This window comes from Streptomyces sp. NPDC014870 (assembly GCF_043081505.1).
GTDB lineage: Bacteria > Actinomycetota > Actinomycetes > Streptomycetales > Streptomycetaceae > Streptomyces.
The window spans coordinates 534,823-592,493 of record NZ_JBIBWQ010000001.1 but is presented as its reverse complement, the minus strand read 5'-3'; the positions used below and the strand labels follow the sequence as shown (position 1 = coordinate 592,493).

General features: G+C 72.5%; 34 protein-coding genes and 1 pseudogene (2 of these 35 only partly in view). 25 read left to right on the top strand and 10 right to left on the bottom strand.

Features of this window, described 5'->3' with window-relative positions; genetic code table 11:
- The 7 genes from ACF09C_RS02455 to ACF09C_RS02425 all read left to right on the top strand — a co-directional run.
- Positions 1-1,257: the 3' portion of a discoidin domain-containing protein gene (locus tag ACF09C_RS02455; protein ID WP_392087745.1), read on the top strand. It extends 3,033 nt beyond the left edge of the window; the window shows 1,257 of its 4,290 coding nt (coding positions 3,034-4,290); its start codon lies off the left edge, out of view; the stop codon is at positions 1,255-1,257.
- Between the two features lie 218 nt (positions 1,258-1,475).
- Positions 1,476-2,894: an extracellular solute-binding protein gene (locus ACF09C_RS02450; protein ID WP_392087743.1), complete on the top strand. Its 1,419-nt coding sequence runs from the start codon at positions 1,476-1,478 to the stop codon at positions 2,892-2,894.
- A gap of 143 nt (positions 2,895-3,037) precedes the next feature.
- A complete protein-coding gene (locus ACF09C_RS02445; protein WP_392087741.1) occupies positions 3,038-3,997 on the top strand; it encodes a carbohydrate ABC transporter permease in 960 nt (319 codons plus the stop codon).
- Between the two features lie 16 nt (positions 3,998-4,013).
- Positions 4,014-4,889: a carbohydrate ABC transporter permease gene (locus tag ACF09C_RS02440; RefSeq protein ID WP_392087739.1), complete on the top strand. Its 876-nt coding sequence runs from the start codon at positions 4,014-4,016 to the stop codon at positions 4,887-4,889.
- 112 nt (positions 4,890-5,001) lie between these two features.
- Positions 5,002-6,606 (top strand): glycoside hydrolase family 13 protein, encoded by a 1,605-nt coding sequence (locus tag ACF09C_RS02435; protein WP_392087737.1) that lies wholly within the window; start codon positions 5,002-5,004, stop codon positions 6,604-6,606.
- 151 nt (positions 6,607-6,757) lie between these two features.
- Positions 6,758-8,716 carry a sigma-70 family RNA polymerase sigma factor gene (locus ACF09C_RS02430; RefSeq protein WP_392087735.1) on the top strand — a complete coding sequence of 653 codons (1,959 nt, stop codon included), beginning with the start codon at positions 6,758-6,760 and terminating at the stop codon, positions 8,714-8,716.
- 86 nt (positions 8,717-8,802) lie between these two features.
- Positions 8,803-9,966 (top strand): alpha-hydroxy-acid oxidizing protein, encoded by a 1,164-nt coding sequence (locus ACF09C_RS02425; RefSeq protein WP_392087733.1) that lies wholly within the window; start codon positions 8,803-8,805, stop codon positions 9,964-9,966.
- Positions 9,967-9,976: 10 nt separating this feature from the next.
- Here ACF09C_RS02425 and ACF09C_RS02420 read toward each other — a convergent pair whose 3' ends face one another.
- Both ACF09C_RS02420 and ACF09C_RS02415 read right to left on the bottom strand, forming a co-directional pair.
- Positions 9,977-10,789: an SDR family NAD(P)-dependent oxidoreductase gene (locus ACF09C_RS02420; protein WP_392087731.1), complete on the bottom strand. Its 813-nt coding sequence runs from the start codon at positions 10,787-10,789 to the stop codon at positions 9,977-9,979.
- An 81-nt stretch (positions 10,790-10,870) separates the two neighbouring features.
- Positions 10,871-11,695 carry a VOC family protein gene (locus tag ACF09C_RS02415; protein WP_392087729.1) on the bottom strand — a complete coding sequence of 275 codons (825 nt, stop codon included), beginning with the start codon at positions 11,693-11,695 and terminating at the stop codon, positions 10,871-10,873.
- A 304-nt stretch (positions 11,696-11,999) separates the two neighbouring features.
- On the opposite strand from ACF09C_RS02415, the gene ACF09C_RS02410 reads away from it, so the two are divergent.
- Together ACF09C_RS02410 and ACF09C_RS02405 are read left to right on the top strand one after the other, a co-directional pair.
- A complete protein-coding gene (locus ACF09C_RS02410) occupies positions 12,000-12,743 on the top strand; it encodes a class I SAM-dependent methyltransferase (RefSeq protein ID WP_392087726.1) in 744 nt (247 codons plus the stop codon).
- Positions 12,744-12,952: 209 nt separating this feature from the next.
- A complete protein-coding gene (locus ACF09C_RS02405) occupies positions 12,953-14,260 on the top strand; it encodes a serine hydrolase domain-containing protein (RefSeq protein WP_392087724.1) in 1,308 nt (435 codons plus the stop codon).
- 70 nt (positions 14,261-14,330) lie between these two features.
- Here ACF09C_RS02405 and ACF09C_RS02400 read toward each other — a convergent pair whose 3' ends face one another.
- Positions 14,331-15,314: a LuxR family transcriptional regulator gene (locus ACF09C_RS02400; protein WP_392087721.1), complete on the bottom strand. Its 984-nt coding sequence runs from the start codon at positions 15,312-15,314 to the stop codon at positions 14,331-14,333.
- A 121-nt stretch (positions 15,315-15,435) separates the two neighbouring features.
- On the opposite strand from ACF09C_RS02400, the gene ACF09C_RS02395 reads away from it, so the two are divergent.
- Together ACF09C_RS02395 and recQ are read left to right on the top strand one after the other, a co-directional pair.
- On the top strand, positions 15,436-16,848 hold the full coding sequence (locus ACF09C_RS02395) for an aminopeptidase P family protein (protein ID WP_392087719.1): 1,413 nt from the start codon (positions 15,436-15,438) through the stop codon (positions 16,846-16,848).
- 90 nt (positions 16,849-16,938) lie between these two features.
- Entirely contained in the window at positions 16,939-18,939 is a 2,001-nt protein-coding gene (gene recQ / locus ACF09C_RS02390) for a DNA helicase RecQ (protein WP_392087717.1), read from the top strand.
- A 51-nt stretch (positions 18,940-18,990) separates the two neighbouring features.
- Here the strand turns inward: recQ and ACF09C_RS02385 are convergent, their stop codons facing one another.
- On the bottom strand, positions 18,991-20,127 hold the full coding sequence (locus ACF09C_RS02385; protein WP_392087715.1) for a winged helix DNA-binding protein: 1,137 nt from the start codon (positions 20,125-20,127) through the stop codon (positions 18,991-18,993).
- A 101-nt stretch (positions 20,128-20,228) separates the two neighbouring features.
- Entirely contained in the window at positions 20,229-21,176 is a 948-nt protein-coding gene (locus ACF09C_RS02380; RefSeq protein WP_392087712.1) for a methionyl-tRNA formyltransferase, read from the bottom strand.
- A 247-nt stretch (positions 21,177-21,423) separates the two neighbouring features.
- Between ACF09C_RS02380 and ACF09C_RS02375 the strand changes: the two genes are divergently transcribed.
- The 5 genes from ACF09C_RS02375 to ACF09C_RS02355 all read left to right on the top strand — a co-directional run bounded on the left by ACF09C_RS02375 (position 21,424) and on the right by ACF09C_RS02355 (position 39,572).
- Positions 21,424-22,776, top strand: a complete 1,353-nt coding sequence (locus tag ACF09C_RS02375; RefSeq protein ID WP_392087710.1) for a lysine N(6)-hydroxylase/L-ornithine N(5)-oxygenase family protein — start codon at positions 21,424-21,426, stop codon at positions 22,774-22,776.
- 201 nt (positions 22,777-22,977) lie between these two features.
- On the top strand, positions 22,978-24,024 hold the full coding sequence (locus ACF09C_RS02370; RefSeq protein WP_392087708.1) for an iron-siderophore ABC transporter substrate-binding protein: 1,047 nt from the start codon (positions 22,978-22,980) through the stop codon (positions 24,022-24,024).
- Positions 24,025-24,116: 92 nt separating this feature from the next.
- The gene (locus ACF09C_RS02365) at positions 24,117-38,408 is read left to right on the top strand and encodes an amino acid adenylation domain-containing protein (protein WP_392087705.1); all 14,292 of its coding nucleotides are present in this window, start codon (positions 24,117-24,119) and stop codon (positions 38,406-38,408) included.
- On the top strand, positions 38,405-38,617 hold the full coding sequence (locus tag ACF09C_RS02360) for an MbtH family protein (protein ID WP_392087703.1): 213 nt from the start codon (positions 38,405-38,407) through the stop codon (positions 38,615-38,617). The genes ACF09C_RS02365 and ACF09C_RS02360 overlap by 4 nt, the downstream gene beginning before the upstream one ends.
- A gap of 190 nt (positions 38,618-38,807) precedes the next feature.
- Entirely contained in the window at positions 38,808-39,572 is a 765-nt protein-coding gene (locus tag ACF09C_RS02355; RefSeq protein WP_392087701.1) for a maleylpyruvate isomerase family mycothiol-dependent enzyme, read from the top strand.
- 9 nt (positions 39,573-39,581) lie between these two features.
- Here ACF09C_RS02355 and ACF09C_RS02350 read toward each other — a convergent pair.
- A pseudogene (locus ACF09C_RS02350) lies at positions 39,582-39,680 on the bottom strand (IS5/IS1182 family transposase); the annotation flags it as partial.
- 71 nt (positions 39,681-39,751) lie between these two features.
- On the opposite strand from ACF09C_RS02350, the gene ACF09C_RS02345 reads away from it, so the two are divergent.
- Complete coding sequence (locus ACF09C_RS02345) at positions 39,752-41,218, top strand: membrane-associated oxidoreductase (RefSeq protein ID WP_392087700.1); 1,467 nt, start codon at positions 39,752-39,754, stop codon at positions 41,216-41,218.
- Positions 41,219-41,315: 97 nt separating this feature from the next.
- Here the strand turns inward: ACF09C_RS02345 and ACF09C_RS02340 are convergent, their stop codons facing one another.
- Positions 41,316-41,843, bottom strand: a complete 528-nt coding sequence (locus ACF09C_RS02340) for a hypothetical protein (RefSeq protein WP_392087697.1) — start codon at positions 41,841-41,843, stop codon at positions 41,316-41,318.
- Positions 41,844-42,024: 181 nt separating this feature from the next.
- On the opposite strand from ACF09C_RS02340, the gene ACF09C_RS02335 reads away from it, so the two are divergent.
- Together ACF09C_RS02335 and ACF09C_RS02330 are read left to right on the top strand one after the other, a co-directional pair.
- Positions 42,025-46,095, top strand: coding sequence for a hypothetical protein (locus ACF09C_RS02335; RefSeq protein WP_392087695.1), 4,071 nt, complete (start codon positions 42,025-42,027; stop codon positions 46,093-46,095).
- A 220-nt stretch (positions 46,096-46,315) separates the two neighbouring features.
- Positions 46,316-48,031 (top strand): ABC transporter ATP-binding protein, encoded by a 1,716-nt coding sequence (locus ACF09C_RS02330; protein ID WP_392088670.1) that lies wholly within the window; start codon positions 46,316-46,318, stop codon positions 48,029-48,031.
- A gap of 80 nt (positions 48,032-48,111) precedes the next feature.
- Here the strand turns inward: ACF09C_RS02330 and ACF09C_RS02325 are convergent, their stop codons facing one another.
- Together ACF09C_RS02325 and ACF09C_RS02320 are read right to left on the bottom strand one after the other, a co-directional pair.
- Positions 48,112-49,902, bottom strand: a complete 1,791-nt coding sequence (locus ACF09C_RS02325; protein WP_392087692.1) for an ABC transporter ATP-binding protein — start codon at positions 49,900-49,902, stop codon at positions 48,112-48,114.
- Between the two features lie 59 nt (positions 49,903-49,961).
- On the bottom strand, positions 49,962-51,668 hold the full coding sequence (locus tag ACF09C_RS02320) for an ABC transporter ATP-binding protein (RefSeq protein WP_392087690.1): 1,707 nt from the start codon (positions 51,666-51,668) through the stop codon (positions 49,962-49,964).
- 265 nt (positions 51,669-51,933) lie between these two features.
- Here ACF09C_RS02320 and ACF09C_RS02315 point away from each other — a divergent pair, with 265 nt between their 5' ends.
- From ACF09C_RS02315 to ACF09C_RS02290, 6 genes are all read left to right on the top strand, one after another.
- Positions 51,934-53,010: a FecCD family ABC transporter permease gene (locus tag ACF09C_RS02315; RefSeq protein WP_392087687.1), complete on the top strand. Its 1,077-nt coding sequence runs from the start codon at positions 51,934-51,936 to the stop codon at positions 53,008-53,010.
- The gene (locus ACF09C_RS02310; RefSeq protein WP_392087685.1) at positions 53,007-54,104 is read left to right on the top strand and encodes a FecCD family ABC transporter permease; all 1,098 of its coding nucleotides are present in this window, start codon (positions 53,007-53,009) and stop codon (positions 54,102-54,104) included. The genes ACF09C_RS02315 and ACF09C_RS02310 overlap by 4 nt, the downstream gene beginning before the upstream one ends.
- Before the next feature lie 11 nt (positions 54,105-54,115).
- Positions 54,116-54,991, top strand: coding sequence for an ABC transporter ATP-binding protein (locus tag ACF09C_RS02305; protein ID WP_392087683.1), 876 nt, complete (start codon positions 54,116-54,118; stop codon positions 54,989-54,991).
- 39 nt (positions 54,992-55,030) lie between these two features.
- Positions 55,031-56,611 (top strand): amidohydrolase, encoded by a 1,581-nt coding sequence (locus ACF09C_RS02300; protein ID WP_392088668.1) that lies wholly within the window; start codon positions 55,031-55,033, stop codon positions 56,609-56,611.
- Positions 56,608-56,835, top strand: coding sequence for a hypothetical protein (locus ACF09C_RS02295; RefSeq protein ID WP_392087680.1), 228 nt, complete (start codon positions 56,608-56,610; stop codon positions 56,833-56,835). The genes ACF09C_RS02300 and ACF09C_RS02295 overlap by 4 nt, the downstream gene beginning before the upstream one ends.
- Before the next feature lie 148 nt (positions 56,836-56,983).
- Complete coding sequence (locus tag ACF09C_RS02290; protein WP_392087678.1) at positions 56,984-57,559, top strand: GNAT family N-acetyltransferase; 576 nt, start codon at positions 56,984-56,986, stop codon at positions 57,557-57,559.
- 75 nt (positions 57,560-57,634) lie between these two features.
- On the opposite strand, the gene ACF09C_RS02285 is transcribed toward ACF09C_RS02290, so the two are convergent.
- On the bottom strand, positions 57,635-57,671 hold the final stretch of the coding sequence (locus ACF09C_RS02285) for an acetylornithine transaminase (protein ID WP_392088666.1). The gene runs 1,097 nt beyond the window's last position; only the last 37 of its 1,134 coding nucleotides appear in the window; its start codon lies beyond the right edge, outside the window — the gene reads right to left on this strand; the stop codon is at positions 57,635-57,637.

The window sequence follows — 57,671 nt, the reverse complement described above, 5'->3', positions numbered from 1 at the left end:
CAGAAGGACGCCGCGAACAGCCAGTCGTACTACGCGATCGACTTCGTGAACCTGGAGCAGGTCGCGCCCGTCGCGAACCCGGACCCGGCGACGTACACGGTCCCGGCCGGCTTCGGCCACCAGGAGGTCCAGAACGCGCTCGACAAGGTGCGGATGGACACCACGGGCACCCTCGTCGGCGTGTACCTGCCCCCGGGCGACTACCAGACGTCGAGCAAGTTCCAGGTGTACGGCAAGCCGGTGAAGGTCGTCGGCGCCGGCCCCTGGTACACGAAGTTCCACGCGCCCGCCACGCAGGACAACACCGACGTCGGCTTCCGGGCCGAGGCGGCGGCCAAGGGATCGCTCTTCAAGGGCTTCGCCTACTGGGGCAACTACACCTCGCGGATCGACGGCCCCGGCAAGGTCTTCGACTTCGCCAATGTCACCGACATCGTCATCGACGACATCTGGAACGAGCACATGGTCTGCCTGTACTGGGGCGCGAACACCGACCGGATCACGATCCGCAACTCCCGGATCCGCAACATGTTCGCCGACGGCATCAACATGACCAACGGCTCGACCGACAACCTCGTGACCAACAACGACGCGCGGGCCACCGGCGACGACAGCTTCGCGCTCTTCTCCGCGATCGACGCGGGCGGCGCGGACATGAAGAACAACGTCTACGAGAACCTGACGTCGACGCTGACCTGGCGGGCCGCCGGTGTCGCCGTCTACGGCGGCTACCACAACACCTTCCGCAACATCCACATCGCCGACACCCTCGTCTACTCCGGGATCACGATCTCCTCGCTGGACTTCGGCTACCCGATGAACGGCTTCGGCACCGATCCCACGACCTTCGAGAACATCTCGATCGTCCGGGCCGGCGGGCACTTCTGGGGCGCGCAGACCTTCCCGGGCATCTGGGTGTTCTCCGCCTCCAAGGTCTTCCAGGGGATCAGGGTCAACCATGTCGACATCGTCGACCCGACCTACAGCGGCGTGATGTTCCAGACGAACTACGTGGGCGGACAGCCGCAGTTCCCCATCAAGGACACCGTTTTCACGGACGTCTCGATCACGGGCGCCCGCAAGAGCGGCGACGCGTTCGACGCCAAGTCGGGCTTCGGCCTCTGGGCCAACGAGCTGCCCGAGTCCGGTCAGGGGCCGGCCGTGGGGGAGGTGACCTTCAACGGCCTCGATCTGAGCGGCAACGCGGTGGACATCCGTAACACCACCTCCACCTTCAAGATCAACATCAACCCCTAGCGGGTCCTGCGACACCCCGGGCGGGACAGCGGCCCGGTGAGGCCGGTGCAGGCGGCTTGCGGCTGCTTGCACCGGCCTCCTTCTGCTTTCTGTCAGTCAATTACGAAATCAGCGCGATATCTTGCGTTCACTTGTTGATGGTGGTTGAGTGTGGCGCGCCCCACAAAACGCACCGGCGGTGGGGAGACCTCCACGTTCAGGCCCGAAGGGGACCACTCATGAGAAGTGCCCGGATCCGCCGTACGCGCCGCGCCGGCGCGGTCACCCTCGTCTCCGCGCTCACGCTGACCCTGCTCGCCGCCTGCGGCACGAGCAGCAGCGACAACAACAACGGCGGCGGGTCCGAAGGCGGCGGGTCGTCCGACCCCGCCGCCCCGCTGGACCCGAAGACCAAGGTGACGCTCACCATCGACTGCATGCCCCCGACGGCGAAGGCGGCCGAGCTCAAGCAGTGGAAGGAGGACGTCGCCACCTTCAACAAGACGTACCCCAACGTCACCATCGAGGGCCGCTCCACCGCCGGACAGTGCCTCGAACCGCCCCGCTTCACCGCGATGCTCAAGGCCAAGTCCCAGCCGGACGTCTTCTACACGTACTTCACCGACCTGCAGCAGGTCCTGGACAACGACGGCGCCGCCGACATCACCGCGTACGTCAACGACAAGACCGTCCCGCTCCTGAAGGACATCGACCCGAACGTCCTCGGCTCCCTCAAGCAGGACGGCAAGCTCTACGGCCTGCCCACCAGCAACTACACGATGGGCCTGCTCATCAACCGCAAGCTCTTCCAGCAGGCCGGCCTCGACCCCGACGCCCCGCCGCGCACCTGGGACGAGGTGCGTGCCGCCGCCAAGAAGATCGCCGGACTCGGCAACGGCGTCTCCGGCTTCGGCGAGTACAGCGCGGGCAACACCGGCGGCTGGCACTTCACCGCGCAGCTGTACAGCCTGGGCGGCGACATCGTCGACGCGGGCGGCACGAAGGCCGCCTTCAACAACGACCTCGGCAAGCAGGTCGCGAAGAACCTCCACGCCATGCGCTGGGAGGACGACAGCATGGGCAAGACCCAGCTGCTGCAGTGGGGCGACCTGCAGAAGCAGATAGCGGGCGACAAGCTCGGCATGTTCCTCGCGGCGCCCGACGACATCGCGTACATGGTCCAGCAACTCGGCGCGAAGTACGAGAACTTCGGCATGGGACCGATCCCCGGCGAGAAGGCCACCCTGGCCGGCGGCAACAACTACATGGTCAAGAAGGGCATCTCCGCCGACAAGATCAAGGCCGCGGTCGCCTGGCTGAACTTCAAGAACCTCACCGTCGGCAAGGGCCAGTTCGACTGGTCCCGCTCCAAGGCGGACGGCCTGCCGGTCGGCGTCCCGCAGCCCAACTTCTGGCTGAACGACTCCAAGACCAAGGACGACGCCGCCCGCGTGGAGCACGCCACCATGCCCGTCGCCAACTTCAAGACCTTCATGGACAACCCCGTCGCGGGCAAGGCCGAGCCGCCGAAGGCCCAGGAGATCTACAAGGTCCTCGACACCGTGATGTCCGGCATCCTCACCAACAAGGACGCCGACGTCGACAAGCTGCTCGCCACCGCCGAGACGCAGGTCAACCAGGTCCTCGCCAACCAGTGACGGGAACCCCGGGCAGGGGCGGACCGTCCTGACGCCGCCCCGCCCGGGACCCTCCCCGGCCCGACACCCGGCAGACCCGGTACGACCGGCAGAACCGGCGCAACCGGCAGAGCCGGCTGACCAGCACCAAGGAGCGAGCGACGATGTCGGCCCCCAGCCTCACCCCGAGCAGGGCGGGATCCCCCCGCCCGTCCCCGCCGCACGAGGCGGACCACGCGCCCCCCGGCGGGCGGTTCGCGAGGAGCCTGCGGCGCAATCTCACCGCCCACGGCTTCCTCATCGGCGCGGTCCTCTGCTTCGCGGTCTTCTCCTGGTACCCGATGGTCAGGGAGTTCTTCCTCGCCTTCCAGAAGACCGAGAGCGGACAGACCACCTGGGTCGGCTTCGACAACCTCGTCACCGTCTTCAACGACCCCGCCTTCTGGCAGGCCTGGCGCAACACGCTCCTGTTCACCGTGCTCGCCCTCGTCCTCGGCTTCGCCGTGCCGTTCGTCGTGGCGATCGTCATCAACGAGTTCCACCACGGACAGGGCTACCTCAGACTGCTCGTCTACCTGCCCGTGATGCTCCCGCCGGTCGCCTCCGTCCTCCTCTTCAAGTACCTCTACGACCCCGGCTACGGCCTGCTCAACGAGCTGTTCACCTCGGTGGGTCTGCCCGAACAGCAGTGGCTGCAGGACCCCGACCTGTCGATGCTCTCCGTCGTGATCGCCTCGACCTGGATGAACATGGGCGGCGCGACCCTCGTCTACCTCGCCGCGCTCCAGTCCATCCCCGGCGAGCTGTACGAGGCCGCCGAACTCGACGGCGCAGGGCTCTTCCGCAAGATCTGGCACGTCACCATCCCGCAGACCCGCCTCATCCTGTCGCTGATGCTGCTCATGCAGATCATCGCGACCATGCAGGTCTTCGTCGAACCCTTCCTGCTGACCGGCGGCGCGGGCCCCGAGGGCTCCACCACGACGGTCGTCTACCTCATCTACCAGTACGCCTTCAACTTCAACAACTACGGTGCCGCGGCGGCGCTCGGCCTGCTCCTGCTCGTACTGCTCGCCGGATTCTCGGCCGCGTACGTGAAGCTCAGCCGCGCCGAGGACGAGTAGACCGGGGGAGACCAGCATGTCGACACGCACACTCATCTCGCCCGCCCAACTCGCCCGCCCCCGCGGCCGGATCCTCTACTGGACCGTCTTCGCCGTGGTCGTCGGCGGCTTCACCCTGGCGTTCCTCGGCCCCCTCTACTGGCTGGTGACCAGCGGCTTCAAGGACGCGCAGGAGGTCATCCAGACCCCGCCGACCCTGATACCCGGCAGCTTCGAGCCGGCGAACCACGCGCGCGCCTGGGAGGTCATGGACCTCGCCACCCTGCTCTTCAACACCCTCTACTACGCGTTCGGCGCGCTCGCCTTCCAGCTCGTCCTCGACGTGGCCGCCGCCTACTCGCTCTCCAAACTGCGGCCCGTCCTCGGCAAGGCGATCCTCGGCCTGATGCTGGCGACCCTGATGATCCCGGCGACCGTCCTCGTCGTACCGCAGTACCTCACGGTCCTCGACGTGCCCGTCATCGAGCGCAACCTGCTGAACACGCCCTGGGCGATCTGGCTCCCGTCCGTGACCAACGCCTTCAACATCTTCCTGCTCAAGCGGTTCTTCGACTCGATCCCGAGGGAACTCCTGGACGCGGCCTCGATGGACGGCGCGTCGCCGCTTCGCATCCTGTGGTCGATCGTGCTGCCGATCTCCCGGCCGATCCTGGGCGTGGTGTCGATCTTCGCCGTCGTGGGGGTCTGGAAGGACTTCCTCTGGCCGATGCTCACGCTCCCCGACCCCGCGACGCAGACGCTCAACGTCGGCATCTACTCGCTCTCCAACGGCGTCCCCGTGAACGTGCTCATCGCCGCGCTCACCATCGCCTCCGTGCCGACCCTGCTCATCTTCCTGGTCTTCCAGCGCAACATCATGAGCGGTCTCACCGCCGGTGGGCTCAAGGGCTGACCGCGCCCGTCGCCGCCTCCGCACCCCCAAGAGCTTCGCCGCCGGCCCGTCCAACGCCCCGCAGCAACCGGGCCGGCGGCGAAGAACCCGACCTGCCCGAAAGGACCGTCACGTGGCAGCCCCTCACACGCACCGCACCGACGACTGGTGGCGCGACGCCGTCATCTACCAGGTGTACCCACGCAGCTTCGCCGACGGAGACGGCGACGGCACCGGGGACCTCGCGGGCGTCCGGGCAAGACTGCCCTACCTGGCCGAACTGGGCGTCGACGCCGTCTGGTTCACCCCGTGGTACCTGTCCCCGCTGGTGGACGGCGGGTACGACGTCGCCGACTACCGCACCATCGACCCCGCCTTCGGCACCCTCGCCGAGGCCGAGAAGCTGATCGCCGAAGCCCGCGAGCTCGGCATCCGCGTGATCGTCGACATCGTCCCCAACCACGTCTCCGACCGGCACGCCTGGTTCCGCGCGGCCCTGGCCGCGGGCCCCGGCAGCCCCGAGCGGGAACGGTTCCACTTCCGCCCCGGCCGCGGCGAGCACGGCGAACTCCCGCCCAACGACTGGCCCTCGCAGTTCTCCGGCGCCACCTGGACCCGGGTCGAGGACGGCGAGTGGTACCTCCATCTCTTCACCCCCGAGCAGCCGGACCTCAACTGGGCCCACCCGGAGGTCCGTCGCGAGCACGAGGACGTCCTGCGCTTCTGGTTCGAGCGCGGCGTCGCGGGCGTCCGCATCGACTCCGCGGCTCTCCTCGCCAAGGACCCGGCCCTCGCCGACTTCGTGGCGGGCGTCGACCCCCACCCGTACATCGACCAGGACGAACTCCACGACATCTACCGCTCCTGGCGCGCCATCGCCGACACGTACCAGGGGATCTTCGTCGGCGAGGTCTGGCTGCCGGACTCCGAGCGCTTCGCCCGCTACCTCCGACCCGACGAACTGCACACCGCCTTCAATTTCAGCTTCCTCTCCTGCCCCTGGGAGGCGGACCGGCTGCGCCGCACCATCGACGACACCCTGGCCGAGCACGCGCCCGTCGGAGCCCCCGCGACCTGGGTCCTCTGCAACCACGACGTCACCCGTACCGTCACCCGCTACGGGCGGGCCGACACCGGCTTCGACTTCGCGAAGAAGGCCTTCGGCACCCCGACCGACCTCCGCCTCGGCACCCGCAGGGCCCGCGCCGCCGCGCTGCTCACCCTCGCGCTGCCCGGATCGGTCTACGTGTACCAGGGTGAGGAACTCGGACTTCCCGAGGCCGACATCCCGCTCGACCGCATCGAGGACCCCATGCACGCCCGCTCCGAGGGCGTCGACCCCGGCCGCGACGGCTGCCGCGTCCCGCTGCCCTGGGCCGCCGAAGCGCCCTGGTACGGCTTCGGCTCGACGGCCGAGCCGTGGCTGCCCCAGCCCCGGGACTGGGCGCGCTACGCGGTGGACCGCCAGGACTCCGACCCGGAGTCCATGCTCGCGCTCTACCGGACGGCCCTGGCACTGCGCCGGACCGAGGCGGGCTTCGGCGACGGACCCATGACCTGGCTGCCGGCCGCGGAGGGGGTGCTCGCCTTCGCCCGCAGGGACGGCCTCGTGTGCGTCGCCAACCTCGCCCCCACACCCGCCGCCCTGCCCCCGCACCAGCGGATCCTGCTGGCCGGCGGCCCGCTCGACGCGGAGGGGCGGCTGCCCCAGGACACGGCGGTATGGCTGCGCGTCTGACCTGCACAGAGGCGGGTGCGACTGCACCCGTTCGCTTCGGTGCACTACTGTGCCGCAAAACTTTCGTCGATTTCTGTTATCAGCGGGATACCTCGGGGTCTCCCAACTGCCGGCATCGACAACAGGCGGGACAGGCAGAGTGAACCAGGGCATGGGAACGCAGCACGGCGCGCAGCACGGGACGGAGCTCGTGAGGGCGGCGCAGAGCGGGGACCTGTGGGCGCAGGACCAGCTCATAGCCGCCTATCTGCCCCTCGTGTACAACATCGTGGGCCGGGCCCTGAACGGCCACCACGATGTCGACGACGTGGTGCAGGAGACGATGCTGCGGGCGCTCGACGGGCTGCCTGCCCTGCGCGCCCCGGACAGCTTCCGCTCCTGGCTGGTGGCCATCACCATGAACGGGATCCGCGGCCACTGGCACAGGCAGCAGACGCGTCTCGCCACGGGCGTCCTCGACGACGCCCGTGACGTCGCTCACCCCGGCGCGGACTTCGTGGAGCTGACCCTGGTCAGCCTGCACCTCTCGGGGCAGCGTCGTGAGACCGCCGAGGCCACGCGCTGGCTGGAGCCGGACGACAGCGCGCTGCTGTCGCTCTGGTGGCTGGAGTGCGCGGGCGAACTGACCCGCTACGAGGTGGCGGCCGCCCTCGGCCTGTCCACCGAGCACACCGCGGTCCGGGTCCAGCGGATGAAGGCGCAGCTCGACACCGCCCGCGTCGTCGTACGGGCCCTGATGGAGAACCCGCCGTGCCCGGCCCTCCGTGGCGAGCTCGGCACCTGGGACGGCCGCCCGTCCGCCCTGTGGCGCAAGCGCATAGCCCGGCACGCCCGAGGCTGCGCGCACTGCGGCGGCCTGTGGAGCAACCTCGTCCCCGCCGAGGGGCTGCTCGCGGGGCTGCTCCTGGTACCCCCGTCGGCGTGGCTGCTCGCCGCGGTCAGGGACAGCGCGGGCTTCGGCCTCACGGCGGCGGCGAACACCGCGTACCCGGCGCAGCACCACGGGGGCTACGAGACGTACGCCACGAACGAGACCTACGGTGCGAACGAAGCGTACGGCGCGAACGAGATGTACGGCGCCAATACGGCGTACGAGGCAAACGGGTCTTACGGGTCGTACGGGATTCCTTCGCAGTACCAGCCGGTCGAGCAGCCGCAGGCCGCGTACGAGCCGTACGAGCCGTACGAACCGCACCAGCCGTACGAGCCCACGGCGCCCTACGACCCCACGGCGGCGTACGAAGCGGTGGCGCCGTATGAAGCGGCGGTCCCGTACGAGACGCAGAGCACCCTCGCCTCCGTGTCCGCCGCTCGTACGGCGGGCCCCCGAAGCTCGCGCGCCGCACGGCGGCGGAGGGAGGCCGAGCAGCGGCGTGGCCGGCGCAGGGCCGTCGTCGCGGCCGGCATGGCGGTCGTGGCGGTCACCGGCGGCGCCTTCTACCTGAACGCCGGCCCCGACGGGGACGGAGACGCGGTGGACGCGAACCGCGCCGCCGCTCCCGGCCCCGACCTCGCCGCCGGGCAGGATCCGACCACGCTCCTGGAGTCCCCCTCCGCCTCGGCGTCGGCCTCGGCATCGGCGAGTGCGACGGCGACGCCGTCGGCTCGTCCGAGCCGCACCGCGAAGGCCACGCCGTCGAAGACGGCGGCCCCGCGCACCTCGTCGCCCACGACGAAGCCCAAACCCAAGCCGAAGCCGAAGGTGACGCAGACGACCGCTCCCACCGGCTCGGACTCCGCGGCCGATCAGGTCATCAGTCTGGTCAACGCCGAGCGGGCCAAGGTCGGTTGCAGTCCCCTGACGGCGAACGGGCAGCTCACCAGGGCGGCGCAGGGGCACTCCGACGACATGGCCGCCCGCGACTACTTCGACCACACCAACCCCGACGGCAAGGGGCCGGGCGAGCGCGTCACGGCCACCGGGTACCCCTGGTCGACGTACGGCGAGAACATCGCCATGGGGCAGAGCAGCCCGGAGCAGGTGATGGAGTCCTGGATGAACAGCCCCGGCCACCGGGCGAACATCCTCAACTGCGACTTCAAGGAGATAGGCATCGGCATCCACGACCAGGGCGGCCCCTACTGGACCCAGGTGTTCGGCGCCCGCTGACGGGGGTCGGTGTCTCCTCTGGACCCCCGGCGACCCGGCGGCTTGAATCACCCGTACCGGTCTTGTCGAGGGAGTGGGAGCACGGTGTGGGCGCGTTCGGTGAGTACCAGAACGAGATCTACCTCAACGGGTTGGGCGGGGTCCTGCCGCGTTTCCCCATGACGTACGAGGGGTGGGAGGAGCGGGCGCGCGCCGCGATGTCCCCGTCGGTCTGGTCGTACGTGGCCGGCGGGGCGGGCGACGAGCACACCCAGCGGGAGAACGTCGCCGCCTTCGGCCGCCACGGCGTGATCCCGCGGATGTTCGTGGGCGCCAAGGAGCGGGACCTGTCGGTCTCGATGTTCGGCCTGTCCCTGCCGTCGCCGCTGATGATGGCTCCCATCGGGGTGCTGGGCCTGTGCGCGCAGGACGGGCACGGCGACCTCGCCGCCGCGCGCGCCGCCGCGGCCACCGGGGTGCCGATGATCGCCTCGACGCTGGCGGTGGACCCGCTGGAGGACGTCGCCGCCGCGTTCGGCCCGACCCCCGGGTTCTTCCAGCTCTACACGCCCACGGACCGGGACCTGGCCGCCAGCCTGGTGGAGCGGGCGGAGAAGGCCGGCTTCCGCGGCATCGTGGTCACCCTGGACACCTGGGTGACCGGATGGCGCCCGCGGGACCTCGCGACGAGCAACTTCCCCCAGCTGAGGGGGCACTGCCTGGCGAACTACACCAGCGACCCGGTCTTCCGCGCGGCCCTCGCCCAGCCCCCGGAGGAGAACACCGGCGCGGCGGTGCTGCACTGGGCCGGTGTCTTCGGCAACCCGCTGACCTGGGACGACCTCCCCTGGCTGCGCTCGCTGACCTCGCTCCCGCTGATCGTGAAGGGCCTCTGCCACCCCGAGGACGTACGCCGGGCCAAGGACGGAGGAGTCGACGGCGTCTACTGCTCCAACCACGGCGGCCGCCAGGCCAACGGCGGCCTCGCGGCGCTGGACGCGCTGCCCGGGGTCGTCGAGGCGGCCGACGGGCTGCCCGTGATCTTCGACTCGGGGGTCCGCAGCGGTACGGACGTCGTCAAGGCCCTCGCGCTCGGCGCGACCGCGGTCGCCGTCGGCCGCCCGTACGCCTACGGCCTCGCCCTCGGCGGCGTCGACGGCCTCGTCCACGTCCTGCGCTCGCTCCTCGCGGAGGCGGACCTCCTGATGGCGGTCGACGGCTACCCGACCCTCGCCGACCTGACCCCGGAGGCCCTGCGCCGGGTCGGGTGACCGCGCGGCCTCAGGCGCCCGGGGCGCGGGGCGTGAGGTGGAAGTCGAAGGCGAGGGTGCCGGGGTCGAGGGCGGTCGCGCCGCCGTCCACCGTGAGGACCGCTCCGTTGACGAACGACGAGGCCGGGGAGAGCAGCCACGCGATCGCCTCGGCGACCTCGCGGGGCTCACCCGGGCGGCCGGTCGGGAGCACGCGCGTCACCTCGCGGTACGCCGCGTCGACGCCGTCGAGGCCCGCCTCGTCGGCGAAGCGGCTCATCCGGCGGTCCGCCATGTCCGTGCGCACCCAGCTCGGGCACACCGTGTTGGCGCGCAGGCCGGCCTCCCCGTAGTCCACCGCGAGCGAGCGGCAGAGCTGCAGGAGGGCCGCCTTGGACGTCGCGTAGGCCGCGTTGCCGACGCCGTTGCGCAGGGCGGAGACAGAGGCCACGGCGACCACCGCGCCCCGCGCCTCGAGCAGGTGCGGGAGCGCGGCGCGCAGCAGATGGAAGGGGCCGGTCAGATTGGTCCGCAGGACCGCGTCCCAGTCGTCGAGCGTCACCTCGCCCACGCCGCCGCCCCGCCCGATGCCGGCGTTGAGGACCACCCCGTCGAGGCGGCCGTGGGCGCCGATCGCCGCGTCGACGAGCGCGCGCACCGCGTCCGGGTCGCCGATGTCGGACGGGACGGCCAGCGCCCCGGTCTCCTCGGCGACGAGCCGCAGCGGCTCGGGGCGGCGCCCGGAGACCACGACGTGGTGGCCCGCCTCGGCGAGCAGCCGGGCCGTCGCCGCCCCGATGCCCGTTCCGCCGCCGGTCACGAGGTACACACGCTGGTTCGCCATCGGTCGTCGGGCCCCTGTGGTCGTGGCTGTCGCGTTTCCGCCTTCCCGTCGATCAGTTGATCACATCGCGGGGAGCCCGGGTCAGGGCTTTTCCGGCGTCAGCAGGACGAAGTCCGCGTTCGACGGGTCCACGCACACGGCGAGCCGCCCGACGCCCTCGGCGTCGTCCGGGCCCATCTGGACCGTGCCCCCGTTCGCCTTCACCCGGGCGACCGCCGCGTCGCAGTCGTCGACGTCGAAGACCGGGTGCCAGTACGGCCGGCCGCTGTTCAGGGTGAGGTCCTCCGCCCGCATGCCCATGATGCCGCCCTGCATCCGGTCCTCGGACAGGCCCGCGGGGGTGACCAGGGAGTACGTACCGCCGCCGCCCGGCAGTTCCATGTCGCTGTACCACCATCCGAGGACGTCGGTGTAGAACCGCTTCGCCGCGGCCGCGTCGGTGGTGTACAGCTCCGTCCAGGAGAGCGAGCCCGGCGCGTCCACCAGTTCCACCCCGCTGTTCGTACCGGGCTGCCAGACGGCGAACTGCCCGCCCAGCGGGTCGGTGAACTGCGCCATCCGGCCCCACTCGTCGAGGTCCATCGGGGCGACCCGGACCTTCCCGCCCGCCTGCTCGACCGCCCGGGTCGTGGCGTCCGCGTCCTCGACGCTGTAGTAGATCATCCAGGCCGAGCGCGCCCCCGCCTCGGTGAGCTTGCCGAGCCCCGCGACGATCTTGCCGTCCTTGCGGAACATCCCCCCTTCCATCTCCTCGCCACCCCCGCCGGTCTCTCCGGCGTCACCGGCCTCCATGGCCTCGTACTCCCAGCCGAGCACGGAGCCGTAGAAGGCCGCCGCGGCCGGTACGTCGGGTGCCCCGAGGTCGAGCCAGCAGGGGGTGCCGGGAACGGGGTCGGTGGTGATCATGGTTCTTCCCTTCCGAGACGGTCTGTCGCCAGCCTTGCACCGGGGCGTCGGTCGCGCACGACGGGCGACCGGCGATCGGCAGCCGTCCGGCGACGGTGCTGAAGGGTGGACTCCGTACGGCCCCGGAACTCATCGCGACCCGGCGAGCCGGGTGCGTCCGGCGGGCTCGGGTTGGGTGATGGGCAGGTGCGCCGGCCCGCATTTCGTGCCTTTCGCCAGTACGGCCGTCGCTCGACGGCGGAGGAGACTCGTCGCCACGGCCGCCGACGGCCGGATGAAGCGTGCGGGAATACAGGGGGAACACATGACGGTGGATCAGTACGACGCGATCGGTGAGGCGTTCGAGGGATTCAAGTCCCTGCCGCTGACGCGCTACGGGGAGGTGCCGAGCGTCCTGGGCCTCGTGGGGGACGTGACCGGCAGGTCGGTGCTCGACGTGGCGTGCGGCACCGGGTTCTACAGCAGGGAGTTCAAGCGGCGCGGCGCCTCGGACGTCTTCGGGGTCGACATCTCCGTCGAGATGATCGCCGCCGCGCGGGACATCGAGCGCCGCGAGCCGCTCGGCGTGCGCTACGAAGTCGGCGACGTGGCCGAACTGCACGCTCCCGAACGCCGTTTCGACCTCGCGCTGGCCGTGCAGTGTCTCAACTACGCCGAGGACGTCGCGACGATGGAGCGGATGTGCCGCAACATCCACCGGAGCCTGGTGCCGGGGGGCGAGTTCTTCGTGTTCGCCCAGAAGCCCGACTACGCGTTCGACTGCGCCTCCCTGGAGACGTACGGATTCCGCTGCGAGCCGACCGGCGAGGAGGGCGGGACCGGCCCGCGGGTGCGGGTCACGGCGCTCCTCGAACCGCAGCCGATCTCCATCGTCGCCAACTGCCCGCGTCGCGAGGCCTACGAGGAGTCCCTGCGGGCGGCCGGGTTCAGTGAGCTGGAATGGGTTCCGCTGCAGGTGTCCGAGGAGGGCATCCGCGCGTTCGGCGAGGAGTTCTGGGCCGACCTCCTGGCGAGCCCGCCGCTGGAGATGCTGCGCTGCCGCGCCTGAGCCGCCGGCCCGCCCGGTGGCCGCGGTGAGCCGCCAGGCGGGCCGGAAGGGCGTGCTCCGGAACCCGTGGCCCGTGTCAGGAACCGTTCTCGGCCGTTGGCACTCATGATCCATGGGTTCCGGAGACGGCGCGCACCGCGCGGACCGGCCGGACCCTCGCGGCACACCGCTGGCGTGTGCCGCGTCGTCGAACGAGCCGAGGAATCCACGTGCACCTGTCGTCGCAACGACGCCTTGCCGTCAGTGCCACCCTGGTGGCCGCACTCGCCGCCGGTGTCGCGCCCGCCACCAGCGCGGTCGCCGCTCCCGCCGGTCCCGCCGCCGCCCGCGCCGCCACCGACCCGCTCCGCGCGGTCGACGCCGGCCCGCGCTCGCTGGGCCGGCTCCCCGACATGGAGGGCGTCGCCGCGGCGCTGAACGACGCCATGGCCAAGGGCGCCCCGGGCGCCATGGCCCGCTACACCGGACCCACGGGCGTCAAGACGCGCGCCCTCGGGGTCCGCGACCGCGCCTCGGGCGCGGCCATGGACACCCAGGCGCGGTTCCGGATCGGCAGCGTCAGCAAGACCTTCTCCGCCGTCGTCCTGCTCCAGCTGGTGGACGAGGGCAAGATCGAGCTCGACCAGCCGGTCAACCGCTACCTGCCGGGGCTGCTGCCCGACGACCGGATCACGGTGCGTCACCTGCTCACCCACCGCAGTGGGTTGGCGGACTACACCAACGCCATGTTCAACCAGACGGTCCCCGGCTTCGAGGCCGTCCGCAACCGGGTCTTCAGCTACCAGGAGCTGGTGGACCTCTCCCTGAGCGAGCCGCGCACCACGGAGCCCGGCGTGGCGTACAAGTACTCGAACGCCAACTTCGTCGTCGTCGGCATGCTCATCGAGAAGCTCACGGGCAAGCCGGTGGCCCAGGAGTACGAGCGCCGCATCTTCAAGCCGCTGGGCCTGCGGAACACCTCGTACGTCCACCCCGACACCAAGATCTCCGGGCTCCAGGTGCGCGGCTACCTGCACCCCGACGAGGCCGGCGGCGCGCTCGTGGACTCCACGGAACAGACCGTGTCCTGGGCGCAGTCGGCCGGTGCGGTCATCTCCAACCCGGCGGACCTGAACACCTTCACCGGCGCGCTGATGCGGGGCCGGCTGCTGTCGCCCCGCATGCTGGAGGCGATGACGACGGTCACCCCGACGGACGCCACCAACACCCGCTTCTACGGCCTCGGCCTGCGCCGCTACGACCTCTCCTGCGGGACCCAGGTCTTCGGCCACACCGGGACCGTGCAGGGCTTCTACACCTACGCCTTCTCGACCCGTGACGGCCGCCGCAGCCTCTCCGCGATGGCGAACACCTCCAACCGCGGCGAGGCCAACACCGCGCTCGGCGCCACGCTGGAGGCCGCCTTCTGCGGCAAGAAGCCGGCCCCCGCCGCGAAGTCGACGTCCCGCGCGGCCACGCTCGACGCGCAGGCGCCGGCGGCGCTCGCTGCCGAGCAGGACCTGCCCGAGAACCGCTGATCCACGGGCGCGGGGCCGCCGCGTCCGCGTGACCGGCGGCCCTCCCGCATACGTGTGCACGCCGGGGTGGCTAGAGCCAGCCCGACCGCTGGGCCTGGAGCGCCAGCTGGAAGCGGTTCGCCGCGCCCAGGCGCGCCATCAGGATCTGGAGGCGGCGGAAGAGCGTGCGCCGGCTGATCCCCAGCTCGCGGGCGACCACCTCGTCGCTCGCGCCGCCCGCGAGGAGCCACAGCAGGCGCCGGTCGGCGGGGGGAAGCCCGCCCGGGCGGGTGGTGCGGCCGTGGAACGGCAGGGCGCTCCGCCAGGACTCCTCGAACAGCGCCACCAGCGCCGAGAGCAGCCCGCACGGCTGCACCACCAGCATCGTGTGGTGCACCTCCGCCTCCCGGATCGAGAGCGACACCAGCGCGTACGCCTCGTCGATGATCACCAGCTTGACCGGTACGGACGGCAGGACCCGGGCCTGCTCGCCGGCCTCGACGGCCGGCTCGATCGCCTCGCGCAGTCGGCCCGGGTACTCCAGCGACTCACGGGAGTAGATGACGCGCTGGGTCACCCCGCGCGCGAGCGTGGCCAGCGCGTCCTCCGTCGCTCCCGGAGTGGGGAAGTACGGCGGTGACTCGAACTGCCGGATCTGCTCGCGGGCGCTCGCCCACGCCTGGCGCAGCCGGGGACCGACCGCGTCCCCCGTGACGACCTCCACGAGCGGGGCGTCGTACGCCGCGAGCCGCCGGCGCCGGAACGACTCGAAGGCGCCGCCGACCGCGAGCCGGGACTCCTCAAGCTCGGCCGCCCGGTGCCGGGCCAGGACCTCCAGACCGGCCGCCGGCGGCACCGGGGCCACCACGTCCGCACCCTCGGCGGCTGTGCGGGCCAGACCCGCGTCGGCCAGTTCGCCGTAGGCCGCCGCGAGCTCCTCGCCGTCCAGCGCGGTCGCCTCCCCGAGCGCGTCAAGCGGCGCCGGTGCCAGGTCGAGGAGCGCCAGATAGACCCGCACGGCGGGTTCGCCGACGCCGAGCAGTCGGAGCGCCTCACCGAGTTTCGCGTTTGTCATGCCTCGCATTATCGGCGCCCGGCGTGGCCGATCAGTGCCACTGGCACTCCTGAGCACCCGGCGCCCGCTCCCGGGGCTAGCGTCCGTCCGCGACGGCACCGCACGGACGAAGGGACCCGACATGGCCAAGGGCCGGAAGAACGGTCTGTACACGGAGATCTCCGACGAGCTCTCCGCCCTCATGCGCACGGGCTGGGCGGACACCGAACGGCACGACCTGGAACTCGACGAGCAGGCGCCGTACGCGGCCCGCCGCAGGGCCGCGCTCTCCGCGCGCTTCCCCGGCGAGCGGCTGGTGATCCCGTCCGGCAACCTCAAGGTCCGCTCGAACGACGACACCTACCCCTTCCGCCCGTACACCGGCTATGTGCACATGACCGGCGACCAGGCACGGGACGGCGCCCTCGTCCTCGAACCCCGCGCGGACGGCGGACACGACGCGTACTGCTACCAGCTGCCCCGGGACGGCCGGGACGACGACGAGTTCTGGACCGGGCCCACGGCCGAGCTGTGGATGGGCCGCCGCCGCTCCCTCGCCGAGTCCGCGCGGGTCCTCGGCCTGGACTGCCGCGACGTCCGCACGGCGGCCCGCGACCTCGCGACCGCCTCCGCCGTCCCGACCCGGATCGTCCGCGGTGTCGCCCCGGCCCTGGAGGCCGCCGTCACCACCGACGCGGAGCGCGACGAGGAGCTGGAGGAGGCGCTGAGCGACCTCCGGCTCGTCAAGGACGCGTGGGAGCTGGCCGAGATGCGCAAGGCCGTGGACTCCACCGTGCGCGGCTTCACCGACGCCGTCGGCGAGCTGTCCCGCGCGGTCGCCTCCTCCGAGCGCTGGATCGAGGGCACGTTCTTCCGCCGCGCCCGCCTTGAGGGCAACTCCGTCGGCTACGGCTCGATCTGCGCCGCCGGCGACCACGCCACGATCATGCACTGGACGGACAACGACGGCCCGGTGCGCCCCGGGGAGCTGCTCCTGTTCGACGCCGGGGTGGAGACCCGCACCCTCTACACCGCCGACGTCACCCGCACCCTCCCGATCAGCGGCACGTTCTCTCCCGTGCAGCGGAAGGTCTACGACGCCGTGTACGAGGCGCAGGAAGCGGGCTTCGCCGCCGTGAAGCCGGGCGCCGCCTACCGCGACTTCCACGAGGCGTCCCAGCGCCACCTCGCGGCCCGGCTCGTCGAGTGGGGCTTCATCGAGGGGCCCGCCGAGCGCGCGTACACCCTCGGTCTGCAGCGCCGCTTCACCATGGCGGGGACCGGCCACATGCTCGGTCTCGACGTCCACGACTGCGCGCAGGCCCGCAACGCCGAGTACGTCGACGGGGTCCTCGAGCCCGGCATGGTGCTCACCGTCGAGCCCGGCCTGTACTTCCAGCCGGACGACCTCACCGTGCCCGAGGAGTGGCGGGGCATCGGCGTCCGGATCGAGGACGACCTGGTGGTGACGGCCGACGGGCACGAGAACCTGTCGGCCGGCCTGCCGCGCACGGCGGAAGAGGTCGAGGCGTGGATGGCCCGGACGGCCGGCTGAGCGTGGTCCACAGGTGATCCCGTGCGGGGGTTGTCCACAGGTTCACCCGACCGGGACGGGAGTGTCGGCCGCCGCCGTTAGGCTTCTGGAATGGTCCTTCCGGAAGCTTCCCCCGCGACCCCCTCCGAGGCGTCGGAGGTGCTGCACCGTGTCTTCGGCTACAGCTCCTTCCGCGGCGCACAGCAGGAGATCGTCGAGCAGGTCGTCGGGGGCGGCGACGCTCTCGTCCTGATGCCCACAGGCGGCGGCAAGTCGCTCTGCTACCAGATCCCGGCGCTGGTCAGATCGGGCACGGGCGTCGTGATCTCGCCGCTCATCGCGCTGATGCAGGACCAGGTGGACGCGCTGACCGCCCTCGGCGTGCGGGCCGGATTCCTGAACTCCACCCAGCAGGCGTACCAGCGGCAGACCGTCGAGCAGGCCTTTCTCGCCGGCGAGCTCGACCTGCTCTACCTGGCCCCCGAGCGGCTGCGTTCGGAGGGGACGCAGCGGCTCCTCGACCGGGGCACGGTGTCGCTCTTCGCGATCGACGAGGCGCACTGCGTCGCCCAGTGGGGCCACGACTTCCGGCCCGACTACCTCGCCCTCTCGATGCTGCACGAGCGCTGGCCGAAGGTGCCGAGGATCGCGCTGACCGCGACGGCGACCGAGGCCACCCACGCCGAGATCGCGGCGCGGCTCGGCCTCCAGGAGGCCCGGCACTTCGTCGCGAGCTTCGACCGGCCGAACATCCAGTACCGCATCGTCCCGAAGAACAACCCGCTCAAGCAGGTCCTGGAGCTGATCCGCACGGAGCACGACGGGGACGCGGGCGTCGTCTACTGCCTCTCCCGCTCCTCCGTCGAGAAGACGGCCGCCTTCCTGGTGGAGCAGGGCATCGACGCCCTGCCGTACCACGCGGGCATGGACGCCCGGACGCGCGCGGCGAACCAGGCCCGCTTCCTGCGCGAGGACGGCGTCGTGATCGTCGCGACGATCGCCTTCGGCATGGGCATCGACAAGCCGGACGTCCGGTTCGTCGCCCACCTCGACCTGCCGAAGTCCGTCGAGGGCTACTACCAGGAGACCGGCCGGGCCGGCCGCGACGGCGAGCCGGCCACGGCCTGGCTGGCGTACGGACTGCAGGACGTGGTCCAGCAGCGCAAGCTCATCGAGGGCTCCGAGGGCGACGAGACGCACCGCCGGTCCCTGGCCGCACACCTGGACGCGATGCTCGCGCTCTGCGAGACGGTCGACTGCCGCCGGGTCAGGCTGCTCGCCTACTTCGGGCAGCAGGCCGAACCCTGCGGCAACTGCGACACCTGCCTGACCCCGGCCGAGTCCTGGGACGGCACGGTCCCGGCGCAGAAGCTGCTGTCCACGGTCTGGCGGCTGGCCAAGGAGCGGCGCCAGAAGTTCGGCGCCGGCCAGATCATCGACATCCTGCAGGGCAAGCGGACCGCCAAGGTCATCCAGTTCGACCACGACGGCCTCACGGTCTTCGGTATCGGCGCCGACCTGTCGACCGCCGAGTGGCGCGGGGTCGTCCGCCAGCTCCTCGCGCAGGGGCTCCTCGCGGTGGAGGGCGACTACGGCACGCTCGTGCTGACCGAGGCGAGCGGCGAGGTGCTCGGTGGCCGCCGCGAGGTCCCGATGCGGAAGGAGAAGGCGCCCGCCGCGAGCTCCCGTACGAAGGAGAGCAGTGCGCGCTCGGGGAAGGGCGCCCGCGTGCCGGTCGACCTGCCGGCCGAGGCCGTCCCCGTCTTCGAGGCGCTGCGGGCCTGGCGGGCCGCGACGGCGCGCGAGCAGGGCGTTCCGGCGTACGTCGTCTTCCACGACGCCACGCTGCGGGAGATCGCGACGCTTTCTCCCACCACGGTCCAGGAGCTGGGCACCGTCGGTGGCGTGGGCGAGGCCAAGCTCGCCAAGTACGCCCAGGGCGTCCTGGACACCCTGGCCGAGAGCCGCGCCCCGGGGACGGCTGCCGCCGCCCCGGAGACGCAGCCGTCGGTTACGGCGCCCCCGTCGCCCCCGGCGTCCCGAGCGGGGTTCGACGAGGAGCCGCCGCCCTTCGATCCGGAGGAGGAGCCGCCCTGGGACGACTGGGAGTGAGCGCCCGGGGCGGGGTCCGGTGGTCGGGGGCGGCCGTGCCGAGGCCGGCCGTCAGGGCCGGTCGGCCAGGAGCGCTCCGGGGGAGGGGAAGTACTCCTCCGCCGCGACCTCCCGGCCCGCCTCGGTGCGTAACCGGCCGAGCACCAGGCCGCGTTCGGCTCCCGTGGCGGCCTTCGGCCCCGTGACGATCACGACGCCCTCGTCCTCCCGGTGGATGACCAGGCCGGGGGCGCCGGAGTAGGTGCCCTCGGAGACCCGTGCCCCGAGCAGTTCGAGCCGCCGGCCGTCGTGGTGGGTGTAGGCCGTCGGGAAGAGATGGCGCCGGTCCTCGACCAGCCGGGCGATCTCCTCGGCCGGGCGCGTCCAGTCGATCCGGCCGTCCTCGACCGAGCCCGTACGGGCGGGTGTCTCGTACCGCGGCTGCTCGTGCACGACGCCGGCCGGGGCCGGTTCGAGGTGCCGGTGGACACGGCGGAGCAGGGAGCCGAGCAGCTCGCGTTCCTCCGTGCTCAGCGGCGCCAGGACCTCGTCGTCGGTCGACGCGATCTCCGCGTTGAGCGCCCCCAGAAAGGCCCTGCCCGCCGGGGTCAGGCGGACGACCACACGGCGCCGGTCCGCCGGATCCCGGCCGCAGTCGACATGGCCCGTCTTCACCAGATCGTTGACGATCTTCACCAGGTCGCTGGCGTTCATGTCGAGCCGGGCCGCGAGGACCGTCTTCATCTGCGGGCCCAGATCGGCGACCATCGCCATCACCGTCAGGTGCCACAGGCGGAGACCGTGCGCCGAGAGCTTCTCGGTGAGTCTGCGGCGGGCGGCCTTGCCGAGCGCGTACAGCAGGTAGGCGTTGAGGTTCAGCACGCTGGGCGGTGTCGTGCTCAAGGAGCGCGGGCCCAGGGGGTGCGAGGCGCCGCCGAGTTCGGCCGGTCCGCCGGGCCCCGCGGGTTCCGTGGGACGCGCGGGCTGTGCCGGCTGTGCGGGCTCGGTGGGCGGCTGCACGGGTCCGGCGGGGGACGGTGCGGCCAGCAGCGCGGAGAAGCCGCCCTGCGCGGGGTCGATGGTCAGCTCGGACTCGGCGAGCGAGCTGAAGACCCGCGCCCAGTCGGTCGGGACGTTCGATATGCCGACGACGGCGAACCTCGTGCCGTTCGCGTCGTGAGCGGTGCCGGAGGTCACCCGGTGTTCCATGGATCTTCCTGTTCCCCGTACGAGTTAGGTGAACCTAACCCAGTCATTCTGTATGGAGCCGGCGCCCCCAGGACCGTCTGGGGGCGCCGGAGTTCGGGAGGTCAGGGGCGGCTGGTGAGGTAGCCGCCCATGGAGGTGAAGTACTCCGTCGCGGGCAGCTCCCGGCCGTCCTCGGTCCGTACGCGGGTGATCGCCAGGCCGTGGTTGCGGCCCGTGCGGGCGTCGGCGCCGGCGACGATCACGACGCCCTCGCCCTCGCGGTAGAAGATCCGGCCGGGCGTGCCGCCGTAACGGCCCTCGGACACCGCGGCCGAGAGGATCTCGACGCGCTTGCCCCTGTGGAAGGCGAAGGCCGCCGGGTACGGCGCGGACTGGGCGCGCACCAGGCGCTCCAGGACGTCGGCGGGCCAGTCCCAGTTGATCCGGATGTCTTCCTCGGAGCGCTTGTGGAAGAAGCTGGCCTGCGAGCGGTCCTGCTTGGTGAACTCGGTCTGCCCGGAGGCGATCAGGCCCAGGGCGCCGATCGTGACGGGGGCGATGAGGTCGACCGTCTTGTGGAACAGGTCGGTCGCGGTGTCGGTGGGACCGATCGGCACCGCGCGCTGGTCGACGATGTCGCCCGCGTCGAGCACCTCGTCCATCATGTGGGCCGTGACGCCGACTTCGGACTCGCCGTTGATCATCGCCCAGATGATGGGGGAGAAGCCGGCGTACTTGGGCAGCAGGGAGTCGTGGATGTTCAGCGTGCCGTGCCGGGGCAGCGTGTAGATCCGCGGCGGGATCCAGGTGCGCCAGTTGTTGGCCACGATGATGTCCGGGTCGGCGTCCTTGAGTGCCTGGAACAGCTCTTCGTCGTCGGGCCTGTTGCGGATGACGACCGGAACGCCGTGCTCCTCGGCCAGGTCGGCGACCGAGTCGCTCCAGATCTTCTCGTACGCGTGCTCGCTCTTGGGGTGCGTCACGACCATCACCACGTCGTGCTCGGAGTCCAGGAGTGCTTTCAGGGTGGCGTGCCCCCAGGTCTGGTAACCGAACATGACGACCCGCATGGGGTTCCTCCTCAGAAGAGCGAATGACCGCGCCAAGTAAAGCAAGGCTTACCTAAGGATGCAACGGGCCCCCATTTCACGGCTGTTCACGGCCGTCATCTCTCGCTTGTCCGTTTTGCCCAGTCGACAGTTCAAGCCAGGTCAGGTTAGCTTTACCTAAGTTCGGCTGGCCGAGGTCCACGGCGAGGTCGGCACCCGTCTTTTCATCCACGCCTCACTGGCGGCTGTCCCGCACGATGGGAGTGACATGTCACAGGTTCTTCCTGGCGACACACCTCTGGTTCATGACCTCATAGGTATCGGCTTCGGGCCGTCCAACGTGGCCATGGCGATCGCGCTGAGCGAGCACAACGCTCGCGTCGGCAGGCAGGAGGCGGTCACTGCTCACTTCTTCGAGCGTCAGGCGAGCTTCGGCTGGCACCGCGGCATGCTCATCGACGACGCCACCATGCAAGTCTCCTTCCTCAAGGACCTGGTGACGCTCCGTAACCCGTCGAGCGAGTACACCTTCCTGCGCTATCTGCAGAGCAAGGGCCGGCTGATCGACTTCGTCAACCACAAGAACCTCTTCCCGCTCCGCGTGGAGTTCCACGACTACTTCGAGTGGGCCGCGGCCAAGGTCGACGACATGGTCTCCTACGGCCACGAGGTCGTCTCCGTCGAGCCCGTGGTGCGCGACGGCGTGGTGGAGTACCTCGACGTCACCGCCCGTTCCGGCACCGAGACCGTGGTCCACCGGGCCCGAAACCTCGTCATCGGTACGGGACTTCGCCCGCTGATGCCGGAGGGCGTCGAGCGGACCGACCGCGTCTGGCACAACTCCGACCTGCTCGCCAAGGTGGACGGCCTGGAGGGCACCGACCCCCAGCGCTTCATCGTCGTCGGCGCCGGCCAGAGCGCCGCGGAGAACCTGGCCTACCTGCACCGCCGCTTCCCGCAGGCCGAGATCTGCGCGGTCTTCTCCCGCTACGGATACAGCCCCGCGGACGACAGCAGCTTCGCCAACCGGATCTTCGACCCGGCCGCCGTCGACGAGTACTACACGGCTCCCGACGACATCAAGCGCCGGCTGATGGACTATCACGGGAACACCAACTACTCGGTCGTGGACATCGATCTGATCGACGACCTGTACCGGCAGGCGTACCAGGAGAAGGTGCTCGGCAACGAACGGCTGCGCTTCCTCAACATCTCCCGGCTGACGGGCGTCGAGGACGCCGGAGACACCGTCAGGGCCACCGTCACCTCCCTCGTCACCGGCGAGGAGAACGTCCTCGACGCCGACGTGGTCGTCCTCGCCACCGGTTACAGCCAGGCCGAGCCGCTCGGACTGCTCGGCGACGTCGCCGAGCGCTGCCACCGCGACGCGCAGGGCCGGGTCCGGGTCGAGCGGGACTACCGGATCGCGACCGACCCCGAACTGCACTGCGGCATCTACCTGCAGGGCGGCACCGAGCACACCCACGGCATCACGTCGTCGCTGCTCTCCAACACCGCGATCCGGGTCGGCGAGATCCTCGACTCGATCCTGGGTCGGAAGCCGGAGCCCGCGCCTGGCGTCGCCCACCAGGTCGCCGACGGCATCGGCTCGGTCCGCTGACCCCACCAGGCTGCTGACGCGCCGTCAGTCGGCCGGCCGGCGGGTCCGTCCCGCGCGGCCGTGGAAGGGCCCCTCCTCCCCAAGGCCCTTCCACGGCCGGACGGCCCCCCACCCAAGCCCCCACTCGCTCCACCCGCCGCCTCGCGTCGTCGTACGCGGCGGGCGGGCACGCACTGTGTCATCCCCGTGAAAGGAACATCCGTGTCCACTGGTACGCGCCCCGCTCTGACGCGCTTCGTCAGATACGTCCCCAGGGTGGCCGTCGCCACCGTCGCCGCGCTCGCGCTGTCCGCCTGTGGGGGCGGGAGCGAGAAGACGGAGGCCAAGCCCTCGGGCGAGGCGAAGCCCTCCGCGTCCACCGCCTTCCCGGTGACCGTGGAGCACAAGTACGGCAGCACGACGATCGAGGCGGAGCCGAAGAAGGTCGTCACCCTGGGCCTGTCGGACCAGGACGCGGTTCTGGCGCTCGGGATCAAGCCGGTCGGAGCGGTGGACTGGTTCAAGGAGACCCCGTACGGCAAGTGGCCGTGGGCGAAGGACAAGTGGGGGACCACGAAGCCGGAGATCGTCGGCGAGCGCGACGAGTACAACATCGAGAAGATCGCGGCGCTCAAGCCCGACCTGGTGATCGCCCAGTACTCGGGCATGAAGAAGGAGCAGTACGACACGCTTTCCAAGTTCACCAAGGTCGTCGCGCAGCCCAAGGACCTCCCCGACTACGGCGCCTCCTGGCAGGTCATGACGCGGCAGATCGGCAAGTCCCTCGGCAAGACCGCCGAGACCGAGAAGCTGATCACCGACATCGACGCCCGCTTCAAGGCCGTCCGTGACAAGCACCCCGAGTTCGCCACGAAGACCATCGCCGTCGCCGACAGCTTCGAGGCCGGCAAGTACTCCGCCTTCACCAAGACCGACCCGAAGGCGATCTTCTTCAACGAGCTCGGCTTCAAGCTGAAGCCCGAGATCGACACCCTGGCCAAGCCGGGCTGGAACGTCGCCGAGCTGAGCGCCGAGAAGCTGAACGTGCTCGACGTCGACCGCCTCGTCTGGGTCACCTCCAGCACCGAGGCCAACGAGCGCATCAAGGCCGAGCCGCTCTACAAGAAGCTCAAGGTCAACCAGGAGAAGCGCGACCTGTTCGTGCCCTACCAGGACCCGGACATCGGCGCGGCGTTCTCCTTCAACACCGTCCTGTCGATCCCGTACGCCATCGACGAGGTCGAGCCGCTGATCGCGGCCATCAAGTAAGCGCCGGCACACCGGCATCCCGCCCGTCCGCCGAGCTCTCGCGGACGGGCGGGCCTCACTGACGTACCACCAGGGAAAGGCCCATTCGAACGATGTTTGACGTCGCGTCGGACCGGACGTCCGCTTCCGGAACACCCGTCACCGGCGGGCAGTCCGGCATCTGGCTGGCCCAGCAGATCGACCCGGACAGCTCCGCCTACAACATCGTGTTCGCCCTGGACCTGCGAGGGGACGTCGACCTCGACCGCCTCGCCGCCGCCGTGCGCCAGTCCGTCGACGAGGCCGAGAACCTGCACGTGCGCGTCACGGCCGAGCACGGCGTACCCCGTCAGACGGCCCACCGCACCCCCTACGACGTGCCCGTCGTCGACCTGCGCGGCGCCGAGGACCCCGCGCGCGAGGCCGAGGCCTGGATGGCCGCCGACCGCGAGCGCACCCTCGACCTCGCCCGGGACACCCTCTTCGGCCACGCCCTGCTGCGCCTCGCCGACGACCACGTCCTCTGGTACCAGCGCTACCACCACATCGTCACCGACGGCATGGGCGTCGCCCTTGTCACCCGCCGGGCCGGCCGGCTGTACACCGCCGGCGACGACGCCCCCGCGCCCCGCGACTGGGCGCTCGACCGGCTCGTCGACGCCGATGGCGCCTACCGCGCCTCCACCGCCCACCAGGACGACCGCGCCTACTGGTTGGACCGGATGGCCCACCGCGCCGAACCCGTCCGCCTCGTCGAACGCGCTCCGCTGCCCATGACCCGGCGGCTGCGCCGCACCTCGGAGCTGCCCACCGGTCTGACCGGACGTCTCCACGCCGCCGCCGAACGCGCCGGCACCCGCGTCTCCCGCGTCCTGGTCGCGGCCGTGGCCGCCTACCTCCACCGGGTCAGCGGCGAGCAGGACCTCGTCCTCGGCCTGCCGATCGCCGCCCGCCAGGACCCCGCCGCCGCCGAGATCCCCGGCATGGTGTCCAACATCGTGCCGCTCCGCCTGGCCGTCCGCCCCGGCACGACCGGCACCGAACTCCTCACCGCCGTACGGCACACGGTCGGCGAAGCGGTCGCCCACGGGCGCTACCGCGCCGAGGACCTGGCCAGGGAGCTGGGCCTCGCCGACGGCGTCAACGAACTCGTCGGCCCCACCGTCAACGTCCTGCCCCGCCCCGAGGACCTCCGCTTCGGCGACCACGCGACCGAACTCGAACCGGTCTGGCTCGGCCCGGTCAGCGACCTGGCCGTCAGCTTCGCCGAGTGCGACGGCGGGCGCGGCCTGCGCGTCCACCTCGACGCCGACGCGGCCGTCTGCGACGAGGAGACCCTCCGGGGCCACGAGACCCGCCTCCTCGCCCTCCTCGGCGCCTTCACCGAGGACCTCGACCGGCCGGTCGGCCACCTCGAGCTCAGCTCCTCCGCCGAACGCTCCCTGCTCCTCGGTGAGTTCGGCGTCGCCCCGTGCGAGTCGCCCGAGCTGACCTGGCCCGAGGCCTTCGAGCGGCAGGTCCGCCGCACCCCCGACGCCACCGCCCTCGTCTGCGAGGACGTCGAGCTGACGTACGCCGAACTCGACGCGCGCGCCAACCGTCTTGCCCGGCTGCTGCTCGCCCGGGGCGTCGTCGCCGAGGACGTCGTCGCCGTCGCCGTCCCGCGCTCCGCCGAACTCGTCGTCTCCCTGCTGGCCGTGATGAAGACCGGCGCCGCCTACCTGCCGCTGGACGCCGACCACCCGCAGGACCGGATCGCCTACATGCTCGCCGACGCGGGCGCCCGCACGGTCCTCACCACCCACGAGCTGTCCGCCGCGCTCCCGGACGCCCCCGGCGTCGCCCACCTGCTGCTCGACGACCCCTCGGTGGCCGCCGAATGCGCCGCTCTCGACGGCGCCGACCTGGACGTGGCGATCGCGCTCGACCAGGCCGCGTACGTCATCTACACCTCCGGCTCCACCGGCCGGCCCAAGGGCGTCGTCGTCTCCCACGACGGCGTCGGCAGCCTCGTCGCCACCGCCACCGAACGCATCGGCATCACCGCCGAGAGCCGGGTCGTCCAGTTCGCCTCCGTCGGCTTCGACGTGACGGTCTGGGATCTCATCATGTCGCTCTGCGTCGGCGGCCGGATCATCGTCGTGCCCACCGAGCGCCGCGTCGCGGGGCACGCCCTCACCGACTACATCGCCCGGCACCGCGCCACCCACATGATCCTCCCGCCGTCCCTCGTCTCCGCCCTGCCGCAGGAGTGCGAGCTGCCCGACGGCGCCGTCCTGATCGTCGGCACCGAAGCGGTCCCCAGCGAGCTGATCGCCCGCTGGAACGGGCGGCTCCAGGTCGTCGTCGCCTACGGCCTCACCGAGGCCACCGTCAACTCCACGCTCTGGGTCGCCACGCCCGACCGGCCCGGTCCCGCGCCCATCGGCGAACCCGACCCCAACACCCGCGCCTACGTCCTCGACTCCGCGCTCCGGCTCGTTCCCGTGGGCGCCGAGGGCGAGCTGTACGTCGCCGGTCGCGGCCTCGCCCGCGGCTACCTCGGCCGCCCCGGCCTCACCTCGGAGCGCTTCGTCGCCGACCCGTACGCCGACGAGCCCGGCGCGCGGATGTACCGCACCGGCGACCGCGTCCGCTGGGGCGCCGACGGCAACCTGGAGTTCCTCGGCCGCTCCGACGGCCAGATCAAGATCCGCGGCCACCGCATCGAGCCCGGCGAGGTGGAGAGCGCCTTCATGGCCTGCGAGGGCATCGCCCAGGCCGCCGTCCTGGTCCGCGAGGACCACCGGAGCGCCAAGCGCCTCGTCGCCTACCTGGTCGCCGAGGCCGGCACGGACCCGGAGGCAGCCGTCGCCGCCGCCCGCACCCGGATCGCCGGGGCGCTGCCGGACTACATGGTCCCCTCCGCCGTCGTACGCCTCGAAGGACCGCTGCCCCTGACGCCCAACGGCAAGTTGGACGCCAAGGCACTTCCCGAGCCCCGGTGGACCGTGACGGCCGGCGGCGACGCGCCCACCACGCCCGCCGAGACCGCGCTCGCCGCGCTCTTCGCCGACGTGCTGCGGCTGCCGTCGGTCGGCGTCCACGACAGCTTCTTCGAGCTCGGTGGCGACAGCATCGTCGCCATCCAGCTGGTCAACCGCGCCCGCGAGGCAGGGCTCGCGATCACCCCGCGCGACGTCTTCCGGCAGCGGACGGTGTCGGCGCTCGCCCGGACCGGCGACGCGGCCGACGCCCCCGCGGCCGCTCCCCGTACCGTTGTGCTCGACGAGGACGCGCTGCCGGTCTCCCCGCTCCAGGAAGGTTTCTTCTTCCACGCGGAGTTCGACCGCGACGCCGCCGACCTCTACGTCGTCCAGGAACTCCTCGACCTCGGCGGCACCGTCGACCCGGCACGGCTCCGGGACGCGCTCCAGCTCCTCCTCGACCGGCACCCGCTGCTGCGCGCCGCCTTCCGCCAGCTCCCCGGCGGCCAGGTCGTCCAGCGCCTCGCCGACCGCGCCGAACTGCCCTGGAACGAGGCCGACACCGCGCACACCCCGCTCGCGGAGGTGCTGCGCCAGGACCGTGCCGAGGGCTTCGATCTCGCCGCGCCGCCGCTGATGCGGGCCACCCTGATCCGGGACGGGCAGCGCCACCGGCTGCTGCTCACCCTGCACCACATCATCGCCGACGGCTGGTCGGTCTCCGTCCTGCTGCGCGAACTCACCGCCGCCTACACGTGCGATGCCCTGCCCGAGCCGCCCGCGCCCGAGCCCTACCTGACCTGGCTGGCGAGCCGCGACCTCGACGCCGCCCGCGAGGCGTGGCGGCACGCCCTGGCCGGCCTCGACGGCCCGACCCGGCTGCCCACGCTCGCCACGGGCGCCCACGACGGCGCGCCCGCCGCGCTGCCCGAGCACGTCGACGTCCGGCTCCCCGAATCGCTCACCGCCGAACTCACCGACCGCGCCCGCAGCCACGGACTGACCCTGTCGACCGTCGTCAACGGGACCTGGGCGCTCCTCCTCGGCGGTCTCACCGGCAGCCAGGACGTCGTCTTCGGCACCACCGTCTCCGGCCGCACCACCGAGGTCGAGGGCCTGGACGCGGCCGTCGGCCTGTTCATCAACACCGTGCCCGCCCGGGTCACCCTGCGCGCCGACGAGTCGCTCGCCGAGCTGCTGCTGCGCGTCCAGGACGAGCACGCGGGCCTGCTGGACCACCAGCACCTCGGCCTCGCCGAGATCCAGCGGATCGCGGGCGGCGGCAGTGGCAGTGGCGGTGGCGGCGAACTCTTCGACACCCTGGTGGTGTTCGAGAACTACCCGACCGGCGATCTGTCCACCGACACCGAGCCGGGGGCCCTCCGCCTCACCGGCGCCGAGGTCCTCGACGCCGTCCACTACCCGCTCGCGCTCATCGTCGAGCAGGGCGGCGACGGGCTCGCGCTGCGCTTCAAGTACGACGCGGCCCGGCTCGACCAGCTCTCCGTGGCCGTGGTCGCCCACCGCTTCGAGGCGCTCCTGCGGACCCTGCTGGCCGACCCCGCCCGCCCGGTCGCCCGGGTCGGGCTGCTCTCCGAGCGCGAGACCGAACGCCTGACCGCGCTCAACGCCACCGCGCACCCGCTGCCGGACGAGGACGCCACCCTCGCCTCCCTCTTCGCCGCCCAGGCGGCCAGGACGCCCGACGCCCCGGCCGTCGTCTTCGAGGGCGCCACCCTCACGTACGCCGAACTCGACCGGCGCGCCGAGACCCTGGCCCGGCGGCTGCGGGCGCGCGGCGCGGGCCCCGAGCGGTTCGTCGCCGTCGCCGTGCCCCGCTCGGCCGAGCTGATGGTCGCGCTGCTCGCCGTGCACAGGGCGGGCGCCGCCTACCTGCCCGTCGACCTCGACTACCCCGCCGACCGGGTCGCGTTCATGCTCGCCGACTCCGGCGCCCGTACGGTCCTCACCACCGCCGACGCGGCCGGCCGGCTGCCCGCCGCCCCGGACCTGGAACACGTCCTGGTCGACGGGCCGGCCGAGGAGGTCCCCGACACCGAGGCCGTCCACGCCCGGTCGGACCACCCCGCGTACCTGATCTACACCTCCGGCTCCACCGGCCGCCCCAAGGGCGTCGCGGTCACCCACCGGGCGATCGTCAACCGCCTCGCCTGGATGCAGGACGCCTACCGGCTCGACGGCGACGACCGGGTGCTCCAGAAGACCCCGTCCAGCTTCGACGTCTCCGTCTGGGAGTTCTTCTGGGCCCTGACCGAGGGCGCCACCGTCGTCCTCGCCCGCCCCGACGGCCACCGCGACCCGGCGTACCTCGCCGAACTGATCCGTACCGAACGGATCACCACCCTGCACTTCGTCCCCTCCATGCTGGCCGCCTACGTGCAGGTCATGGAGACGGCCGAGCCCGGCGCCGCGGAGTGGGCCGCGAGCCTGCGCCGGGTGTTCTGCAGCGGCGAGGCCCTCACAGGACCTGACGCCCGCCGCTGGTCCGAGCTGACCGCGCGGCGCGGCGACGCGGGTCCCGTGCCGCTGCACAACCTCTACGGCCCCACCGAAGCGGCCGTCGACGTCACCTACTTCCCGTTCGAGGGCGGTACCGAACTCGCCGTACCGATCGGCCGGCCCGTCTGGAACACCCGCCTGTACGTCCTCGACGCCTTCCTGCGCCCCGTCCCCGACGGTGTGCCGGGCGAGCTGTACCTCGCGGGCGTCCAGCTGGCCCGTGGCTACCACGACCGGCACGGCCTGACCGCCGAGCGGTTCGTCGCCGACCCGTTCGGCGAGCCCGGCGCCCGGATGTACCGCACCGGCGACCTGGTCAGCCGGCGCGCCGACGGCGCCGTCGAGTACCTCGGCCGGACCGACCGCCAGGTCAAGGTGCGCGGCAACCGGATCGAACTGGGCGAGATCGAGGCGGAGTTGGCCGCCCTGCCGGGCGTCGCCCGGGCCGCCGTGATCGTCCGCGACGGTGCCCTCCTCGGCTACGCGGTGCCGGCCCCCGGCGCCGCCCCCGACGGCGAGGCGCTCCTGACCGCGCTCGCCGGGGCGCTGCCCGCGGCCACGGTCCCGAGCGCCGTCACCATCCTCGACGCGCTGCCGCTCTCGCCCAGCGGCAAGCTCGACCAGAACGCCCTGCCCTCGCCGTCCGTCGCGCCCCGGGCCGGCGGACGCGCGCCCCGCGACGAGCGGGAGCGCGCGCTGTGCGAGATCTTCACCGATGTCCTCGGTCTTCCGGGGATCGGTGCCGACGACGACTTCTTCATGCTCGGCGGCGACAGCCTCAGCTCCATCTCCGTCGCCACCCGGGCCCGTGAAAGGGGACTGACCATCAGCCCGCGCGATGTGTTCGAGCACCGTACGCCCGCCGCGCTCGCCGCGACGGCCGCCCAGGTGCCGGACGAGCCCGCCGCAGAGACCGCCCCCGAGGCGCCCGCCGCGGTCACCGTGTCCGCGGCCGACGCGGGGCAGGCCGCCGCCGCCCTGCAGGCGATGCTCGCCGCCCAGGCCCAGTCCGGCGCCGCCGTCGACCCCGCCCTGCAGGCGCTGCTCGACCAGCTGACCGCGGGCGCCGGTGCCCCGGCGGAACCCGAGGCCCCCGCGCCGCTCGGCGGCCTCGAACTGACCGAGGAGGAGACCGCCCGCGTCGAGGCCGTCTCCGGCCACCCGGTCGCCGACATCTGGCCGCTCTCCCCGCTCCAGGAGGGCATGTACTTCCACGCCACCTACGACACCGGGGACGCCCTCGACGTCTACCTCTCCCAGGAGACCCTGGACCTCGACACGACCCTGGACGTCGACCGGCTGCGCGCCGCCTGCCGGGCGCTCCTGGAGCGCAACGCGAGCCTGCGCGCCGGATTCACCAGCGACGGCCTGCCCAGGCCCGTGCAGTTCATCGCCGACGGCGCCGAGATCCCGCTGACGCTGACCGACCTGACCAGGCTCTCGGCCCAGGAGCGGAACGCCCGGATGGAGGAGCTGCTCGCCGCCGACCGCCGGCAGCGCTTCGACCTGTCGGCGCCGCCGCTCTGCCGGCTCCACCTCATCCGGCTCGGCGACGGCCGCGACCGACTCGTCGTCACCCACCACCTCGTCCTCTGGGACGGCTGGTCCGCCTGGCTCTTCCTGGAGGAGCTGTTCGGGCTGTACGAGCGGTCGGGCGACGCCACCGGACTGCCCACCCCCGGCTCCTACCGCGACTACCTGGCCTGGCTGGACCAGCAGGACACCGCACGAGCCCTCGGCGCCTGGCGCGACGCCCTCGCGGGCTTCGACGAACCGACCCTGGTCGCCCCCACGGGCCGCGACGCGGGCCCCGTCCTCCCGGCCGACCACGACGCCGTCCTGACCCGGGAGGCCAGCGACCGGCTCCGCGCGGCCGCGCGGCAGCACGGCCTCACCCTCAACACGGTCCTCAACGCCGCCTGGGGCCTGGTCCTCTCGGCGACCACCGGCCGCTCGGACGTCGCCTTCGGCACGGCGGTCGCAGGCCGGCCCGCGGACGTGCCCGAGGTCGCCGGCATCATCGGCATGTTCCTCAACACCATCCCGGCCCGGGTCGCCTTCGCCCCGGACGAGCCGCTGCTCGACCTGCTGCGCCGCATGCAGTCGGAGCGCGCCGCCGTCATGCCGTACGAGTACGTCGGCCTCGGCACCCTCCAGCAGGAGACCGGACACCGCCGCCTCTTCGACACCCTCTTCGTGCTCCGCTCCGCCGACGGCGAGGACCGGGTCGCCGCGCTCCGGCAGCGCCACGGCATCACCGACGTGTCGAACGTCGACGGCACCCACTTCCCGCTCACCCTGATCGTCACCCCCGAGACCCGGCTCCGGGTCACCCTCGCCGCTCGGCCCGACCTCTTCGACGCGGAGGCGTCCGCCACCGTCCTCGGCCGGTTCACGACCGTCCTGGAGCGCATCGGAGAGCTGCTCGCCGCTCCCGACGCGGCCACCGCCCGCACGGTCGCCGTGGACCTGCTGCTGCCGGCCGAGCGCGCCGCGCTGACCACCGAGTGGGCCGGCAGCCGGGAGGCCGTCCCGAACGAGACCATCGCCGACATGCTGACGGCCCAGGTCGCCCGCACCCCGCACGCGGTGGCCCTCGTCTTCGGCGAGCGCTCCCTCACCTACGCCGAACTCGACGCCCACATCAACCGGATCGCCCGGCTGCTCCTCGCCCGGGGCGCCGGGCCGGAGAAGGCCGTCGCGCTCGCGCTGCCCCGGTCCATCGACATGGTCGCGGCCCTCTTCGCCGTCCTGCGCACCGGCGCCGCCTACCTGCCCCTCGACCTGGACCACCCGGCCGACCGGCTGCGCCTCATGATCGAGGACACCGGACCGCTCTGCGTGGTCTCCACCGAGGCCGTCGCCCCGACCCTGCGGGCACCCGGCGCAAGCGCGGGTGGGCCCGCGGTGCCCGAACTCCTCCTGGACGACGCGGCCGTCGCCGCCGAGCTTGCCGCCCTCCCCGGCGGGGAGATCACCGACGCCGAGCGGCCCTCGTTCGCCCACGACGTCGCGGACCGGCTCGAACACCCCGCGTACATCATCTACACCTCCGGCTCCACCGGCAGGCCCAAGGGCGTCGTCACCCCCTACCGGGGTCTGACGAACATGCAGCTCAACCACCAGAAGGAGATCTTCGACCCGGCCATCGCCTCGGCCGGCGGGCGGCGCCTGCGCATCGCCCACACCGTCTCCTTCGCCTTCGACATGTCGTGGGAGGAGCTGCTCTGGCTCGTCGAGGGCCATGAGGTGCACGTCTGCGACGAGGAGCTGCGCCGCGACGCCGAGGCGCTGGTCGCCTACTGCGACGAGCACCGGATCGACGTCGTCAACGTGACGCCCACGTACGCCCAGCTGCTCATCGAGGAGGGCCTGCTCCGCGGCGAGGAGTCCGGCCCCGGGCACCACCGGCCCGCGCTCGTCCTGCTCGGCGGCGAGGCCGTCTCCGACACGGTCTGGACGACCCTCGCCCGCACCCCGGACACGTACGGCTACAACCTGTACGGGCCGACCGAGTACACCATCAACACCCTCGGCGGCTCGACCACCGACAGCCGCACCCCCACCGTCGGCCGGCCCATCCGCAACACCCGCGCCTACGTCCTGGACGCCATGCTGCGCCCGGTCCCGCCGGGCTGCCCCGGCGAGCTGTACATCGCCGGCACGGGCCTCGCCCGCGGCTACCACGACCGCCCGGGACTGACCGCCGAACGGTTCGTCGCCGACCCCTTCGGCGAGCCCGGCGAACGGATGTACCGGACCGGCGACCTCGTCCGGGAGCGGTACGACGGCCTCCTCGACTTCCTGGGCCGCACCGACGACCAGGTCAAGATCCGCGGCTACCGCATCGAGCTCGGCGAGATCTCCACCGCGCTCTCCTCGCACCCCGAGATCGCGCACGCCGCCGTCGTCGTCAACGAGAGCACCGGCACCAAGCGGCTCGTCGGCTACTTCGCACCCGAGGCCGGCACCGAGCCGGGGGAGGAGCTGATCGGGCGGCTCCGCGACCACCTGAAGGCCGGGCTGCCCGACTACATGGTCCCCTCCGCGCTCGTCCCGGTGCAGACACTGCCGCTGACCGTCAACGGCAAGCTCGACGTACGGGCCCTGCCCGCACCGGACTTCGCGGGCAGCGGCACCAGCCGCGCCCCCCGCACCCCGCGCGAGGAGACGCTCTGCGCCCTCTTCGCCGAGGTCCTCGGCCTGCCCGAGGGCAGCGTCGGCATCGACAGCGACTTCTTCGACCTGGGTGGCCACTCGCTGCTCGCGACCCGGCTCGTCAGCCGCGCCCGCACCGCCCTCGACGCCGAACTCGCCATCCGCGACCTGTTCGAGGCGCCCACCGTCGCCGAGCTCGTCGAGCGCGCGGACAGCGCCGGCGGCGCCGCACGCCCGGCCCTGACCGCGGGGGAGCGCCCCGACGAACTCCCGCTCTCCCACGCCCAGCAGCGGCTCTGGGTCATCCAGCAGATCGAGTGCACCTCGGCCGCGTACAACTTCCCGCTGGTCATGCGGCTGCGCGGGGCCTTCGACGCCGACGCGTGGGCGCGGGCGGTCGGCGATGTGACCGCCCGCCACGAAGCCCTCCGCACGGTCTTCGTCCAGCGCGACGGCCAGGCGTTCCAGAAGGTGCTGCCCGCCGACCGGGCCCGGCCGCCGGTGGAGCGGATCCACGACGTCACCGAGGACCAGGTCCCCGACCTCGTCGAGACCCTCGTCAACCGGCCCTTCGACCTCGCCGCCGAACTGCCCGTACGCACCACGGTGATCGGACTCGCGCCGGACGACCACGTCGTCGTCCTGCTGCTCCACCACATCACCACCGACGAGTGGTCCGACCGCCCGTTCCTGCGCGACCTGGCCACCGCCTACGCGGCCCGCCTCGCCGGCGCGGCGCCCGAGTGGGAGCCGCTGCCCGTCCAGTACGCCGACTACGCCCTGTGGCAGCAGCGCCTGCTCGGCGACCCGGCGGACGCCGACAGCCTGGCCGCCCGCCAACTGGAGTACTGGCACACCACCCTGGACGGCGCTCCCGAGGAGCTGGAACTCCCCACGGACCGTCCTCGGCCCGCCCGTCCGGCCTTCACCGGCGCCGAACTGGACCTCGCCTTCGACACCGACGTCCACGAGGGCCTGAAGCGGCTCGCCCGGGAGACCGGCGCCAGCATGTTCATGGTCGTCCACGCCGCCGTCGCCGCCCTCCTGCACCGGATGGGCGCCGGCACGGACATCCCGCTCGGCTCGCCCATCGCGGGGCGCGGCGACGAAGCCCTCGACGACCTGGTCGGCTTCTTCGTCAACACGCTCGTGCTCCGTACCGACCTGAGCGGCGACCCGTCCTTCACCGAGCTGCTCGGCCGGGTCCGGGAGACCGACCTCGCCGCCTTCTCGCACGCCGACGTGCCCTTCGAGTCGGTCGTGGAGAAGCTCAACCCGACCCGCTCGCTCTCCCGGAACCCGCTGTTCCAGGTGATGGTCGGCTACCACGCCCGCACCGGCGGCGGCTTCGAACTGCCCGGCCTGAGCGCCGACTTCGTGCCCTTCCGCATCCGCTCCGCCAAGTTCGACCTGGTGTTCAGCTTCACCGAGCACACGCCGGCCGACGGCTCCACCGGCTCCCTGGCCTGCCGCCTGGAGTTCGCCACCGAGCTGTTCGACCACGAGACCGTCGAGCGCCTCGGCGCGCGCCTCACCGCGCTCGTCGCGGCCCTGGTCGCCGCACCGGAGGCGCCCGTGTCGCGCGCCGAGATCCTGGCGGGCGACGAACGGCACCTGGTCCTCGAGGGCTTCAACGGCACCGCCCGCGAGGTGGACGAGGAGACGTTCCCGGCCCTCTTCGCGGCGCGCCTCGCCGAGCGCCCCGACGCGGTCGCCGTCGTCGACCGCGACCTGACCGTCACCTACGCGGAGCTCGACGCCCGCGCCAACCGGCTCGCGCACCTGCTCGCCGCGCGCGGCGTCGGAGCCGAGAGCGTGGTCGGCGTGGCCGTGCCCCGCTCGGTCGACATGGTCGCCACCGTGCTCGCCGCGCTGAAGCTGGGCGCCGCGTTCCTGCCGCTCGACCCGGTCCACCCGGCCGACCGGCTCACCTACATGATCGAGGACTCGCACGCCGCGCTCGTCGTCGGCACCGAGCCGGTCGCGGGCAAGATCCCGCAGGTGGCGGGCGTACCGCTGGTGCTGCTCGACGAACCGGCGGTCGCCACCGACCTCGCGGCCCGGCCGGAGACCCCGGTCGCGACCGCGCCGGTCCTGCTCGACCAGGCCGCGTACGTCATCTACACCTCCGGCTCGACCGGCCGGCCCAAGGGCGTCCTCGTCCCGCACGAGGGCATCGCCAGCCTCGTCGCCACGGCCGTCGACCGCATGGGCCTGGAACACGACAGCCACGTCCTGCAGTTCGCCTCGATCGGCTTCGACGTCTTCGCCTTCGAGCTGTCGATGGCGCTCTGCCACGGCGGCCGTCTCGTCCTCATCACCGACGAGGCACGGGTCGCGGGCCCGGCGCTCACCGACTTCCTGGCCGAGCAGGCGATCAGCCACATGATCCTGCCGCCGTCGCTCGTCTCCGCCCTGCCGCCCGGCTGCGCCCTGCCCGAGGGCTCGACCGTGCTCGTCGGTACGGAGACGGTGCCGCCGGACGTCTTCGAGCGGTTCGGCGCCACGGCCCACCTGATCTGCGCCTACGGGCTCACCGAGGCGACGGTCAACTCCACGCTGTGGGCCTCGCGCGAGCACGGCGGCCGCCCGTCCGGCCGAGTGCCGATCGGCCGACCGGACCCCAACACCCGCGCTTACGTCCTCGACGACCACCTGCGGCCCGTCCCGCCGGGCGTCGTCGGCGAGCTGTACGTGGCAGGTCGCGGCCTCGCCCGCGGCTACCTCGGCAAGGCGCCGCTCACCTCCGAGCGGTTCGTCGCCGACCCGTACGGCCCGGCCGGCGGCCGGATGTACCGCACCGGTGACCGCGCCCGCTGGCGCGCGGACGGCAACCTCGACTTCCTCGGGCGCGTCGACACCCAGGTGAAGGTCCGCGGCTTCCGCATCGAGCTCGGCGAGATCGAGGCCGCGCTCGCCGGGCACCCGTCGGTGGCCCAGGCCGCCGTGGTGCCCGACCGCGACGGCGACATCGTCCGCCTGGTCGGCTACGCGGTCCCCGAGACCGGGGAGGTGGACCCCCAGGAGCTGCGCGCCCACGTGGCCGGGCAGCTGCCCGAGTACATGGTCCCGGCGCTCGTCATCGCGCTCGACGGTCCGCTGCCGCTGACCCCCAACGGCAAGCTGGACCGCAAGGCGCTGCCCGTACCGGACTGGGCGGCGATGACCGGCGACGCGAAGCCCGCCAACGCCACGCAGGCCCACCTCGCCGAACTCTTCTGCGAGATCCTCAAGCTGGAGAAGGTCGGCGTCCACGACAACTTCTTCGCGCTCGGCGGCCACTCCATGGCCTCGATGCGGCTCCTCGGCCGGATCCGCACCGAGTTCGGCGTGGAGCTGAGCATCCGCGACGTCTTCGACGCGCTGACCGTCGCCGGGATCGAGGGCAAGCTCAAGGGCGCGGCGACGGCCCGCCCGGCGCTGCGGCGGGAGGCGGGCCGCCCCGAACTGCCCGCCGAGGCCGCTCCGGTACAGCGCTGGCAGTGGGACGCCCACCACGGTCGCGGCCGTTCCGCGGCCTTCGACCACGCGCTGGTCCTGCGCGCGCCCGGCGGTGGCCTGGACGCCGCCGCGCTGTCCGCCGCGCTCGCCGACGTGGCCGAGCGCCACGAACCGCTGCGCACGCGGTACAGCGAGGAGGCCGGCACGCTCCACCAGCGCGCGTCGAAGCCCCTGGCCCTGCGGACCGAGACGACCGACGACCTGGAGGCCCGCCTCGCCGAACTGGCCGCGGGCGCGCCCCGGGCCGACCTGGACGTACCGGTGGGCGCCCACCTCCTGACGGCCGCCGGTACGGGGGAGCAGGCGCTGCTCCTGACCATGCAATACCTGGTCGTCGACGAATGGTCGGTCGTCCCCCTCTTCCGCGACCTGACGTCGGCGTACCAGGCCCGTACGGAGGGCCGGGCGCCGCAGTGGCGGCCGCTGCCCGTCTCGTACCGGGACTACGCCCGTTGGGCCCGCGAGGTCCTGGGCGACCTGCGGTCCCCGGAGAGCCTGGGCGGCCGCCAACTGGACTACTGGCGTACGACGCTGGACGGCATCCCGCCGAGGATCGCTCTCCCGGCGGACGGCCCGCGCCGGGAGGACGCGTCCGGCGCCGACCACGTCGGCTTCGTCCTGGACGAGGAACTGCACGCGGCCGTGGACGAGCTGGCCAGGGCGACCGGCACCAGCATGTTCATGGTGCTGCACTCCGCCCTCGCCGGGGTCCTCACCGCCCATGGCGCGGGCACGGACCTGCCCATCGGCACGATGGTCGCGGGCCGCACGGACGACCAACTGACGGACCTGGTGGGCTGCTTCTTCAACACGGTGGTCCTGCGCACCGACACCACCGGCGACCCGACCTTCGCGGAGCTGCTGGCCCGCGTACGGGAGACCACGCTCAGCGCCCTCGACCGGCAGGACGTCCCGTTCGAGGAGGTCGTCCGGGCGACGGGACTGCCGCCGAAGGGCCCGCAGGTGATGGTCATCCACCACGAGCAGGCGGACCTGGAGCGCCTGGAGGGCGGCATCGGCTCCCTCGACGCCGTACCGACCGGCTCGACCCGGGCCGACCTGACTCTCAGCTTCTACGAACCGCAGGGCGACGGTCCGGTCCACTGCGGCCTGATCCACGCCACCGACCTGATCGGCACCGCCAAGGCGCGGAAGCTCGCCGACGAACTGCAGAGGCTGCTGCGCACCGTGGCCGCCGACCCGGAACAGCCGCTCTCGGAACTGTTCACCGCCATGTCCACAAGGAGTGACAACGCATGAGCACCAACCCGTTCGAGGACCCGCAGGGCACCTTCCTGGTCCTGGTCAACGACGAGAACCAGCACTCGATCTGGCCCTCGTTCGCCGAGGTCCCCGCCGGCTGGCGCACCGCCTTCGGCGAGGCCACCCGCGACGCCTGCCTGGCGTACGTGGAGGAACACTGGACGGACCTCCGCCCGGCCTCCCTGACCACGGCCCAGCAGGCCTGACGGCCCCTCGGGACGAACCGAGGCCGCCGCCGGTGGAGCAGATCTCCACGGGCGGCGGCTTCGAGGTACTCCGAGGAGGATCAGAATCCCGATCAGGGCCAATGGCCATGCCCACGCCCCTGTCCCATGCCACCCGGCGGCCGGTCTTAATCGAGTGCGACAGTCCCGGGCCGGGTGATACAAGGTCTGCGTGCCTGAGTATCTCTACTTCCCCACCCTGCTGCGGATGGTTGACGAGCGGTCCGCCGCGTTCCGCGCCACCGTCGGCGCGGCCCCCAGCCTCGACGCCGACGTCCCGTCCTGCCCGGGCTGGACGCTGTACGACCTGGCGAACCACCTCAGTGAGGGGGACCGCTTCTGGGCCCACATCGTGCTGAACACCGCGCCGGGCGACGAGCGGCCGAGCAAGGACGGGCTGGCGGCGCCCAGGGAGCGCGAGGCCTTGGTGGCCTGGCTGGCCGACTCGACGCAGCAGCTGCTTACTGCTCTGCGCGAGGCCGGCCCGGACCGGGGCTGCTGGGCCTGGTGGGAGCCGCTGGCCTCGCCGCACACGGTGGCCGCCGTGGCCCGCCGCCGCGTCCCGGAGTCGCTGATCCACACCTACGACGCCCAGCTGGCCTCCGGTACCCCGCAGGAGCTGCCGACGACCGAGGCGGGCGACGCGATCGAGGAGTTCCTCGCCACCGTCTGCACCGGCACGGTCCCGTGGCCGGGCGAACCCGCCACCATGGACTACCACGCGGCCGAGGCCGGCTCCTGGCGCCAGACGGTGGACGCCGCCGGTTCCCGCTTCACCCGCCTCACCGCGGCGGAGGCCGCCGGGAGCAAGCCCACCGCCGCCATCTACGGCACGGCGAGCGAGATGGCCCTGCTCATGTACATGCGCATCCCGGCCGACTCGCTGCGGATGGAGGGCGACGCCGACCTGCTCCAGCAGCTTCAGAGCTGGGGCTGAGACCGACCGGCTGCGCTCCTCGGTACAGCGCCGCACCGTGCCGAAGCCGTTCATCCACGCGTGGCTCCGCTCCACGACCCACCTCTTGCCGGCCTGGATCGGGGCGGGAGGAAGCCGGACGACATGGCGTGCTCCGTACGGCAGTTGACAGCCCGAACGCAGCACGTCAGAGTCCCGGCGTGAGCGAGATCAACGATCTGACCCCGGCCGAGATTCGTATATGGCGGGCCTTTCCGCGAGGCGAGTCCGTGGACTTCCGCGCCGCCGAGAACGAGGATCCGGCGCTCGGCGACACCTGGGGCGCCGAGCGGACCGTGCGGGCGAGTGTGCTGCGGGCGCTGTTGATCAAGGCTCCGCAGGAGGAGGGGGAGATCGCCGCGCTCAAGATCACGGGGGCGCGGATCACCGGCGTGTTGGACCTGAAGTACGCCACGATCGATGCCGCCGTCCGGCTGAGCCACTGTCACTTCGACGGTGCTCCCGACCTGTACGCAGCCCAGCTGCGCCAGCTCAATCTGAGCAAGTCGGTTCTGCCGGGCCTGACCTCAGCGACCTTGCGGGTCGAGAGGGTGCTGCGGATGACGGCCTGCCGTATGCGGGGGCCGGTGCGGCTCGGCGGGGCGAAGATCTCCGGGGCGCTGTTCATGGAGCGGGTGGAGTTCATGGCGCCGGACGACTCAGAGCCGGTGCTGCAGCTCAACCAGGCCGAGATCGGGGATGACTTGTGGGCGCCGGAGATGCGCGCCCACGGACAGGTACGGCTCACGGGCGCTTCCGTCGCCGGGCGGATCAACGTTCAGGACGCCGAGTTCAACAAGCCCGATGGCACCGCGCTGGACGCGCAGAACCTCAACGTGGGAGCCCATGTACGGGCGCGGCGCATACGTGCGCAGGGCCGGGTCGAACTCCGAGGCTCGCGCATATCGGGCCGTCTCGACCTGCTCCACGCCCACCTGTCCGCTCCGGGCGACACAGCACTGCGGGCGAGCAGCTGCGTCATCGGTGAACTCTGGCTGCGCAGTGGCGATCGCATCGAGGGCGCCCTGAACCTACGGCGTTCTCACATAGAGATCCTGACCCTTGAACCGGAGATGCTGCCGGACCAGGTGCATCTCAGCAATCTCACCTACACCGTACTCACCCCGCACGAGCCGGCCGAGCGCCGCCTTCCGATGCTGGAGCGCGACGGCGACCGGTATGAGCCACACGGCTACGAGCAGTTGATGGCGGCTTACCGCCATGTCGGTGACGACGACGCGGCCCGGCTCGTCCAACTCGCCAAGCAGCGCCGCCGACGCACCACGCTCACCTGGTACGGACGGCTGTGGGGGTTCGTCCAGGACGTCACCGTAGGCTACGGCTTCCGCCCGCTGCGCGCGGCTGTCTGGCTGCTGTCCCTCATGGCCATCGGATCGATTGCGTACGGCCTGGACCACCCACGCCCCATCAAGGCGGGCGAGGCCCCTGACTTCAACCCCGTCTTCTACACCCTCGACCTGCTCCTGCCGATCATCAGCTTCGGCCAGGAGTCGGCGTTCGCCCCCGAGGGCTGGCACCAGTGGCTGTCCTACGCCCTGATCATCACCGGCTGGATCCTGGCGACGACGATCGCCGCGGGCGTGACCCGTACGGTCAGCCGCCAATGACCTCTCCCGGAGCACCGGCGAACCAGGAGTGGCCCTGGGCCCAGTGGGTCACCCATCCGGTGAAGCCAGGGGTGTCCGGCATCGGGGAAGCGACGGCCTAGCCCAGCCACCCCCGCAGCAGCTCCTCCCGCTGGGCGGTCCTGGGGGAGCCGCCTTCCCAGGCGCGGCCCCACGCCGACATCGCGGCCAGCGTCGTGGCCATCGTCGCGGCGCCGTCCGTGAGGCGGGACAGGAGCGCCTGGGAGAGGTCGGCCTCCGCCTCGGTGTAGCCGACGGCGGCGGCCGCGTAGGCAGACAACTCGCGCTCACCGTCGGGTGTCTCCACCCGCAGGGCCATCATCGCCGGGCCCGCGCCCGAGGGCCCCGGGCCGCCCGGCAGCGCGAGGTTCACCACCGTGTCCAGGGCCAGTTCCGTGACCGCGCCGATCTGGCGCTTCAGGGTCTTCACGGGGACGTCGGACACGCTCAGAGCCCGTACGTCCTCCCACAGGAAGAGGCCCGACTGCCCCTCCCCGAGAGCCAGCACGCCCTCGGGGGTCAGCCGGACCCCGGGAGCGGAACCGGTCGGCTTCGCGCCCACGTACACATCGCCTTCGGCGATCCAGAACAGGCCCACCATGGCCATCGGTTGCCCACCTCTTCCGAAGACCGCGCCGCCGCCGTCGTCCTCCACACCACACCATCGGAACGCCTCCGCAACGCGCGCACGAGCGGGGAAGTTCCCTCCGCCCGCCTCCGCCGCGGCGTTGTCAGTGACGCCGCGTAGCGTAGGGGGTGTCGATCAACAGCACGGGGGAGAGCGGCGCATGGGCACGCGTGTCGAGAAGAACGGCTACACCGCGGAACTGACGGACGATCTGGAGGTCGTCTACCGCAACCCGCACGGGCGGAAGCTGAAGAACGTCCCCGAAGCCCTCGTCGGAGCGCCGGATCTCCGCCTGATGCTCACCACGTGGACGCGACTGAAGAAGCAGCGCGAGCTGTGCCGGCAGCAGGCCCGTGCGTGGGCGGACGCCGGGGTGCGCGTCCCGCGCGCGCTGGCCGACGCCGATCCGCTGTGGCGGGAGGCCCTGGAAGCCGAAGCCGTCGACCTCGCCGACGAACGGGGCGAGGGCGGCCTGTGGGCGCGTACGTACACCGGGTTCGACGGCCGTACGTTCACCCTGCTGCTCCCGGAGCAACTCGTCCCGTACCGCGACCGCTTGATGCGCGAGGAGCACTGGGAGCCGGACGGCTGCTTCGCCACCGACGTCCCGGACCCCTCCGACGGGGAGCTGCCCTTCCCCGAGCGGGTCCTCGCCGCGCACCCGGGCTTCGCGGACCTGGCAGCCCAGAAGCTCGTCGCCCTGCGGGACTGCACGAGCGGGTGGAGGTTCGTCTTCAAGTCGGACATCGACGCGATTCTGCACGGGCTGCAGGAGTCGGCTCCCGACCTGCTGATCACCCTCCTCGACGAGATGGCCGACCTGGCCCTGCGGGAGGGTGAGCAGCCGACCGCCGCCGCGTGGTTCGGGCGCGCCCGAACCGCCGAGCGGACGCAGGCGCGCAAGGTCGACCAGGAGTGGCTGGTGGGCCGCTACCTCGCGTACGCCGACGGTGAGGCGCTCTCCGCCACGGTGCTGCGCGCCTGGGTCCGCGACCTCGCCGCGAAGGGAGCGGCGACCGAGGTGGGCCTCGCCGCCTTCCGCCACGTCGTCGTGCGCCGCGTCCGGGCCTCGCGGGAGCTGTACCCGCAGCTGGCGGCCGACGTGCGCAGGATCGCGAAGGCGGCCCGCCTGGAGCCCGAGAAGGAACTGGCCGTGCTCCTCGCCGAGGTGTGCGCGGCCGGTGGGATCTCGCTGGCCGACGAAGCGTTCTGGACCGACTGCTTCAAGGGCTCGGCCATGGAACTCCTCCGCGAGCACGCCCCGGCGGGGGCGCACCAGGTCCTCGCGCTGCGGCCCCGGTACTTCGGCGACAAGGCCGCGATCTGGCGCGAACTTCTCGAACGCACCGGCGCGCTTGCCCTGCTCACCGGTGAGACCGGCGAGACCGGCGGGCTCCCCACGGGCGAGGCGGCGGCCTGGCTGTCCGCGTGCGTCGAGTCGAACAGCAAGCGGAACGGTCCCTGGGCGGTCATGTACGAGATCGCCGAGAAGCTCGCGCCGCGGCTGGCCGCCGACGGTGTCCCCGTGGAGTTCTCGTACGACACGTTCGACCGGCGGACCGACAGGAGGACGCCGCTCGACCTCATCGACGTCCTCCTCGAACACGGCGCCCCGGTCGCCGACCCACCGGAGCTCCTCGGCCCGTCCGAGCTGTACCACCTCCTGCTCGCACGTCGGCCGAAGCTGGAGCACCTGCGGGCCGACGAGCGCTTCGCCCGCGAACTGCGCGCCCGGGTGCGGGCCGACCTGGAGATGACCACGCGGAGCCAGGCCACCAACAGCTGGTACCAGCCGCAGGCCACCAAGGGCTGGGGTCAGATCCCCGCACTCTTCGACAACCCGATCGGGCACGAGGAGATCCGCGCCTGGTCCGCGCGCGAGCGCGCGAAGCTCCGCGCAGGGGTCGACCTCGAAGAGCTGGTCCTGCTGCTCGGCCGATACGCGCACGTGGGCGCGGCGGCGGACCTGCTTCTGAAGGACACCGACGCCGCGGCGGAGTTCGCCGCGGTGGACGTCCTGCGGCCGCTGATGGCCGAACTCCCCGACACCGTCTCGCGCGCACAGGTGGAGGAGCTGGTGGGCCGGCTCGAGCCCTACCACGTGGACCGGGAGGGTGTACGAGGCCCCAACCGAGGACCGATCCTGGAGGCGCTGCCGCAGCTCGGTGAGCCGATGCACAGCCTGGCCGCCCGCGCCCTGGTGATGGCCGCCAACTGCCGGGACGGTCTCGCGCGCCTTGTGCGCCGCCTCACCCCCGTCGAGGACGCGCCGACGCGCACGGCGCCCGAGCCCGGTGCCGACGATCCCGACATCCGGATGAGCCGACGGCTGATCCAGCTCGCCGAACACGGCACCACGGTCTGGGGAGGCGACCTCGCGGAGGCCGACGCCACGCTCGACGGCCTTCCCCGTGACCACAGCTTCCGCCACACGCACGCCCACGCGGCGCCGGTCGCGCTGTGCGCCGTCTCCGCCAGGGCGGATGCCCGCACCGAGCGGTCGCTGACGGCCTACGCAGCCCACCCCGCCGTCGCCGGGGCTCCGGGCCGATGGCGGATCGGCCGGTTCGAACTGCCCGAGGAGCGCCCGGACATCACGCTGCCCCTCCCCGGGAAGGTCTACCGCACGGCGACGTCCGCATCCGTCGTCCTCGGCGGCGGCAAGTCGCACCGGATGCTGTGGGAGTACGCCCCGGACGGCACCTTCTCCGAGGACGGCCCCCTGGCTCCCGCCGGCCTGAAGCTGACGCACGCCCATGTGCTGGAGCCCGTCCGCCCCGGCAGCTGGTTCGCGCGCTTCGCCCAGCTGTACCGCGAGCGCGGCCCGGCCCCCGCCCGCCCCGAGCTCGCGGCGGCCTTCGCCGCACGGCTCGGGCTCACCACGGCGGAGGCCGCCGTGCTCCTGATGGCGCACGTCCCGTGCGCGCCGCATCAACTGGACGGGGAGGACGGCTACCTCTCCCGTCACCCGCGGACCGACCTGGAGCCCTGGAAGATCGGACGGAAGGACGCGGAGGACGCCGTCGGCGCCCTGACCTCCGGGCTCGGCCCCCGGTTCGTCACGACCCTCTACGACAAGCTCCTTCCCGACGACCCCGAGGAGCTGTGGACCACCGGCCCCGACGTCGACCGTGCCACCGACTGGTGGGTGCGCGAACTGGGCGAGCCCCTGCCGGTCCCCACGGCGCTGCTGCCCCTCGCCGCGAAGGAGACGCTCCTTCCCCAGGGCGAGCGGGCTCTCCACCGCGTGCACACCCGCGGCGCCCGGGCCTGGTGGCCCCACCTGCGGCTGCCGGCCCTGCTCGGCCGGCTCGCCACCGGGGCGCACTGTCTCGACCCCCACAGGTCGGGCCTGGTGGGCGAGCCCCACCTGCTCGCGCTCCCGAGGACGGCCGCGTGGCTCGCCTACCGCACCCCGGCCGGCGATCCGCTGCGCCCGGTGGTCGGCGCGGCGATCTCCCGACTCCGCGAGCACCTGACCTCGGGGCCGGGCCCCCTCACCCTCTTCTCCCTGCAGAGCAACTACCTGATGGGAGAGCCCCCTTCGACCGAGGCGCTCACCGCTCATCCGGCGGTCACGGAGGAGCCCGACCCGGTGTACGACGTCCGCCATGTCCAGGTGGACCCCGCGGCCCTCAAGGGGGCCGACGATCCCCTCCTGGACACCCTCGACGCGTACCTCGACTCCGTCCTGCCCTCCCAGTGGCTGCCCGCCCCGTCCGGGCTGCCCGCCCTCGCGGACCTGCGGCTGCTGCTCAGCGACGACTTCACCGCACTCGGGGAGCACCTCGCCGGCGACGGGCAGCGGGACCCGGGCTGGGAGCAGGACCCGGCCCGCTCCGCACCGCGGCTCCTCGAGGAATGCGCGCGGACGTACGGACTGGGCCAGGACGCCGCGGCCCTCTACCTCATGCTGCTCGCCCTGCCGGATCCGTCGGACCGCAACGTCAAGGCGTGGACCGGCTGGAAGTCCCCGCGCTTCAAGGAGGCCGAAGCCGAACTGGGCGCCTCGGGCCGCGTGCTGCGCGCCGTCCGCCCGCGCGCCGGCCGCTCCCTTTTCCTGCCGGGCGCCTGGCAGGAGCGCAAGCCCCCGCGCCTGCCGGTCGAGGCGTCGAAGCTCGGGCTGCTCCCGCTGGCCAGGGAGCACCGCTCGACGTCCCATCTGGCCGCGGTGCCCTCCGCTCCGCTGCCCGCACTGTTCACGCGCGCGTGGGAGGCCCGGAGGAGCTGACCGCGTCAACCATCGGCATCACCGACGCGTCTGACCCTGATGCCGCCCGACACAGCACGCCGGGACGCCAACCCGCCGACAATCAAGCACGCCGACACCCAGGCACCCAGGCACGCCCGGCACGACGAGGAGCAAACGCGTGGCCACCACCGCAGAGTCCGCCCCAGAGTCCGCCCCACCACTCACCCCCTCCGCGGAACCCGAAACGCCCGCGTGGCGCATGCTCCTCGGCTACGTACGCCCGCACCGCTGGACGCTGCTCGGCGGGGCGGTGCTCTCGCTGATCACCGGGGCCACCGGGCTCGCGCTGCCGCTGGTGGCCAAGCACCTCATCGACGCGCTCTCCGAGGACCGTTCCATCACCGGCGCTCTGCTGCTGATGTCGGCCCTGGTCCTCGCCAACGCGGGGATCGGCGCGCTCGGCGGGTACGTCCTGCGGCGCACGGCCGAGTCGGTCGTCCTCGGCGCGCGGCGCACTCTCTCCTCGTACCTGCTGAGGCTGCGCATCGCCGCGGTGGACCGGAGCGAACCCGGCGACCTGATGGCCCGCGTCACCTCCGACACGACCCTGCTGCGCGAGGTCACCACCGACTCGCTCGTGGGCCTCGGCACCGGCGGCCTGACGCTCGTCGCGACGCTGGTGATGATGGGCCTGGTCGACCCGGTCCTGCTGGCGGTCACCCTCGGCGTGGTCCTTGGCGCGGGAACGGTCATCGGCGTGATCGTCCCCCACATCAACAGGGCCAGCCGGCAGGCACAGGACGCGGTCGGGGCGATGGGCGCGTCACTGGAGCGCACCCTCGGCGCCCTGCGCACCATCAAGGCCTCAGGCGCCGAGCGACGCGAGGAGCAGGCCGTGCACGCCGCGGCCGAGGAGTCCTGGCGGCAGAGCGTACGGGCCGCCAAGTGGTCCGCCCTGGCGGGGAACACGGCCGGTCTGTCGATGCAGATCGCGTTCATCACCGTGCTCGCCGTCGGCGGCGCCCGGGTCGCCACCGGCGCGATCGACGTGGGCACTCTCGTCGCGTTCCTCCTCTACGTCTTCTACCTGATGTCCCCGATCCAGGAGGTCGTCGGGGCGGTCACCCAGTACCAGGCGGGCGCCGCGGCCCTCGCCCGGATCCGCGAGGCGCTGCGGCTGCCGGCCGAACCCCCGGCCGAGCCCGCGCCCCTGCCCGCACCCGGTGCCGAACCCGCAGCGCTGGCCTTCGAGGACGTCCGGTTCCGGTACGCGCACGACCTGCCGTACATCCACCACGGCGTGAGCTTCTCGGTCCCGCCACGCGGCATGACCGCCTTCGTCGGCCCGTCCGGTGCGGGCAAGACCACCGTGTTCTCCCTCATCGAGCGGTTCTACGACCCGGACGCGGGACGCATCACCTTCGACGGCCGCGACCTGGCCGCGTGGGACATGCCCCTGCTCCGCTCGGCGATCGGCTACGTGGAGCAGGACGCCCCCGTCCTCTCGGGCACGCTCCGCGACAACCTCCTCCTCGGCCATCCGGACGCGACCGAGGACGACCTGCTCCGCGTCCTCGGGACCACCCGCCTCGACGGCCTCGTCGAGCGGCTCCCCAAGGGCTTGGACACCCTCGTGGGCCACCGCGGCACCAAGCTCTCCGGTGGCGAGCGCCAGCGCGTCGCCATCGCCCGCGCCCTCCTGCGCCGCCCCCGCCTGCTCCTCCTCGACGAGGCCACGAGCCAACTCGACGCCGTCAACGAGGCCGCCCTGCGCGACACGGTCGCCGAGGTCTCCCGCACGACGACCGTCCTGGTCGTGGCCCACCGCCTCTCCACGGTCACCATGGCCGATCGCATCATCGTCATGGACACGGGCCGCGTCCGCGCGATAGGCACCCACGGCGAACTCGTCGCGAAGGACCCCCTCTACGCCGAACTCGCCGCCACCCAGTTCCTTGCCACCGCCGACACGTGAGCACCGTCCGGCCGCCCACCAACGCCGAAGTCCCCGTCCACCCCGGCGGAGTGGAACGGGGACTTCGGCGTTGGTGGGCGTTACGCGGGTACCGCAGGCTCGCGGCGGCTGTCGGACCAGGCCGACCAGAGTTCGGCGTAGCGGCCGCCCGCGGCGACCAGTTCGGTGTGGGTGCCGGTCTCCACCACGCGGCCCTGGTCGAGGACGACGACGCGGTCGGCCGTCGCCGCCTGGGGGAGGCGGTGGGCGACCATGAGGCCCGTGCGGCCCTCCAGGGCGCGGAGGGCGGCCGTCTCCAGGACGCGGGCGCCCGCGCTGCCCGCGTCGGCGGTGGCCTCGTCGAGGATCGCGATGGGCGGGTCGGTGAGGACGAGCCGGGCCAGGGCCAGGTGCTGGGCCTGGGTCACCGTGAGCCGGTGGCCGCCCTCGCCGACGACCGTGGCCAGGCCGTCGGGCAGCCCGTCGACCCACTCCAGGGCGTCGACATGGGCCAGCGCGGCCCGCAGCTCCTCGTCCGTCGCGCCGGGCCGGGCCAGCCGCAGGTCCTCGGAGAGCGGGCCCGCGAAGACATGGACCTCCTGGCTGATCAGGGTGACCGCGCGCCGGATCCCGGCCGGGCCCAGCTCCCGGGTGTCCACCCCGCCCAGGGCGATCGAGCCGGCCGCCGGGTCGTGGACGCCGGCGATCAGCTTCGCCAGCGTCGTCTTGCCCGCGCCGCTCGCGCCGACCAGGGCGACGCGTTCACCGTCCCTGACCTCCAGGTCCACCGCCGTGAGCACCGGGTGGCCGTCCACGTAGGAGTGGCCCAGGCCGGAGACCTTCACCGAGCCGTCGACCGGTGCGGTGACCTGCCCGTCGGGCTCCCGCTCCGCCGGGAGGCTCGACACGCCGACCAGGCGCGCGAGGCTCGCGCCCGCGGACTGCGCGTCGTCGATCAGGAACAGGGCCGCGTTGATCGGGTTGAACAGGCCGTGGAAGTACAGCGCCGCCGCCGTCGCCGTACCGATGCTCACCGAGCCGGCGTCGACCAGGAAGAACCCGGTCAGGAGGATCGACGTCATGCCGATGAACTCGGCGATGTTGAGGCGGGAGAAGAAGCCGGAGACCAGGTGCATGCCACGCGCCGCCAGGCCGACCGCGGCCTGCGAGCGCTGCTCCAGGAGGTCGGCGTGCCGGCCGTTCAGACGGAACGCCCGTACCGTGCGGACGCCGCCGACACTGTCGAGGAGCTGGTGCTGGAGCGCGCCGGTCGCGACCCGGTGTGCGGCGTAGATGGTCGCGGCGCGCGGGATGTACCAGCGGACCGTGAGGACGTGGACGGGGACGGCCACGAGCACCGCGAGCAGGAAGCGCCAGTCGAGGACCGTGAGACCCACCAGCGTCAGGATGATCGTGAGGAAGGCGCCCGCGAACTCGGGCAGCGCCTGCCGCACGGCCTTCGCGATCAGCGTGACGTCGCCGGTGACGCGCGAGGTCAGGTCGCCGGAACCGGCCTTCTCGACCCGCTCGAGCGGCAGCCGCAGCGCCCTCGCGATGAACCGTTCCCGCAGGTCCGCGAGGACCGTCTCGCCCAGTCGGGCCACGAGGGACTTGCCGATCGCCGTCGCGACACCGCGGGCGACGGCGACCGCGAGCAGGAGGAGCATCGGTACGGTCAGCGCGCCCGCGCCGCTCTTGTCCACGACCAGGTCCACGATGCGCCCCAGCAGCGGCGCGGTCAGCAGACCGATGCCGGTGCCGACGACGAGGACGGTCACCGCCGTCACCGCGAGGAGGCGGTGGTGGCGCAGGAGTTGACGCACGACCGCGAAGGTCTGCGCGCCGGTGGCGGTGGGCAGAAGCTCACGTTCGGGCGTCCCGGGTCCGCTCATCGTCCGTCCTTCGTCCTTCGTCTCTCGGCTGTCCTGAACTCCCTCGTCCCGCGTGCCCGTCATGCCAGCACCGCCGTACGGTACGACTCGTGGGCGGCGACCAGCTCCGGGTGGCTGCCCTCGGCCGCCACCCGGCCGTCGTCCAGCATGACGACGACGTCCGTGCCGGCGAGGAGGGCCGGGCTCGTCGTGACCAGGACGGTCGTGCGGCCCTTGCGGAGGTCGCGCAGCCGGGCCGCGATGCGGGCCTCGGTGACGGTGTCGACGGCCGTCGTCGGGTCGTGGACCACGAGCACCGGCGGGTCGGCCGCCAGGGCTCGGGCGAGCGCGACGCGCTGGCGCTGCCCGCCGGAGAGCGAACGGCCGCGCTCGGTGAGGAGGGTGTCGACGCCGTCCGGCAGCGCCTGGGCGACGTCGTCCGCGGCGGAGGCGGCGAGCGCCGGCCCCACGTCGACCGGGTCGGCTCCCTCCGCGGCCGCGCCCGCCCGTACGTTGGCCAGGAGGCTGTCCTCGAAGAGGTCGGCGTCGTGGTGGGCGACCAGGATCGCGCGCCGCGCGTCGGCCGGGCCGAGGTCGGTCAGCGGTACGCCGTCCAGCTCGACGCTCCCCTCGGCGGGGTCGAGTTCACGGCCGAGGCAGAGCAGCAGGTCGTTCGCGGCCGCCGCGTCGCGGGCGACCACACCGACGAGGCTGCCGGCGGCGATGTCGAGGTCGACACCGCGCAGGGCGCCCTGGGTCACACCGCGCAGCCGCAGCCGGCCGGCGACCCGTTCCGGCAGTTCGGCGGTCCCGGCGGCGACGGCCGGCGGCGAGGCGAGGACCTCGGCGATCCGGTCGGCCGAGGCACGGCCCTGGGCGAACTCGCCGTTGACGTAGGTGAGGAGCTGGAACGGGCCGAGGAGGTACTGGGCGAGGCCGACGGCCGCCACCAGCTCACCCACGGTGATGCTGCCGTTCATCGCGAGGTGTGCGCCGACGAGGCCGATGGCGGCGATGAAGATGCCCGTCAGGGCGAGGATCGCCCCGTCGTGCCAGGCCCGGCTGGTCGCGGCCCGCAGCGCGGACGCCAGCGAGCTGCGGCTCGTCTCCCGGTACCGGTCGACCGCGGCCGCCTCCGCGCCGATGCCCTTCAGCACCCGCAGGCCCCCGACCAGGTCGGCGGCGACTCCGGAGGCGTGGGCGGCGTGCTCCTGCTCCGCCTCGCTGCGTCGTTCGAGCGGGCGGCTGATGACATGGCCGAGCCACAGCAGCGGCGGGACACCGAGCAGGACGAGCAGGCCGAGCGGCACGGAGATGCGGAGCAGCGCCACGGCGCTGACCGCGAGACCGGCGATCGCGGAGAGCGTGTACGGCAGCGCGGCGGCCACCGAGCCGACGCGCCGGGCGTCGCCGGTGGCGACGGCGGTCAGCGCGCCGGGCAGCCGGCCGGCGTCGGCGCCGCCCCGAGGATCGAGGACCCGGGCCCCGAGGTCGAGACGGATCCGGTGGGCGGCGGACTCGCCCGCGCCCTCGGCGAGCCGCGCGGAGTTCCGGTAGCAGGTCGACAGGATCAGGAAGAGACCGGCGAGCACCAGGAGCCAGCGCAGCAGCGCGCCCGAGGAACTGGTGGCCACCGCCTGGTCGATGACCAGACCGATGACGACGGGGACGAGAGCCTCGCACGCCTGGTGCGCCATGCCGAGGAACGAGGCCACGGTCACGCGGCGGCGCTGATCGGCGAGCGCTCTGCGGAGGACGGAGCCCCCCGTTGGTCCTCCAGCGGGCATGCGGATCCTCCACAGAAAGGGGGTGCGATAGTTAGGTAAGGCTACCTTAAACACGGCTGGTGCCAAGGGTGCCCGGCACCCTCGGGAGCATCATCCCAGCGTGCGCGGCGATCGGGGTCGCGCCCTCGCGTTGACCCCGTCCGGACTCTACGGTTAGGCTCACCTAAGTTCCATCGAGCGTGTGTCATCTCGCGTGCCACACACCCGTGTTCAACGCTTCGCGCGGCTCGCGGGGCGCTCGATTCCGCCGCCAGGGGAGTGGTCGTTGTCCGTCGAAACCCGGGCGGCGCCCGGAACCGAGACCGGTGGCCCTGCCGGTCCCGTCGTGCCCACGGCCCGTCCGGCCGCCGTGGCCCTCCGCGGCCTCGGTCTCCTCGTGACCGTCGGCGCGCTGGTCCTCGTCTCACTCGTCAGCGTCTGGGTCGGTACGCGAGGCATCCCGTTCACGTCGATCTGGCACCTCCTGTGGGCGCCCGACGGCTCGGAAGCCTCCGTCATCGTCCACGACTACCGGATCCCCCGTACGGTGCTCGGCCTTCTCGTCGGCATGGCGCTCGGTCTCTCCGGCGCCCTGATGCAGGCGCTGACCCGCAACCCGCTCGCCGACCCCGGACTGCTCGGTGTGAACCTGGGCGCCTCCGCGGGCGTCGTCGTCGCCATCGCCTTCCTCGGCGTGGCCGCGCCGCTCGGCTACGTCTGGTTCGCCCTCGCGGGCGCCGCCGCCGCCTCGGTGGGCGTCTTCCTGCTCGGCTCCTCCGGACGGAAACTGGCCACCCCGGACCGGCTCGTGGTCGCGGGAGCGGCCGTGACGGCCGTGCTCTACGCCTTCAACTGGGGCGTCCTGCTCTTCGACCCGGAGGCCTTCGACCAGTTCCGCTACTGGACCGTCGGCTCGCTGGCCGGCCGGTACGGCGACATCGTGCTGCTCATGCTGCCGTTCGTCGTCGTCGGCCTCGTCCTCGCCTTCGTCCTCGCCCCCTCCCTCAACGCCCTTGCCATGGGCGACCAGATGGGGCGCGCCCTGGGCGTCCACGTCGGCCGGACCCGGGTCCTCGCGGCCGTCGCCGTCATGCTGCTCTGCGGGGCGGCCACCGCCGCCGCCGGGCCCATCGGCTTCGTCGGCCTGGCCGTCCCGCACGTCGCCCGGTTCGTCGCCGGCGCCGACCAGCGCTGGGTGTTCGCGTACTCGACGCTGCTCGCACCGGTCCTGCTCATCGGCTCGGACGTGCTGGGCCGGGTGCTCGGAGCGCCGGGCGAGGTACAGGTCGGCATCGTCACCGCCTTCCTCGGGGCGCCCCTGTTCATCGCGCTGTGCCGCCGTCGAAAGCTGGTCATGCTGTGAGCGCCGTACGGGAGGCGCAGGCCTCCACCCCCAAGACCGGGCCCCACCCGCCCGTGATCAGCGGCCGGTTCGTCCGGGCCGGAACGCGCGGTCCGTCACTGCGCTTCCAGGTCCGTACGGTGGTGGTGACCGCCCTGCTGCTTCTCGCGCTCGTCACCGTCATCGGGATCACGCTGACCACCGGCGACTTCCCGCTGACCGTCGGGGAGGTCGTCGGCGCCCTCACCGGAAACGGCTCGGGCGCCGCCGACTTCGTCGTCAACACCCTGCGCATGCCCCGCATCCTGACCGCGGTCTTCGTCGGCGCGGCCCTCGGTGTGAGCGGCGCGATCCTGCAGAGCCTCACCCGCAACTCCCTCGGCAGCCCCGACATCATCGGCTTCACCAACGGCTCGGCCGTGGGCGCGCTCGTCGTGATCATCGTGCTGCGCGGCAGCATGACCGAGATCGCGATCGGCGCGCTGATCGGCGGCCTCGCCACGGCTCTCGTCGTCCATCTGCTGCTGATCGGGCGGGGGTTGCAGGGGTTCCGGCTGGTCGTCATCGGCATCGGCGTCAGTGCCCTGCTGCTTGCGGTCAACTCGTACCTGATCACCCGGGCGACCTTCCAGGAGGCGCAGGAGGCGCAGGCGTGGCTGATCGGCAGCCTCGGGAACCGGCTGTGGATGCACGCCAACGCGATCGGAATCGCCCTCGCCGTCCTGCTGCCGCCCGCCCTGCTCCTCTCCCGGCGCCTGGCCATGGTCGAGATGGGCGACGTCACGGCGACGGCGCTCGGCGTCAACGTGGGGCGGACCCGCACGATCCTCTTCGTCATCAGCGTGGCCCTCGCCGCGTTCGCGACCGCCGTCACCGGGCCCATCGCGTTCATCGCCCTGGCCGCGCCGCAGGTGGTCCGCACCCTCACCCGCTCCTCCGGCCCCGTCCTGATCTCCTCCGCCCTCATGGGCGCCTTCCTGCTCGCCCTGAGCGACCTCGTCGTGCAACGGGTCTTCGCCCCCGCGCTGCTGCCCGTGGGCACGGCGACCGGCGCCGTCGGCGGCGCCTACCTCATCTGGCTGCTGATCACCGAGTCGCGAAAGAGCCGCGCATGAAAGAGCCGCGCATGACTGGAACGAACGCCCCCGGCCCCCGGCTGCGCGCCGAGGACCTCACGCTCTCCTACGACCAGCGGACCGTCGCCGAGGAGTTGAGCGTCGACATCCCCGACCACTCCTTCACGGTCATCCTCGGGCCGAACGCCTGCGGCAAGTCGACCCTGCTCACGGCGCTCGCCCGGATGCTCAAGCCCAAGGCCGGGCAGGTCTACCTCGACGGCGCCGCCATCGCCTCCTACCGCTCCCGCGAGGTCGCCCGCCGGCTCGGCCTGCTCCCGCAGTCCTCCAGCGCGCCCGGCGGCATCACGGTCGGCGACCTCGTGGCCCGCGGACGCTACCCGCACCAGCGGCTGCTCAAGCAGTGGTCCGCCGAGGACGAGACGGCGGTGGTCGAGGCGATGCGGCAGACGGGCGTCCTGGAACTCGCCGACCGCCCCGTGGACGACCTCTCCGGCGGTCAGCGTCAGCGGGTCTGGCTCTCCATGGTGCTCGCCCAGCAGACCTCCATCCTGCTGCTCGACGAGCCGACCACCTTCCTCGACATCGCCCACCAGGTCGAGGTGCTCGACCTCTGCGCCGAGCTGCACGCCCGCAAGGGGCAGACCGTCGTGGCCGTCCTGCACGACCTCAACCAGGCCTGCCGCTACGCCACCCACCTCATCGTGATGCGTCCCGGCGGCGTCATCGCGGCCCAGGGCGACCCCGCCACGGTCATGACGGCCGAGCTGGTCGAGGACGTGTTCGGGCTGCCCTGCCGGATCATCGAGGACCCCGAGACCGGTACGCCGCTGATGATTCCGGCCGCCCCGCGCCGCTTCGCCCCCGAGCCGGATCCCGCCGTGGACGTCGCGGACAACGCCACCGCCCTCGCCGAGACCCCGTAGGCCCGTCGCTCCCCAGCCCCCAGGAACGGACCACCCATGATGCTCTGCACGAGGCTGACGAACGCCCGCTTCCTCACCATGGACCCGGACCATCCGGTCGCCCACGACCTGGGCATCTGGCAAGGCCGGATCGTCGGTCTGGACGAGGCCGTCACCTCCCTGCCCGCCCGTGAGGTGATCGACCTCCAGGGCGCCACCGTCCTGCCCGGGTTCGTCGACAGCCACGTCCACCTCGCGTGGACCGGCCTCAAGGCGAGCTCGCCCTCCCTCGCCGGCCTCACGCGCGTCGAGGACGTGCTCGACGTGGTGGCGGAGGCCTGCACCCGCAGGAACAGCCCCGGCTCGTGGGTCAGCGTCGGCGGTTACGACCAGCGGGCCCTCGGCCGGCACCTGACGGCGGCCGAACTCGACCGGGTCAGCCAGGGCCACCGGGTCTTCGTGGGCCACCAGTCCGGCCACGCCTGCGTCGTCAACACGGCCGTCCTCGACCTGCTCCCTGCGGACGTCCCGCACGAGGACGGCGTCCTCGTGGAGAGCGCGATGGGCGCCGTACGCCGGCTGCGGTTGCCGTACTCCCAGGAGGAGCTGGCCGACGCCATCGCGTACGCGGCCCGCGAGTGCCTCACGGAGGGCATCACCGCCGTGGCCGAGGCCGGAATCGGTGGTGGCCTGCTGGGCCACAGCCCCGTCGAGCTCGGCGCGTACCAACTCCTGCGCGACCAGGGCAGGCTGCCGCTGCGGGTCCAGCTCATGCCGGGCGGCGACACGCTGCGGCAGGTCGGCGCGCACGAGCGGGACGGCATCCCGCGCGGGCTCGACCTCGGCCTGCGGACCGGGTTCGGGGACGACTGGCTGTCCGTCGGCGCGCTGAAGATCTACACCGACGGCGGGATGATGGCCCGCACGGCGGCGCTCACCGCCCCGTACGAGGGCTCGGACCACACGGGTCAGCTGCAGGCCGACCCGGAGCACCTCACCTCCCTCATCGTCGACGGCCACCTGGGCGGCTGGCAGCTCGCGGTCCACGCGATCGGCGACCGGGCCGCGGACCTGGCGCTCGACGCCCTGGAGCGGGCGCAGGAACTGCGCCCCCGCGCCGACGCGCGCCACCGCATCGAGCACGCGGGCCTCATCAGGCCCGACCAGCTCCCGCGCTTCGCCCGGCTCGGCCTCAGCGCCGTCGTCCAACCCAACTTCCTGCGCTACTTCGGCGACGACTACGCCACGATCATGGGGGAGGAGCGCGCGCCCTGGATGTACCGGGGCCGGGGCTTCCTCGACCACGGCATCACCCTGGTCGGCAGCTCCGACCGGCCCGTCACGGACGGATCGCCGCTGCGGGCCGTCCAGTTCATGGTCGAGCGGGCCTCGACGTCCGGGCAGCTCATCGGCCCCGACGAGGCGATCACGGTGGACGAGGCGCTGTACGCGTACACGGTCGCCGGGGCGTACGCCTGCCGTTGGGACGACACGGCCGGAAGCCTCGGCCCCGGCAAGCGGGCCGACCTCGTCGTCCTCGGCGACGACCCGCACGCCGTCGACACCTCGCGGATCGGCGACATCGAGGTCGTGGCGACCTTCGTCGACGGACGCGAGGCCACGGACGGGAAGAAGCTGTGAGCGGTCCCGCGGACCCCCTGGAGCGCCATGCGGCGCTCTGGCGGGGCGCCGAGGGGGCGTCGCGTTGGGTGATCTGGCACGCGGGCGACGGCGAGGACATCGTGTTCGACCGGGAACTGAACATACCGGTCGACGTGGAGGACGCCGCGCTCGCGGAGGTCGTCCGCCGGATGCGGCGGGCCGGCGTGCAGGAGAGCGACGACTACCCGGGTCGCCCCTGCTGAGGCCGCCCCGGCCGAGCGGCACCGGTCGAGCCCGATCGGTCGACTTGGCGGTCAACTCAAGTAAGGCTAACCTTAGTTCGACTGATCCGCCGGTGGGCGCGAGGAGCCGATCGTCCCTTCGCGCACGGTGGACCGAGGAAGGAAAGCCTTGACCACGGCCCCGCCGCGCCAGGCCCCGCCGTCTCCGCGCGCACGCGATCCGCTCACTCTCCCCGCACTCCCGGAGTCCCCCGGCCTTCCTGAGCTTCCAGGCCTTGCCGGCCTCTCCGGCGGCGGGGCCCGGGTCCGGACCGCGCGCCCCGGCGACGCCGAGGCTCTCGCCACGCTCTCCTCGCCGTTCGTCCGCTCGGGAGCGCTCCGCGAGCGCCCGCTCTCCCTCTACGCCGACCAGGCGTCCGACTTCCTCCTCGCGGAGTCCCCCGAGGGCACCCTCGACGGCTGCCTCGGCCTCCGCGCGTACGGCGCCGAACGCACGGGCGTCCTCTACAACTTCTGCGTGGCCGGCCACCGTCAGGGCTGCGGCACCGGGGCCCGGCTGCTGCGCGCCGCGCTGACGAAGGCCCGAAGCCGGTCCCTGCGCACCCTGTTCACGGCGACGACCGGCGGCGGCGACCTCTTCCTCCGCCACGGCTTCACCGTCAGCCACCCGACCCTGGCACCCCAGGCCTGGGCCCGGTCCCTGGACCCCCGCCGCAACGCCCGCATCCTGGCCCGCACGGTCTAGGGCCAGCGCGAAAGGGCGGGCCGGGAGCCGATCGAGGCTCCTGGCCCGCCCTTTCGTCGCGCCGGACGGGGCGGGTCAGACGGAGAGGATCTCCGGGAGGGCCTTCACCAGG

Bases quoted from the DNA above. Each gene is read 5' to 3' on its own strand.
- ACF09C_RS02450 (WP_392087743.1), top strand. From the start codon at position 1,476: ATGAGAAGTGCCCGGATCCGCCGTACGCGCCGCGCCGGCGCGGTCACC.
- ACF09C_RS02445 (WP_392087741.1), top strand. From the start codon at position 3,038: ATGTCGGCCCCCAGCCTCACCCCGAGCAGGGCGGGATCCCCCCGCCCG.
- ACF09C_RS02440 (WP_392087739.1), top strand. From the start codon at position 4,014: ATGTCGACACGCACACTCATCTCGCCCGCCCAACTCGCCCGCCCCCGC.
- ACF09C_RS02430 (WP_392087735.1), top strand. From the start codon at position 6,758: ATGGGAACGCAGCACGGCGCGCAGCACGGGACGGAGCTCGTGAGGGCG.
- ACF09C_RS02420 (WP_392087731.1), bottom strand. From the start codon at position 10,789: ATGGCGAACCAGCGTGTGTACCTCGTGACCGGCGGCGGAACGGGCATC.
- ACF09C_RS02415 (WP_392087729.1), bottom strand. From the start codon at position 11,695: ATGATCACCACCGACCCCGTTCCCGGCACCCCCTGCTGGCTCGACCTC.
- ACF09C_RS02410 (WP_392087726.1), top strand. From the start codon at position 12,000: ATGACGGTGGATCAGTACGACGCGATCGGTGAGGCGTTCGAGGGATTC.
- ACF09C_RS02400 (WP_392087721.1), bottom strand. From the start codon at position 15,314: ATGACAAACGCGAAACTCGGTGAGGCGCTCCGACTGCTCGGCGTCGGC.
- ACF09C_RS02395 (WP_392087719.1), top strand. From the start codon at position 15,436: ATGGCCAAGGGCCGGAAGAACGGTCTGTACACGGAGATCTCCGACGAG.
- recQ (WP_392087717.1), top strand. From the start codon at position 16,939: ATGGTCCTTCCGGAAGCTTCCCCCGCGACCCCCTCCGAGGCGTCGGAG.
- ACF09C_RS02385 (WP_392087715.1), bottom strand. From the start codon at position 20,127: ATGGAACACCGGGTGACCTCCGGCACCGCTCACGACGCGAACGGCACG.
- ACF09C_RS02380 (WP_392087712.1), bottom strand. From the start codon at position 21,176: ATGCGGGTCGTCATGTTCGGTTACCAGACCTGGGGGCACGCCACCCTG.
- ACF09C_RS02375 (WP_392087710.1), top strand. From the start codon at position 21,424: ATGTCACAGGTTCTTCCTGGCGACACACCTCTGGTTCATGACCTCATA.
- ACF09C_RS02365 (WP_392087705.1), top strand. From the start codon at position 24,117: ATGTTTGACGTCGCGTCGGACCGGACGTCCGCTTCCGGAACACCCGTC.
- ACF09C_RS02360 (WP_392087703.1), top strand. From the start codon at position 38,405: ATGAGCACCAACCCGTTCGAGGACCCGCAGGGCACCTTCCTGGTCCTG.
- ACF09C_RS02340 (WP_392087697.1), bottom strand. From the start codon at position 41,843: ATGGCCATGGTGGGCCTGTTCTGGATCGCCGAAGGCGATGTGTACGTG.
- ACF09C_RS02335 (WP_392087695.1), top strand. From the start codon at position 42,025: ATGGGCACGCGTGTCGAGAAGAACGGCTACACCGCGGAACTGACGGAC.
- ACF09C_RS02330 (WP_392088670.1), top strand. From the start codon at position 46,316: ATGCTCCTCGGCTACGTACGCCCGCACCGCTGGACGCTGCTCGGCGGG.
- ACF09C_RS02325 (WP_392087692.1), bottom strand. From the start codon at position 49,902: ATGAGCGGACCCGGGACGCCCGAACGTGAGCTTCTGCCCACCGCCACC.
- ACF09C_RS02320 (WP_392087690.1), bottom strand. From the start codon at position 51,668: ATGCCCGCTGGAGGACCAACGGGGGGCTCCGTCCTCCGCAGAGCGCTC.
- ACF09C_RS02305 (WP_392087683.1), top strand. From the start codon at position 54,116: ATGACTGGAACGAACGCCCCCGGCCCCCGGCTGCGCGCCGAGGACCTC.
- ACF09C_RS02300 (WP_392088668.1), top strand. From the start codon at position 55,031: ATGCTCTGCACGAGGCTGACGAACGCCCGCTTCCTCACCATGGACCCG.